The organism is Pseudarthrobacter kochi, assembly GCF_055412805.1.
The window spans coordinates 1-46,953 of record NZ_JBVAYV010000031.1 but is presented as its reverse complement, the minus strand read 5'-3'; the positions used below and the strand labels follow the sequence as shown (position 1 = coordinate 46,953).

The 46,953-nt window shown below is 62.8% G+C and carries 46 protein-coding genes, 1 tRNA gene and 1 pseudogene; 21 read left to right on the top strand and 27 right to left on the bottom strand.

Going from position 1 to position 46,953, the window contains the following annotated elements:
• Positions 1-195 precede the first annotated feature (195 nt).
• On the top strand, positions 196-1,125 hold the full coding sequence (locus tag ACZY0Y_RS14680; RefSeq protein WP_463958776.1) for an IS30 family transposase: 930 nt from the start codon (positions 196-198) through the stop codon (positions 1,123-1,125).
• A 373-nt stretch (positions 1,126-1,498) separates the two neighbouring features.
• Here the strand turns inward: ACZY0Y_RS14680 and ACZY0Y_RS14675 are convergent, their stop codons facing one another.
• The 11 genes from ACZY0Y_RS14675 to ACZY0Y_RS14625 are packed head-to-tail and all read right to left on the bottom strand — an operon-like array spanning position 1,499 to position 12,859.
• On the bottom strand, positions 1,499-1,927 hold the full coding sequence (locus ACZY0Y_RS14675; protein ID WP_463958774.1) for a DUF4913 domain-containing protein: 429 nt from the start codon (positions 1,925-1,927) through the stop codon (positions 1,499-1,501).
• A complete protein-coding gene (locus tag ACZY0Y_RS14670; protein WP_463958772.1) occupies positions 1,924-3,693 on the bottom strand; it encodes a type IV secretory system conjugative DNA transfer family protein in 1,770 nt (589 codons plus the stop codon). Before ACZY0Y_RS14670 ends, ACZY0Y_RS14675 begins: the two co-directional genes overlap by 4 nt.
• Positions 3,690-5,279 (bottom strand): helicase HerA domain-containing protein, encoded by a 1,590-nt coding sequence (locus ACZY0Y_RS14665; RefSeq protein ID WP_463958771.1) that lies wholly within the window; start codon positions 5,277-5,279, stop codon positions 3,690-3,692. The genes ACZY0Y_RS14670 and ACZY0Y_RS14665 overlap by 4 nt, the downstream gene beginning before the upstream one ends.
• Positions 5,279-6,787: an SCO6880 family protein gene (locus tag ACZY0Y_RS14660; RefSeq protein WP_463958769.1), complete on the bottom strand. Its 1,509-nt coding sequence runs from the start codon at positions 6,785-6,787 to the stop codon at positions 5,279-5,281. The genes ACZY0Y_RS14665 and ACZY0Y_RS14660 overlap by 1 nt, the downstream gene beginning before the upstream one ends.
• Positions 6,774-8,072, bottom strand: a complete 1,299-nt coding sequence (locus ACZY0Y_RS14655) for a TrbL/VirB6 family protein (protein WP_463958767.1) — start codon at positions 8,070-8,072, stop codon at positions 6,774-6,776. The genes ACZY0Y_RS14660 and ACZY0Y_RS14655 overlap by 14 nt, the downstream gene beginning before the upstream one ends.
• 1 nt (position 8,073) lies before the next feature.
• Positions 8,074-8,829 (bottom strand): DUF8175 domain-containg protein, encoded by a 756-nt coding sequence (locus ACZY0Y_RS14650; RefSeq protein WP_463958765.1) that lies wholly within the window; start codon positions 8,827-8,829, stop codon positions 8,074-8,076.
• A gap of 26 nt (positions 8,830-8,855) precedes the next feature.
• Entirely contained in the window at positions 8,856-9,125 is a 270-nt protein-coding gene (locus ACZY0Y_RS14645; protein WP_463958763.1) for a hypothetical protein, read from the bottom strand.
• Positions 9,126-9,136: 11 nt separating this feature from the next.
• Positions 9,137-9,751: a DUF6668 family protein gene (locus ACZY0Y_RS14640; protein WP_463958761.1), complete on the bottom strand. Its 615-nt coding sequence runs from the start codon at positions 9,749-9,751 to the stop codon at positions 9,137-9,139.
• 35 nt (positions 9,752-9,786) lie between these two features.
• Complete coding sequence (locus tag ACZY0Y_RS14635; protein ID WP_463958760.1) at positions 9,787-11,238, bottom strand: MinD/ParA family ATP-binding protein; 1,452 nt, start codon at positions 11,236-11,238, stop codon at positions 9,787-9,789.
• A 47-nt stretch (positions 11,239-11,285) separates the two neighbouring features.
• Positions 11,286-11,795, bottom strand: coding sequence for a hypothetical protein (locus ACZY0Y_RS14630; RefSeq protein ID WP_463958758.1), 510 nt, complete (start codon positions 11,793-11,795; stop codon positions 11,286-11,288).
• Positions 11,792-12,859, bottom strand: a complete 1,068-nt coding sequence (locus ACZY0Y_RS14625; RefSeq protein ID WP_463958779.1) for a CHAP domain-containing protein — start codon at positions 12,857-12,859, stop codon at positions 11,792-11,794. The genes ACZY0Y_RS14630 and ACZY0Y_RS14625 overlap by 4 nt, the downstream gene beginning before the upstream one ends.
• Before the next feature lie 353 nt (positions 12,860-13,212).
• Between ACZY0Y_RS14625 and ACZY0Y_RS14620 the strand changes: the two genes are divergently transcribed.
• The 5 genes from ACZY0Y_RS14620 to ACZY0Y_RS14600 all read left to right on the top strand — a co-directional run bounded on the left by ACZY0Y_RS14620 (position 13,213) and on the right by ACZY0Y_RS14600 (position 17,479).
• The gene (locus ACZY0Y_RS14620; protein WP_463958756.1) at positions 13,213-13,806 is read left to right on the top strand and encodes a hypothetical protein; all 594 of its coding nucleotides are present in this window, start codon (positions 13,213-13,215) and stop codon (positions 13,804-13,806) included.
• Complete coding sequence (locus ACZY0Y_RS14615) at positions 13,803-14,567, top strand: hypothetical protein (protein ID WP_463958754.1); 765 nt, start codon at positions 13,803-13,805, stop codon at positions 14,565-14,567. Before ACZY0Y_RS14620 ends, ACZY0Y_RS14615 begins: the two co-directional genes overlap by 4 nt.
• Before the next feature lie 11 nt (positions 14,568-14,578).
• Positions 14,579-14,917 (top strand): hypothetical protein, encoded by a 339-nt coding sequence (locus tag ACZY0Y_RS14610; protein ID WP_463958752.1) that lies wholly within the window; start codon positions 14,579-14,581, stop codon positions 14,915-14,917.
• A gap of 275 nt (positions 14,918-15,192) precedes the next feature.
• Positions 15,193-15,429 carry a hypothetical protein gene (locus tag ACZY0Y_RS14605; RefSeq protein WP_463958750.1) on the top strand — a complete coding sequence of 79 codons (237 nt, stop codon included), beginning with the start codon at positions 15,193-15,195 and terminating at the stop codon, positions 15,427-15,429.
• Between the two features lie 232 nt (positions 15,430-15,661).
• Complete coding sequence (locus ACZY0Y_RS14600) at positions 15,662-17,479, top strand: MarR family transcriptional regulator (RefSeq protein WP_463958748.1); 1,818 nt, start codon at positions 15,662-15,664, stop codon at positions 17,477-17,479.
• A gap of 72 nt (positions 17,480-17,551) precedes the next feature.
• Here the strand turns inward: ACZY0Y_RS14600 and ACZY0Y_RS14595 are convergent, their stop codons facing one another.
• Positions 17,552-17,953, bottom strand: coding sequence for a hypothetical protein (locus tag ACZY0Y_RS14595; RefSeq protein WP_463958746.1), 402 nt, complete (start codon positions 17,951-17,953; stop codon positions 17,552-17,554).
• Complete coding sequence (locus ACZY0Y_RS14590; protein ID WP_463958744.1) at positions 17,950-18,708, bottom strand: ParA family protein; 759 nt, start codon at positions 18,706-18,708, stop codon at positions 17,950-17,952. Before ACZY0Y_RS14590 ends, ACZY0Y_RS14595 begins: the two co-directional genes overlap by 4 nt.
• 888 nt (positions 18,709-19,596) lie before the next feature.
• On the opposite strand from ACZY0Y_RS14590, the gene ACZY0Y_RS14585 reads away from it, so the two are divergent.
• The 8 genes from ACZY0Y_RS14585 to ACZY0Y_RS14550 all read left to right on the top strand — a co-directional run bounded on the left by ACZY0Y_RS14585 (position 19,597) and on the right by ACZY0Y_RS14550 (position 28,620).
• The gene (locus ACZY0Y_RS14585; protein WP_463958742.1) at positions 19,597-19,923 is read left to right on the top strand and encodes a histone-like nucleoid-structuring protein Lsr2; all 327 of its coding nucleotides are present in this window, start codon (positions 19,597-19,599) and stop codon (positions 19,921-19,923) included.
• 324 nt (positions 19,924-20,247) lie between these two features.
• The gene (locus ACZY0Y_RS14580; protein WP_463958740.1) at positions 20,248-20,796 is read left to right on the top strand and encodes a recombinase family protein; all 549 of its coding nucleotides are present in this window, start codon (positions 20,248-20,250) and stop codon (positions 20,794-20,796) included.
• Positions 20,797-21,492: 696 nt separating this feature from the next.
• Entirely contained in the window at positions 21,493-22,056 is a 564-nt protein-coding gene (locus tag ACZY0Y_RS14575) for a GNAT family N-acetyltransferase (protein WP_463958739.1), read from the top strand.
• A gap of 88 nt (positions 22,057-22,144) precedes the next feature.
• Positions 22,145-23,386 (top strand): UPF0158 family protein, encoded by a 1,242-nt coding sequence (locus ACZY0Y_RS14570; RefSeq protein WP_463958737.1) that lies wholly within the window; start codon positions 22,145-22,147, stop codon positions 23,384-23,386.
• Between the two features lie 478 nt (positions 23,387-23,864).
• Entirely contained in the window at positions 23,865-24,635 is a 771-nt protein-coding gene (locus ACZY0Y_RS14565) for a nuclease-related domain-containing protein (RefSeq protein WP_463958735.1), read from the top strand.
• A 63-nt stretch (positions 24,636-24,698) separates the two neighbouring features.
• Positions 24,699-25,871, top strand: coding sequence for a DUF8462 domain-containing protein (locus tag ACZY0Y_RS14560; RefSeq protein ID WP_463958734.1), 1,173 nt, complete (start codon positions 24,699-24,701; stop codon positions 25,869-25,871).
• A gap of 318 nt (positions 25,872-26,189) precedes the next feature.
• Positions 26,190-26,447, top strand: a complete 258-nt coding sequence (locus ACZY0Y_RS14555; protein ID WP_463958732.1) for a hypothetical protein — start codon at positions 26,190-26,192, stop codon at positions 26,445-26,447.
• Between the two features lie 4 nt (positions 26,448-26,451).
• Positions 26,452-28,620: an exonuclease domain-containing protein gene (locus ACZY0Y_RS14550; RefSeq protein WP_463958730.1), complete on the top strand. Its 2,169-nt coding sequence runs from the start codon at positions 26,452-26,454 to the stop codon at positions 28,618-28,620.
• A gap of 103 nt (positions 28,621-28,723) precedes the next feature.
• Here the strand turns inward: ACZY0Y_RS14550 and ACZY0Y_RS14545 are convergent, their stop codons facing one another.
• Positions 28,724-29,239 (bottom strand): hypothetical protein, encoded by a 516-nt coding sequence (locus ACZY0Y_RS14545; protein WP_463958728.1) that lies wholly within the window; start codon positions 29,237-29,239, stop codon positions 28,724-28,726.
• 170 nt (positions 29,240-29,409) lie between these two features.
• Between ACZY0Y_RS14545 and ACZY0Y_RS14540 the strand changes: the two genes are divergently transcribed.
• On the top strand, positions 29,410-30,006 hold the full coding sequence (locus tag ACZY0Y_RS14540; protein ID WP_463958726.1) for a GIY-YIG nuclease family protein: 597 nt from the start codon (positions 29,410-29,412) through the stop codon (positions 30,004-30,006).
• Between the two features lie 38 nt (positions 30,007-30,044).
• Here the strand turns inward: ACZY0Y_RS14540 and ACZY0Y_RS14535 are convergent, their stop codons facing one another.
• The 6 genes from ACZY0Y_RS14535 to ACZY0Y_RS14510 form a co-directional block, all read right to left on the bottom strand.
• The gene (locus ACZY0Y_RS14535) at positions 30,045-30,953 is read right to left on the bottom strand and encodes a GIY-YIG nuclease family protein (RefSeq protein WP_463958724.1); all 909 of its coding nucleotides are present in this window, start codon (positions 30,951-30,953) and stop codon (positions 30,045-30,047) included.
• Positions 30,954-31,107: 154 nt separating this feature from the next.
• Complete coding sequence (locus ACZY0Y_RS14530) at positions 31,108-31,716, bottom strand: hypothetical protein (protein ID WP_463958722.1); 609 nt, start codon at positions 31,714-31,716, stop codon at positions 31,108-31,110.
• Positions 31,717-32,107: 391 nt separating this feature from the next.
• Positions 32,108-32,190 (bottom strand) — tRNA-Leu (locus tag ACZY0Y_RS14525).
• A 156-nt stretch (positions 32,191-32,346) separates the two neighbouring features.
• On the bottom strand, positions 32,347-33,591 hold the full coding sequence (locus ACZY0Y_RS14520) for a 5-methylcytosine restriction system specificity protein McrC (protein WP_463958721.1): 1,245 nt from the start codon (positions 33,589-33,591) through the stop codon (positions 32,347-32,349).
• Positions 33,591-35,018, bottom strand: a complete 1,428-nt coding sequence (locus tag ACZY0Y_RS14515; protein ID WP_463958719.1) for an McrB family protein — start codon at positions 35,016-35,018, stop codon at positions 33,591-33,593. The genes ACZY0Y_RS14520 and ACZY0Y_RS14515 overlap by 1 nt, the downstream gene beginning before the upstream one ends.
• A 305-nt stretch (positions 35,019-35,323) precedes the next feature.
• The gene (locus tag ACZY0Y_RS14510) at positions 35,324-36,208 is read right to left on the bottom strand and encodes a DNA adenine methylase (RefSeq protein WP_463958718.1); all 885 of its coding nucleotides are present in this window, start codon (positions 36,206-36,208) and stop codon (positions 35,324-35,326) included.
• 135 nt (positions 36,209-36,343) lie between these two features.
• Between ACZY0Y_RS14510 and ACZY0Y_RS14505 the strand changes: the two genes are divergently transcribed.
• Positions 36,344-37,663 carry a site-specific DNA-methyltransferase gene (locus ACZY0Y_RS14505; protein WP_463958716.1) on the top strand — a complete coding sequence of 440 codons (1,320 nt, stop codon included), beginning with the start codon at positions 36,344-36,346 and terminating at the stop codon, positions 37,661-37,663.
• 22 nt (positions 37,664-37,685) lie between these two features.
• Here the strand turns inward: ACZY0Y_RS14505 and ACZY0Y_RS14500 are convergent, their stop codons facing one another.
• From ACZY0Y_RS14500 to ACZY0Y_RS14480, 5 genes are read right to left on the bottom strand one after another with little or no spacing between them, the layout of a single operon-like run.
• Positions 37,686-37,958, bottom strand: a complete 273-nt coding sequence (locus ACZY0Y_RS14500) for a hypothetical protein (protein ID WP_463958714.1) — start codon at positions 37,956-37,958, stop codon at positions 37,686-37,688.
• Between the two features lie 43 nt (positions 37,959-38,001).
• Positions 38,002-38,376, bottom strand: a complete 375-nt coding sequence (locus ACZY0Y_RS14495; RefSeq protein ID WP_463958713.1) for a hypothetical protein — start codon at positions 38,374-38,376, stop codon at positions 38,002-38,004.
• Positions 38,373-38,711, bottom strand: coding sequence for a hypothetical protein (locus tag ACZY0Y_RS14490; protein ID WP_463958711.1), 339 nt, complete (start codon positions 38,709-38,711; stop codon positions 38,373-38,375). The genes ACZY0Y_RS14495 and ACZY0Y_RS14490 overlap by 4 nt, the downstream gene beginning before the upstream one ends.
• A 36-nt stretch (positions 38,712-38,747) precedes the next feature.
• Positions 38,748-40,028 carry a Y-family DNA polymerase gene (locus tag ACZY0Y_RS14485; RefSeq protein WP_463958778.1) on the bottom strand — a complete coding sequence of 427 codons (1,281 nt, stop codon included), beginning with the start codon at positions 40,026-40,028 and terminating at the stop codon, positions 38,748-38,750.
• A 26-nt stretch (positions 40,029-40,054) separates the two neighbouring features.
• Positions 40,055-40,486, bottom strand: a complete 432-nt coding sequence (locus tag ACZY0Y_RS14480; RefSeq protein WP_463958709.1) for a LexA family protein — start codon at positions 40,484-40,486, stop codon at positions 40,055-40,057.
• A gap of 409 nt (positions 40,487-40,895) precedes the next feature.
• On the opposite strand from ACZY0Y_RS14480, the gene ACZY0Y_RS14475 reads away from it, so the two are divergent.
• Positions 40,896-41,183: a hypothetical protein gene (locus tag ACZY0Y_RS14475; protein ID WP_463958707.1), complete on the top strand. Its 288-nt coding sequence runs from the start codon at positions 40,896-40,898 to the stop codon at positions 41,181-41,183.
• A gap of 333 nt (positions 41,184-41,516) precedes the next feature.
• Here ACZY0Y_RS14475 and ACZY0Y_RS14470 read toward each other — a convergent pair whose 3' ends face one another.
• Positions 41,517-42,167 (bottom strand): helicase associated domain-containing protein, encoded by a 651-nt coding sequence (locus tag ACZY0Y_RS14470; protein ID WP_463958705.1) that lies wholly within the window; start codon positions 42,165-42,167, stop codon positions 41,517-41,519.
• 212 nt (positions 42,168-42,379) lie between these two features.
• Between ACZY0Y_RS14470 and ACZY0Y_RS14465 the strand changes: the two genes are divergently transcribed.
• Positions 42,380-43,000, top strand: coding sequence for a DNA-binding protein (locus ACZY0Y_RS14465; RefSeq protein WP_463958704.1), 621 nt, complete (start codon positions 42,380-42,382; stop codon positions 42,998-43,000).
• Between the two features lie 561 nt (positions 43,001-43,561).
• On the opposite strand, the gene ACZY0Y_RS14460 is transcribed toward ACZY0Y_RS14465, so the two are convergent.
• On the bottom strand, positions 43,562-44,836 hold the full coding sequence (locus tag ACZY0Y_RS14460) for an HNH endonuclease (RefSeq protein WP_463958702.1): 1,275 nt from the start codon (positions 44,834-44,836) through the stop codon (positions 43,562-43,564).
• A 518-nt stretch (positions 44,837-45,354) separates the two neighbouring features.
• Between ACZY0Y_RS14460 and ACZY0Y_RS14455 the strand changes: the two genes are divergently transcribed.
• The 3 genes and pseudogenes from ACZY0Y_RS14455 to ACZY0Y_RS14445 all read left to right on the top strand — a co-directional run.
• Positions 45,355-45,783, top strand: a complete 429-nt coding sequence (locus ACZY0Y_RS14455) for a hypothetical protein (protein WP_463958700.1) — start codon at positions 45,355-45,357, stop codon at positions 45,781-45,783.
• Positions 45,784-45,861: 78 nt separating this feature from the next.
• The gene (locus ACZY0Y_RS14450; protein WP_463886598.1) at positions 45,862-46,212 is read left to right on the top strand and encodes a DUF3846 domain-containing protein; all 351 of its coding nucleotides are present in this window, start codon (positions 45,862-45,864) and stop codon (positions 46,210-46,212) included.
• A 642-nt stretch (positions 46,213-46,854) separates the two neighbouring features.
• Positions 46,855-46,953: pseudogene (locus tag ACZY0Y_RS14445) on the top strand (LPD29 domain-containing protein); the annotation flags it as partial.

Below are 46,953 nucleotides of genomic sequence, written 5' to 3'. Positions count from 1 at the left end.
TTTCGTTGAAGGCGATTTTTTCCATAAGGAAGAACTGTTGGTCGATGGTGTTTCCATGGGTGTTGCAACTCCCGGATTTCGGGGGCGTTGCAACGATCACTAGAACTCGCCTGAACTGGGAAAGTAGTGGTTGTCGAGACCGGCGGTGTCATACCGTCGTAGCAACAACATTGGTTTGAGCGGTGGGAGTTGCTGGTGGTTCGCAGGGCGTTGACGATGTCTGACAGGGCGGATATTGCGGTAGGCATCAAGGCGGGGTGGACGGACCGGCGGATTGGTGCCGATGTTGGCCGTGATCACACGATCGTGTGGCGGGAGCGTCGCCGTAATTCCACGAAGACCCGGGGATACCGGCCGGTCATGGCGGACGTGAATGCAGAGAAGCGGAGGTCGCGTCCGCAGCCGCGGAAGATCGATGGGAATCCGGTGCTGGAAGCCCGGATTCGCGCCGATTTGAAGAGGTCGAGAACACCACGGCAGATCGCTGGGCGTTTGCAATTGGAAGCGTCAGAGCCCAGCGTTGAGACCATGACCAAATCCCCTGATGCCGAAGGCGCTACCGTCTCCCATGAGGCGGTGTACAGGTGGATCTATGCCCTGCCGAAAGGCGAGCTGGCCAAGGCCGGGATCCTGCTGCAATCCAAGCGCACGAAGCGGAAAACCCGTAAGCCTTTAGGTGAGCGGACTGGCGGCCGGATCATCGGGATGGTCAGCATCGATGACCGGCCCGAGGAAGCCACCGACCGGCGTGTTCCTGGCGCGTGGGAGGGGGATCTCATCGTAGGTAAGGGCGAAAAATCCGCGGTGGCAACGCTCGTGGAGCGATCGAGCCGGTTCGTGATCATGCTCGGCCTGCCCGAAGGTAAGAAGGCACACGTCCGCCAGGCCGTGGCAACGGACCTTCCCGTCTACTTCGCCCACCCGCATTCACCATGGGAGCGGCCAACGAACGAGAACACCAACGGGCTCATCCGCGAGTACCTCCCCAAGGGCACAGAACTGACCAGTCACCAGCCCTACCTGGACTCCATCGCCGACGAACTCAACGACCGCCCACGAAAAGTTCTAGGCTTCTACACGCCACGGGAAGTATTCAACAAGCTACTCAACGACAACGTTGCTTAGACGAGTTGACACCGCCAGCTCGTCAGAATAGGGTCCCGAAAGCCGTTCCTGCACGTCCGCCGAACAGTCTTTGATTCAAACCTGACAACCGGCCACGCTGAGCTACTTAAGCGACTGCAGAACAGTCTGTTGCACAATTGCGGGTTGGGGTGAGGGCAGGGCCGGCTGCCCACAGCCGGGGACAATCCTTGGGGATTATCTACCGCTACTGCTGCCGTGGGAGCTACCTCAACAGCTCCCAGTTTCCAGCCGTGGATAACCCGGATTGGCCCCAGCCATGGACAGCTGTGAGTCGGCTCAGTTCGCTGTGTGATCCGCAGTAAAGGCTAATTTGTCCCTCGTTTTTTCATTCGATCGTGACCATCCAGAGGTGCTAATCAAAGATTCCTGCTTCAGGGGTTTTATGGGGAAGAGTAGTTCTGTCCTTGGCGGGGGTTTTGTGCCCGTCGTAAGCGCACTTTTTGAACGGACCTTCCTTGTCCATGAGGACGCGCATGTGTGGGTCGGCGTGGTTCAGCCACCAGGTGCTGACCCCGAGAGCAGGCTCCAGCCGTAAGTGTTCCCAGGCCCGCCAAATGGCTTCCATTCGTATAAGGGCTTCGGGATGTTTGTACCACTCGGGGCACCACGCGAACGCTGCGCCCTCATTGACTTCCCGGACATAGGACTGGGCCAGGAGATCTGCGAAGAACTCGACGGCACTGGAGTACACCAGCTCCGGTTCGGGCTCGTCATGGCTGTGGCCGCTCGGTGTGGGCTGGGCCTCTTCGTCGCCGAACGCGTCCCTGAACTCCTCACTCACGCCGTGCCGCTGTCTGTCCAAGGGTTGTGAGCAGGAACGGCCACCGGCTCACGCTCGACTTTCTCCGTAGTGGTGAGGGAGTCTTTGACCTTTTGGGCGTGGGGGCCGTTCATCCAGGGGATAGTTTCGATCATGGTGGCCGGGGCGCCGGAGGCGAGCAGGATGGCCCGGAACCTGGGAAGTGCCGTCAGGTCGGCCACGGAGAGGATTTCGTCTTTGTTCTCCTGCCGGGAGGATGAGGATCCGGTTCTGCTGTGGCTGCGGGAGACGTTGATGTAGCTGTATTGGCCGATGAGGCGGGAGAGCTCGTCGAGGTAGCCGACTTCGGAGACGCCGCCGCCGTAGATTTTGATGTTCGACGCTGACCAGAGTTTCCGCATGCCTTCCAGGGACCAGACCTCTACGCCCTGAGACCAGGACTGCAGGATGGTCATGAGGATGATGCCGCGGGAGCCGTAGTGGCTGTACTGGTCGGGCAGGGCCTTCCACCGGCAGACGTTCGCAGCCTCATCGAGGATCCCGAGCAGCGGTGTTGCGAGCCGGCCGCCGGGCTGGGAGGTGGCGTATTTTTCGGCCGCTTCCACGACGGCGACGGTCAGGGCGGTGACGAGCGGGCCGGCGGTTCCTACGCCTTCGCGGGAGAGGCTGTAGAGCGTGCCTTTGCCGCGCACGAAGTCCTCGGGGACGAACTGCGGCCGCGGGTCGGTGTCCACCGTCGTGTCCCGCAGCGGGGTGACCCATTGGCTGACCTCGCGGTCGGTCAGGCAGGAAACCATTTGCCGGGCGGTGCCGTAGACGCCGGCCCGCTGTTTCTCCGGTTCGCGGATGTGGCCCATCACCATGTCCGAGAGCAGGTCATACCCGGCGGTCCTGAGCAGTTCTGCGGGGGCCTCGTCGTGCGGGCGGGTCAACCAGGTGTAGACCTGCGTGACCGGGGCGGAGTCGAGTGAGGCGGCGAGCAGGAAGGCTTTGAGCAGGTTCTGCCCGGCCGGGTCGAAGTAGGCATCGGGTTTGGTCCCGGGTTCGCGGGAGCCGTTGGCGAAGTGCTGTGCCATGTTCCCGGCCGTGGCTTCGTTCTTCACGTAGGACAGCGGGTTCCACCACCAGGTGGGATCTTCTTCGGCGACGGACTGCGGGTCAAAGACCCACACGGCGCCGGCCTCTGCCCGGATCGGGCGCGTCACGTCCACGATGTCGCGCTTGTTCGAGGTGGCGATCACCGCGCCGGGTGCGTCCAGGATTGCCGGGACGGCGTAGGAGGTGGTCTTCATCGTGCGGGGACCGGCGATGAGGATCAGCATGTCCTCCCAGGAGGCCCACAGCGGGCGCTTACCGGCGACGCTGCGGCCAAGCCGCACCCCTGTGGAGTTCTCCACGCCGAGACGCACGGCCGTGGCAGTGGCCCCTTTGGTGCCCAGGTGATCGAGGTCTTTGCCGCGGCCCATGTGGACGGCGGCCTTATCCACCCGGGTGCGCTTGTGCGCCGTTCGGGAGCGGACCACCAACACAGTCACTGCCAGGGCAATCAATATTCCGAGGAGCACGCAAGCGACGACGGTGGACTGGACCGGCCAGGACACCCGGCCCTTGGCCAGCCCGGCGACCAAATCAATCGGGTGCGCCGGAGGGGCGGCAAGGCCGGCCATCCAGGATCCGAGATGTGCCGAGACCCAGCTGCCGCCCCCAACGACGACAGCTGCGCCGATTGCCAGCCAGATCCCCAGCGCGTCGCCGAGCCCTGTGCCTTTACGGTTCGGAGCACTCATGCCGCCCCCTCTTCCCGGACCGGAGCCGGCGCTTCGGAAACGGTTTTGGCCGGTGTGATCCATTTTTTGTTGGTGTCATTCAGCGACGCCTCGATGGACGTGAGGCCGATCTGGACGGGGATGCCGGGGCGGCCACCGACCTTGATCAGGAATTTCCCGCGTCCTGGGGGTTCGACGTCGCCGCCGCGGGAGTCCCAGGCGGGCGGGTCCTGCCAGGAGATGAGCTTCTGCTGCTCCTGCCACGAGAGCGGGATCGCGGCGGTCAGCAGCGGCATTTCTGAGGCCGGGAGTCCGCCGCAGATGACCATGCCGGAGCGTTCGACGAAGCCGCGGGCCTTCATCCGGTCCTCTTCTGCCGGGAGCGCCAGCAGGTCTGACATGGTGTGGGAGATCATGACCTGCCCGACGCCGACGGAGCGGTTGAGGCGGGTCAGGGCGTCCACCCGGTCCACCATTCCCTTGCCGGCGCGCAGTGCCCGCCAGAGCTCGTCGAGGACGACGAAGTAGTTCCGGCGCGGTTCCAGACCGGCGTCGGCGAGGGCGTTGGCGACGTTGACGGTGCCGAAGCCGTAGGACCAGCAGGCCAGAAGTACGGCGGCCTGCAGGTCCGTTTCTGTCTCGTCGATGCTGGAGACGTCGAAGACGACGGCCCGGTCACGCCGCATTGGGTTGGTGGTGTGTCGGGAGAAGATTTCCCCGAGTTTCCCGCCGCCGGTCAGCCCGAGAAGGGTTGCTTCCAGCGCCCGGGTTTCCTGCAGGTAGACGGTCATGTCGCCGCGGTCCAGTGCGACCTGGCGCAGCTCGTCCGGGGCGGCGATGATGACGTCGAGCAGGTCTTTCAGGACCGGAACACCGTCGAAGGTTTCATCGAGGACGCGCAGTGCGCGGTCCAGGATGGTCTGTTCCTGATCGGTGGGCGGGTTGTTCCTGCTGATCGTGATGAGGGAAACGACCATGTTCAGGCGTCGGCCGTGGGCGTCGGCCCGGACCCGGACGGCAGCTTCGTGGTGTCCGCGCTCCTCGAGGAGCTGGGCGACCTCAATGGCCTGGCCGGGGTCGAGGATGTTCAGGTAGCCGCGGCCGCGGCCGAGTTCGATGACCTGCCCGCCTATGGCGCTGATGGCGTCCACGTGTTCGCCCTTGAGGTCCCCAAGTACGAGGGGATGGACGCCCTGGCCGGAGAGGCCCAGCATCATGCGGCGCACGAGCGTGGACTTCCCCAGCCCGGGTTTGCCGAGGACGAACGCGGAGGGGTTGGAGATCAGGTGGGCGCGTTGGAACCAGCTGATCGGATCGCAGCAGACCGTGGCTTGGGTTTCCTCGTGCCGGCCCAGCGGGACGCCGATCATGGGCGAGGACGTACCTGAGCTGAATGGCCACAGTCCGCAGACCTGCACTGTCGTCCCGCGGTATTCGCGCACCGCCGGGACCAGGGCGGCAGCGCCTCCCCCGCGCCCGCCCCAGCCGCGGGACCCGGGGACACGCAACCGGGCCGGACGACCAGTGGATGCGCGGCGGTCACGGGCTTCGGATTCCACACCGTCAAGGAGCGGATTCTTCTTCTTCCGTCGAAAGAGCTTCTGCATTACAGGGCCTCTCTGATTTCGGTGGGCAGCAGGATGTGTTTGGGCAGGACGAGTCCGAGCGGCAGGGACGCGGCAAAAGCGGTGTCCTGGGAGCCGTAGGCCCGGCGCAGCAGCACCCGGGCTGTGCCGGAGGTCTGTTCCACGGCGGCGACAGCATCGGGGAGCCGGGCGGGGTCGGTGACGGTGGCGGTGACGACCATGCCGAAGTTCACCAGCCCGGCCCCTTGGGCTTCTTCCTGGGCGGTTTGCGCGGCGGAGCGGGCATCGACCAGGGCCCGAGCGCTGGGCCGGTTTCCGGAGGTGATGCGGACGTTGGCGTTGTTCTGATCCCGCTCGACGACGGCGGCGGCCCGGGCCGAATCCATCGGACGGTAGAGCAGGGAGACGCGTTTGCGGTCGATGTCCCCGTGCGGGGCCAGCAGCCGGGAAAGAACGGAGGAGTTCACCGACCCGCGGGGGGCGCCGGTCATGGTCCAGGAGGCAGAGAACGCGCCGTCGTGCCGGTAGTCATCCCAGCTCGCCTGCGTCGCGGACGGGCCGACTTCACCCCAGGTGAGGGCGACCGGGGATCCGGCGGCGTGGGCTTCATCAATGATCAAGGCCGCGGGCGGGTCGTAGGCGATCCGGACGACCTCGCAGAGTTCCTGCGCTGACATCGGCCGGGCGATTCCGGCGCCGGTGGCCTGCAGCCGTGCACCGAGCCCGGGGATCCGGGAGGCCAGGTCCCGGGCGACGTCTTCGGGTTCGCGCTTCCGGGACCCGGAGCGCAGCGCGGCGGTAAAGGTCAGGGACACCCAGGCCCGGACGGTGGCCGAGCCTTCCGGGTAGGTGCGGACGACCTCGCGGAGGATCGCCTTTGCGGCCTCCGGGGCGTTGGGGTGGATGTTCATTTCGACTTCGTTGCGCAGCCGGTATCCCGAGTCCGGAGCGGTCTCCACGGTCACGGCGGCAGCTTCCAAGCCGGCTTCGTCCCCGAGCCCGGCGATCCAGCCGCCCCAGTTCGCTACCCACGCGTCGACCTGTTCCGGATCCACCAGGGACGCACCATCTGGTTCGGTGGAGAAGACCACGGTGAAGTGGTTCGTGGTGGGGACATGGAGCATGGCGAACGGGCGGTTGTAGGAGTCGTTGAACTCATACAGCCGGGACTTCGCGGCCAGGCCGGGAAGCTGGAACATACCCCACTCGGTGACCCCGAGTGGGCCGGAACGGTAGAGGTTGGTCCCGCCGGAACGGGCGAGACGGAAGTTCATCCGCGTCGCGAACCGGTCCACGATGGATTGACCGTGCTTGTCCTTGACTGTCAGTAGCAGCACGATCAGTCCGGCGACAGCGAGGACACTCAGGCCCGGCAGCAGGCCAAGAAACGCGAAGGTGATGATGCCGGCCAGCAGACCGGTCATGACGATGCCGGTGCCGATCGCGCCCAGGCTGCCAAGCCCGGCGGAGCGGGGAACCCGCCAGTTGCCGTAGGACGGTTCCTTGTATTCGGTATTAATTGCTGCCACTGGGGCCCTCCCCGGTTGAATCCTGCGCGGTCTGTTGTGCGGCCTGGCCGGCCTTGGACGCTACTTGTGCTCCTGCGGCGACGACGAACCCGGCCGGCCCGGCGGCTTTCGCAGCTCCCGACGCGGCCCCGGCCCCAGCGGCGCCCGCGCCCGCGCCAGCTCCTGCAACTGCGCCTGAGCTCCCAGCGGTGGCGGCGCTTCCGGTGGTGCCCTTGCCGGGCGCTCCGCCGGGGCCCGTTGAGCCAGGGGTGGGTTTGCCATTGCCGCCGTTACTGCCGCCTGCGCCCTTGCTGCCCTGTGCACTGGCGCCCGCCTGGCCGGGCTGGCTTCCCGGTGTGGGGGAGGCGTTGCCGCGTCCACTCCCGGAACGGCCCATCGAGACAGCGCCGGTGGCCATGGCCCCCACCGCCGCTCCTGCTCCCCCGCCGGAACCGGAAGCGACGGCTCCGACCATCGGGGTGACGAAGCGCATCAATGCCGGCAGCGCCAGTAGCGCGACAATCATGAGGGCGAACCCGGTAATGGATCCCAGCAGGACGTTGCCGCCCGAGGATCCCATGAGCTTGAAGGCAACGGCGTAGACGACGGCCGCGGCGGGCTTGTAGAGAATGAACGCGATGGTCCAGCCCACGGCTTTCTGGAACCACTGCCGTCCCATCTCGGTGTTGGTGAACGCAGCCGTGGTCGGCAGGATCCCGGCGAGGATCACCAGCATGCCGCCGCGGACGATCATGAGGACGATCTGCACCAGCGAGGCAAGCAGACCCACCAGGCCCAGGATGATCAGAATGAAGACCCCGACTCCGGTCTGGTTCGTCATCACCAGGATGGCCATCGCGTGGGCGAAGCCCTTGCCGTCGGTTGCCCGGTCAATGATCGAGGCCGAGAACGCGTCGGCCGCGATCACCAGGATGGAAATCACCGCCAGCCCGAGGCCGGACACCAGCGTGAGGGTCAGCAGGGACCGGAGCAGGTCTTTCAACGGCGCCCCGCGCTGTTCCCAGATCATCCGGGTACCGCCGAGAATGACCGACAAAACCGCCAGTGCCAGCGTCCAGTAGCCCAGTTCCGAATTGACGAACCCGACCACAGGACTGGGGGTGACCCCGTCCTGGGATGCGAGGTTGGCCGTGGGCATGCTCACCCAGAAGGTCGAGAGCGTTGTCACCATCTGGCTCATGCCCTCCATGATCGACTTCGCCAAATTGCCAATGGCATCGTCGAGCATCCCGGAAACGGCATTGCCGCCCTGACAGATGACATCCAGGGGAACGCACTCAGCCATGTTAGACCCCGGCCCATGAGATAAAGCCGCTCATGTCGCTGAGCGGGGCAACGTCGTTTATGAGCTGTCCAGCATCGGAAACCTTGACTTTCCAATCCCCATCGAGCCACTGGAGCGGAAGAACTGCGTGAAACAATTTTCCGCCGGAGGTTCGAAAAGCCAGATCAACGTTGGCTTCGACGGGCGTGTAGGACTTGAGTAGGAAGCCTCGTACCTGAACGGTGTCATTTGAGCCGGTGGAAGGATCCAACGTCGCCGCTTGCTGTTTGGCTGCGTCACGCCCGGCACCGGGAGTCATGAGCTTGTCTGCCAGCTTGATATTCATTTGCTGTGACTTAGACGAGCCAAGGGCCACCAGGTTGACGGCAGAGTAGACCGCGCCGGTTGGCGAGTGAGCAAAGCAGGACCTGAATCCGCTGTCGTCCGTCTGCCCCGGCCCGAATGTCTTGGGGTCAGTGGGGGCTGCCATTTTGCCGACGAGTTCCCACTTGGACTTCGGTGCTGCGCCCAGAGCCGTCTCCGTGCTTGAGGGCAGCCCACAAACACTCTTTCCAACCGCGTCGGCTGACTTTGATGGCGCCGAGGAGGCACCGGCCGACGATGGGGCCGGGGCGGGCTGGGCGGTGCTGTCTGCCTTGGGGAAGAAGAAGATCACGACGACGGCGGCGATCAGCGCGACGACCAGGGCGGCCGAGATGATGAATCCGGGCTTGGTGAACGGGCTGCGTTCGGTACTGCTTTGGGTGGATTCGCTCATGATGAACCTCTCCGGTAGTTGCGGGTTTAGACGAAGGCGCGGACGATGCCGGAGGCGCCGGTGATGATGATGCAGCCGGCCAGGACCCAGCCGAGCTTGCCGATGGACTCTCCGCCTTCGCCGCGGCGGAGCTGGATGACCATGCCGATGCCGACGATGATGACGCCCAGGACGCCCAGGACGAGTCCGATGCCGGAGGCCCAGTTCAGGATCGTGAGCAGGCCACCTGCCTGTGCCGGGACAACCGGGGTGGGGTTGGGGATGACGCTTGCTGCAATTGCGGAGATGGAGTTCATGGTGAGACCTTTCAGTGCGTGGTGCCGGGTGTGGTGTTGCTAGCCAGGGCGGCCAAGTCAGTGATGAAGCGTTGGTATTCGCGAGCCGGCGGCAGGGTGGTGGAGTCTCCATGTCGCCAGGCTTCGACCCAGGGCAGGGTCCAGAGCCGGGGGGCTCCCCCGCCGACGATGGCGGCGAAGTCACGCAGGGGTTTGGGAGTCTTCCCCGGTGCGTCCGCCAGGACGGCGAGACCGAGCAGATCAACCGCAGGTGCCGCGCCTGATGCCCACTGCGTCAGGGCGCTTTGTGCCGCTGTCAGGCCGCGCATGTCTGCACGGCAGACCAGCAGCACCCGAGGTTTGCTGCCGTCCTGGAGGGCGGGCCAGCAGTGACCGGTGACCCGTGCCCCGTCTATCAGGTCAGCGATGCGGCTTTCACCGGATCCTCCATGGGCGCCGGTGACCCACAGCGCCGCGGAGCCTGCGAAGGTGCGGCGGCCTAGACGGTCTGCGGCGTCCGGTTCGACCATTCCCCTGAGCGGTTCACTGATCACGGCCTCCGGCGGCACGTGAGCCTCCGCGGCTGCCGTGTCCGTGCCGTCAGCGGTGGCCGGGTGGGTGATCCAGGGGTTCAGGGACTGTTGCATGGTTGCCTCCTTTCAGAGTCCGGTTGGTGGGTGGTTTAGAAGCCGGCGGCGACGGCGGCCGCGGCCGCGAGCCACGCCCTCTGGGTGGCGGGTTGGAGGGCTTCATAGCGGATGGGCCCGTTGACCAGGGCCGGATCGTAAGGAATCCGGACAACGGCGCGGACGAAGGGTGCGAAGCCGTCAGCGATCCGCTGGGCCTCGTCCTTCGCCCGCTTCAGGGCCTCCCCGCTCATGCTGCGCTTGGCGTCGGTGGACTCAGAGACGATGACGACGGCGTTGCGGGCCAGCTCCGCGTCGTGGCCGCCCCGGGATTCCAGGGTCTGCAGTGTCAGCCGTGCGGCTTCTGCGCGGTCCTCAATGGCTGTCACCGGGACCACGAGCTGGTTGGTGTGGTCGATCATCCGCCGCCAATTCGCGGCCCGGGCGGTGTTGCCCGAATCCATGACCACGAGCCGGTAGTAGCGGGTGAGGACCTGATGGGCGATGTCGACTTCCTCGGCGGTGACTTCGTGGTCGCCTTCTTCGTTTTCATCCGAGCGCAGGACGTCGAACTTGTCGGCGGTCTGGTGGTGGACGAACTTGGCGATTTCGGCGGCGTTCGTTGATGGGGAGAGCAGTTCGGTGGAGGCGTCGATGAGGTCCAGGACGCTGCGGTCGTGGGAGCCCTTTTCGGTCCGCCATCCGAGGGTGCCCTGGGATTCGTTGTTGTCCCACGCGACCGTGGCCGCGCCGCTGTAGCGGGCGAGGATGGCCGAGAGCATGACCACGGTGGGGGTCTTGTTGGCCCCGCCCTTGCGGTTGACCACGGCGATGGTTCGGGGGCCGGGCCAGTGCTGGCTGACCGTGCGGATGTCCTCGCGTTCGGTGAGTTCTTCCTCCGAGGGGTCCATCCGGAGTCCCAGGCGGGTGAGGGTTCCGCGCCAGCCTTGGGTGGCAGGTTCGAGCACCGGGGCGCTGACCAGGAACGAGGTTTCCTTCAGGCTGCGCCGTGTGGGCGCGGCTTCCTCAACAACGGCAGCTGTCTGCGGTTCCGGGGTGGCCGTCGCGGGGGCGGGCTGCCACGGCTGGGCGTCCGCTGGCGCTGCGGGGGCAGGAGCTGGCGCCGACTCTGCAGGAGCGGCCGCGGGCTCTGGCGCGGGTGCGGTATCAATGATGGCCGGCGCTGCGGTCGTGGGCGTGGTTTCGGGGGCTTCTGCCCGGCGGCGGGCCGGAGTCGGCTCGTAGGAAACGGATTCGATCTTGTTGTCCGGGTGGACGATGAGTTCGCCGTGGCCTTCGGGGTCCTCGATTCGGACCCGGACGGGGCGCTGGAGGGTCTGCGCTTCGCCGACGATGAGGGCCAGGGCGTTGTTGCGGAGTTCCTGTACGGAGTTTCCGGCAGGGACGATGCGGGTGTTGCCCGCGACGATGACTTCGGCGGTTCCGTTGTCGCGGACGATGGCCCGGATGTTGGGAAAGGCCATGACCTCGGTTTGTGTAGTGCCCATGAGCTTCTTCCTTACGTGTGTGGGATGGAGGTGGGCGGCGTTTAGGGCTAGGGCGGGGTGAGTCGGTTGACCTTCCACGGGGCGTCCTTGCCGGTGCGGAGCAGCTGGACCGTGTAGGTCCCGGCGTTGGTGGGGACCGCTGCCGTGACGCCGAAGCCGTTGGTTTCATCGACGGCGAGGGTGGCGGCACCGGTGACGCGGCTGGCCGGGATGTTGGCCGGGTCCACTGCCGAGTAATCGGCGGTCGCCTGCGGAGTCAGCCACCGGGCGAGGTCATTGGCCCACTGCTTTTCCTCCATGGCTGGGCGGGCGAAGTCCGTCATGGCGTTCTCTGCGACGTCCACGGCGTTGTCCTTGCTGGCCTGATCCCAGGTGATGCCGATCGTGGCCGGGATAGTGCCCCCTGGCGCCTGGGGTCCGCTGTTGGCGCTCAGTGAGACCGGCGCGGACGCTGTGGGCTGGCCGGTTGATGCCGTCGGTGCTGCCGTCGTGTTCGCCACCGGTGCGCAGGACACGCAGAGCAGCGCCACGGCGAGCAGGGTCAGGGGCTTTTTCACTTCTTCTCCTCTTGGGTGGGCAGGTACAGGAAAGCTGAGGGGACAGTGTTGGCCACCGTCCGGGTGTAGTAGCTGTGGTCCGCCGGGGCCGGGTTGCCGTTGTAGCCCTCCTCGACGTAGGTCCCGTTGTCCTTGACGTCTTTGACCACCGCGACGTGGCCGAAGCTCGGGTCCGCTCCCCCAGCTCCCGGCGCGTACCAAACAACGGCGCCGACCCGGGGTGTGGTGCCGGAGTCCCAGCCCTTGGCGTCCCAGCCGGCCTTCCAGGTCAGGGCCGAGCCGAGGCCCTGCCCGTCGGGACGGAACGTGCCGTTGAGGAACTTGAACGGTGTGCTGGTCGAGCCCATCTGCTGGTTCACCCGCCATAGGGCGAAGTCCACGCACTCGCGGTAGTACATGCCGAGAGGTGAGGTGCTGGCCGAGTTTGCGCCGACCTGCAACCAGGTCGGGGAGTTCTTCCACGGGTAGTCATCCCCCGCGCCCGACTGTCCCGGGATGGCGCAGTCGCTGCCCTGCAGGGAGAACTTCGAGTTCGAGAGCGCCTGGACGAGCTTCACTGCCTCGGTCCAGTACCTCTGGTAGTGGTAGGGGTCGGCGTTGCGCTGGACCTTGTTGCCGGCAAGGGTCGGTTCCAACAGTTCCCAGCCGGCCACGCCTTTCAGGGCTTTGATGAAGTTGGTGGCGCTCGTGGTGGGGTTCATGCGGTCTGCGTAGGAGCCCCACGCACCGTTGTCGCGCTGCTGGAACAACCCGCGTGAGTCCGGGCCTGCACCGTCGCCGGTATCGAGCACCCGCAACCCCGACTCCCCCAGGGCCACCATCACGCTGATCATTTGCCCGTTGACCGACAAGTCCTGTGCCTTCCCGGCGCCCATGATGGCTGCGGCATTCTGCAGCTGTTCCTGGGTGTATCCCTCGACCTTGGTGCTGCCGTCGACGACGACGGAAACCGCCGGCCCGCAGTCGGCCGCCGCAGGTTTGGCGGGGGGCAGCAACAGCAGCGTGGAGAAGACCAGGCCGGTCAGCACCACGGGTACCGCTACGGCGGCTCCGGTGCTGAGCATCTTGGACGGCTTCACGCTTCCCCCTGCGCTTGTGTGCTGTACTGCCTTGCGGTCATGGATCGTAGGCGCCCCCCGGCTAAACTTGATCCCAGAAGCTACGATGAATTAATACAAGGTTTGAAGTATCTGAGGTTGTTTAATTATTGGTTCAATCCTAACAGGTATTGATCCCCCGCGCTTGTCTCATGCCCTTTGCCTAAGGAGTGTCCGTGCCTGTCTCAGCCGCCGAATTTCGGGAGTGGTTGGAAGGGCAATCCCTCAGCCCCTCCCCGACTGCGCTGAGTGCGTTGACCGGTATAAATCGGGGCACTCTAAACAACCAGCTCAGGCGCGGAAACGTTGCAGAGTCCACGGTGATTGCCATCGCCAGGGCCACCGGAATGAACGTCATCGACGCGCTCAGCGTCTTCAGTCCGTACCAGGTCATTAAGACCCGGCCCATAGAACCGTCCGCCCCAGAGATCTTGAGCCAGGTGCATCACGCGGACCTCATGGCCGAGCTGCAGTTCCGCACGTCCAAGAAGCACTATCCCCGTGAGCTCCGCAAGGGGATCGACCTCATCCCCTTCCCGCATGACGGCTCAGTCCGGACTTGGATCGACTCCATCGACCCGGGGGACATTCGCCAGCAAATGTCCCAGGAAACAGGCATGGCGCTCACCTACATCGCCACCCAGCTCACCGAAAACAAGCTGAACCCGTCTTTGGCGATTGCAGCCTCACGAGCAGGTGGAGGCTCGTTCGCGACCGGACTTGTGGTGACGGAATTGATCACGCCGACCGAAGGCGGCTGGCAGATCAGGGCTCGCGAGGATGAGCTGCTGGAAGTTTCCGACGATGTTTTGGTCGAGGCCATTTCTGCCCGGATCCATCTACTGCAGCGGCGGGTGAAGCAGCGGAAGGAAGCCCGCGAATACGCGGAGAAAATGACGGAACTCCTGGGATGAACCCGCTCACCGTCGTCCCGGTAAGTTTGATGCTCATTCTTCTGGGGAGCCTGACATTCAAACGCATCAACACTCCCGTGCTGGGACACCAGCACGCACTGCAGGGGAAAGCCAGCAGCATCGCCCTGTCGGGCATCTTCCTGACTCTCGCCTACCTCCTGCTCCTCCCCCCGGTCTACATGGGCGTGGAAGCACTCGTGCCGCTCACCAACGGCACCGACCTGATCTCCAAATACTTCGCCCTCGTCGCCGTCGCATTCCTCGGCGGCCACCTCAGCACTGCCTACGGCTCACCGTTCGCCCGCCGGTGGACTGTCGGGGCGCCGGGAGCGGCCATGCTCGGTATCGTCGCCACCGGGCTGCTGGGCACCCTCCTGGCGACCAAAGCCCCAAACCCGTCACCGCAGCTGCTGGACTACGCTGCGCAGCCGAGCGTTCGCCTGAATACATGGCTCGTGCTGGCCTACGTGGCCTACATCGTCTTCCCGCTCATCAAACCGGCCTACAGGGATGCGCGCAGGAATCCCCTCAAAGTCGGCCGACTCGCCTCGGGGCTGATCGCAACCGGCTTTGCACTGTCACTGATTCGCGCGATCACCTACCCACTCGAGCTTGGCGCAACCGGAGACGCTATCTACGTGTTCATGATCGTTTCCTACATCTCCACGACCTTCGTGGTTGTAGGCCTGGCGCTCTTCGCCTATGCCCGGAAGCACCGCAAACCACAGACCGAGCTCGGCTCGCTACTCTCGATCGAATAGAAGGACCGTCCATGAACGCCACACCGCAAGAAGCCCGGCTAGCCGTCAAGCGCGTCCTCGCCGAGGTCAACAAAGAACACGAAGCCGCCTACAGGGTCATCTTTGAAGCCGTAAAAATCTGCATCGCAGCAGGGATGAAGCGACAGGAAGTAGCAAACTTTCTCGATGTGCAGGCTCGAAGGATCGACCGCCGCGGACGGTACTTCAGATCCCTCCTGGCAACCAGGGATCTTTTCCGCGGTGCCTTTCACACCGAACGCGGTTCGGCCGCAGACGCCGAGACAGTGGACGACGTGGTTAGGCGGGCGTGGAACCGCACCGAGCCGCGCCTGAAAACGACCCATATCTAGAATTCTGCTGATATGTGACATATTGGAGCAATGATGTGTGGGACTGCCAAAATCAACGCCAACGGTTCCACGACGATGGTCATGGTGCTGCGGCAAGTATGAGCCGCGACACGACGCCGTTTTCTGAAAACAAATCCCCAGACTTGCATTTACCCGGTGATAGCTTCAGAGCAGCCGTAAACAGAAAATGGCACCCACAGGTGCTACGGCTGCAGGACGAACGATGAAGCGCTACCGGGCTTCGGTTCCGGTACGAGATTCAAAGGACTAAGCAAATGACGGCAGTAGCAGTCAACAGAGGCGGCGGGCGCCCCAGTAAGGGCCTGCGCAAATTCATTGGCTTCCGAACGCAAGAACGCACCGCTGACGGCATTGCGAAGGTTGCGGCGGCAAAAGGCCTGACCGTTTCGGAGTATGTCCTGTCGGCCGTTGAACCCAAGCTGCAGTCGGACCTGGCGGCGCTTGATCAGCACGAATACCAGCAGGAGCTCCCTATCCGCATAGCCTCTTAAAAGAAGAAGGCCCGCACTAGGCGGGCCTTCGAAGCTTTAGATTCACGATCCGGAATGCTTGCCGGCTGACAGATCGTAAATCGGATGAAAGTCCTTCACAGGGCTTCCTTTGTGTAACAAACCGGTCCTGCAAGACCGGGCCTTACTCATTGCCTAAAACAATCCCCTGAAAGGATTAGTCACCATCGTACATGAGTCTGCCCTGCCGTCCAGAGACTCCCAGAGTAGCGGCGTGTCTCAGGGGTCCAGTGAGTCCCCCGCCCAGATTTGGTCGGCCTTGGCTTCACTTCTTGCCGGACAGCCGCGCGTCAGGCTCTCACGCGACGGCGGAAAGTCCTATCCCCAGAAACACGAACGCGACCTGACACCCGGTCTACCGTCGATTCCCGCAGCGGTGAGAATCTTCGGTAAAGACGGGACGTGCGCGGCAATTTTCCTCGACTTCGATTCGTCGGTCGCCGGCATCGATTGGGTGGAGGCAGACGTCCGCGCCGTTCAGTCCTGGCTGCATAACTGTGGGGCGCGGTGGATCGAGGACTACTCCCCTAACGGCGGCCGTCACGTCTACATCCCGTTGGAGCAGCGGGTCACCTTCTCTGAAGCGCGGGATCTTGTCGAGGCGCTGGGCAGCCGGTACCGGACCCTGGACAAGACTCCGCACCAGAACCTCCTCCATGGCTGCATGCGCACACCCGGCTCCCCACACAAGAGGGGTGGCTACCAGGAACTGGCCATGAGTCTGTCGATGGCCTACGACATTGCCCGGCGGCCCAATAGCGCAGCGGTGTGGACTGCCATGACCGCTGACCTGACAGGGGAGATTGGTGCCGTCAGGGCGCTGAGACTGGAGCAGACCTTCACGCCGGCGGCCGCCGAGGCCCCGAAACCTCAGCACCCTGCCGGCAGGATGTCCCGGGTGATGCAGCTGATGGCACAAACCGGGCTTTACGACTCGAACCGCTACGCATCCGACTCGGATGCCCGCCAGGCGATCGTCACCGGGGCCGCGGCCGCCGGCCTGGAACTGACCGATGTGGAACGCCGGATGATGCAGGGGACCTGGCCAGGCCTTGCCTCTTTCTACGCCCGGTATGCCTCCCGGCACCGCGTCCCTGCCCTGCGCCGGGACTGGCTGAATGCGGTCAGGTACCTAAGCAAAGACCAGGGATCCAGGGACGGGAAGAACAATGCCCGTAAATCCCCCACAAGCCAGCCAAATACACAGGGGCCAGCTATACAAGGAAAGTCGATCTCGACTAACCCCGATACCGAGCACCGGCTCATCCGAACCTGGCGAAATGCAGTCAGACTGAAGGAGCACGCGTACACGGATTCAAGGACAGGGCTGGCGAGAAGGATGGTCCTGAGATCCCTGGGGGAAGCTGCACACATGACAGCGTCCCGGTTCGTTGAATTCGGTGTCCGCTCCATCGCAGTTGCCACCGGCCTGGATCACACGACCGTCGGGGGCCATCTGAGAGCTTTGCGCGGGGAAAATGATCCCCTGGTGACATTGGTGGAACAAGGGCGCGGCACCAAGGGGGACCTCTACATGCTGACCGTTCCGGAGGAGATGAAGACGGCGGCCGAAGATCTCACCTGGCGGAAGGGAAAGGTCCACGCGCTGCGGCCGGTGTTCCGAGAACTAGGCCTGCCGGCGGCCTTCATTTACGAGGCACTGGAACACTCCCCCGGCCTCTCGACGGCGGAGATCGTGACGCTCACCAGGCTCTCCCGGACAACAGTCAGTGAAGCACTCGAGGTGATGGCCGCTTGGAACATGATCGCTCGCGACACCACACGGGCCTGGTCCGTGGTGGCCACGACGTCATTGAAGGAACTTGCCGAACACTTCGGAGTGCTGGAAGCCGTCGCGGCCCAGCTGCAGCGCTACAAGATCGAACGGATCCTCTGGAAGGAATGGCTGTCCAAGAACGTCAACACCGTCTCGGAGCTCCTCTCCCCCGGCGAAGACTACCCATGGGAGGCATTTGAGGGCCCTCCGGATGATTGGGCCCTCGCCGATATGGCGTTCACCAGGGCAGGGTAGGGTTCACCGCCGGAGAAGCGCGTGCGTTCTTGCATGCATGCATGCAAGAACCCACGACCGGTGGAGCATCCCTCAGTTCTGGCCCCAGCGGGCTTTGATAGCCTGCTCGATCGCTTCACGCACGGAGATACCCTCGTCTTCCGCGGCCGCGTACAGTACGTCGATGACGTCTTGGGATAGGCGAGTGCTCAACGGAAATGTCACTTCGCGGCGGGCGGCCTTTCGGTTCGGGACCGCCTTGGACACCTTCGCAGGCTTGGCTGCTTGGCGCGGAGGAGCCTGTGTCGAGGGAACGGGTGCGGCAACCGGGATAACTGCCGCCACTCCCCCGTCGGCCGGGGCTGGTTCCTCAGGTTTCGTCGGCGCTGGCGCCACGGCTGCCGGAGAATAGTCGACCGGGTCGACCTTCTCATCAGGGGCCGGCCTCGGCGTCCGGCGCAGAACGGCCGGGCGGTCTTTCAGGTCTTCGATCATCGGATAATCTCCTTCATCAGCTCGTTGTAGGCATCCACAACGGGCTGGCCCTTGCGGTACTCCCCATACCATTCCTGCGTCATGCGCATCTCCTGGACGATGGTCCGGTGCGGGACCAGCGGGGTCAACAGCATTCCTGTCTCGCGAAGTTCTTCAATGCTGGCCACCGCGATGCGGGACATGACGGTGGAGGCGACGGCTCCGACGACGATGCCGGCCTCGTGCAAGTTATCAGGGGCTCCGATGCGCTTACGGGACATCCGGAACTGTTCGACGCTCTTGCGGGCCCCGGCAACACCGTCTACTCCGTCGACGGTGGCGCCCGCTGCGTACACGATCGTGTCGGCGGCGTTCAGGGCGGAGAGGGTCAACGGGCCGCCCTGGCGGTTCGGGCAGTCGATGATGACGACGTCGGCGTCAATCCCGATGAGCGAGGTGCGCAGGCGCAGCTCGGCATGATCGGCGCGGTCTGCTTCACGGTTCGAGACGCTGCGGGCGGAGGGAACGACACGCAGGTTCGGGAACCAGCTGGACTCTACGGCGAGGTCCTGGGCCCAGCCTTCCGGATCCGTGTCACTTAGGATGGCGCCGACGTGGAGGCCATCCTCCTTTGGTTCGACACCGATCCACTTGCTAGCCGCGGCCCGGGGATCGAGGTCGACGAGTACAACTTTGCGCCCAGAGGCGGCGGTGACAGCCGCCAGGGACACCGCGGTTGTCGTCTTCGTGGCACCGCCAGACTCACTGTAAACCATGATTGTTTGCATGCTTGCAAGCCTTCCGGACACATATGTGGGTTACAAGGAGCCACGCCGACCACTCCCCTACTGTGATCAAGATGGCATGCAAGCTGTCTTTCATGCATGAATGCATGAAAGACAGCTTGGATGCAAGAAAGCTGAGCAGAATTCGTTCAGGTCATAGGTTTTGGGCACACAACCTTGGCAGTCATCCGGCGCTGTGCCTTGGGTTCCTTGCCCCCACGCCGTGACAAACGAGGACTGAGTTGTACATGCATTCATGCATGCATGACAGAAAGCCAGCATGCACGAAGGAACGGATGCAAGCATGCATGCATGACAGCTGGCATGCATGCCTGCATGCCAGCAGCTCAAGTAGTGGCCGGCGAAGAAGGTGTGCATGAAACCTCATGAATCCAGCGGCTATATGTTGAGACCAGCGCCGACCTCGGATCGGCCCACTCCTTGGATGTTCCACTAGGGACCGTTCCAGAGTACGAAACGATATTTCCGCGCTTGTCGGCGGGAGGATGTCAGCTCGAGTCGATGCATGGGGGAGGGGCTGGGAGTCTCTTGTTGTCCTAGATAGAAAGCGAGCTGATAACTTTCGGGCCTTCCCCGTATCGAAGCGCTGGCGGACCGTCCGGCTAGGGCATATCCCAAATTGATGTCAGTCGACTGCGCTAACTTGCGGCGGATTGTAATCCGCTTGCCAATTCCAGACACCTTGCCGAACGGGGTCTACAGTGACCCTGACACTCGTCGGGGTCGAGTCAGTGGTCCCATACAGACGAACCTTTGGCGGTATCGACGGCGTCCGGAAGTGAAATAGTGTTGAGGTCAAAGACTGGCGTTGGCTTGGGGGGACACGGCAGCAAGAAAACTCGAACAAAGGACCCCCTGTTGGCCCGCAAGATCCATGTCCAGCTGATCGACGACATTTCAGGTGAGGACGCCCAGGAAACCCTCCGTTTCTCCCTTGAAGGATCCGATTACGAAATCGACCTCGCAGGGGAGAACGCAGCCGGATTGCGCGAGGCATTGGCACCGTTCGTCGCCCACGGCCGGCGCGTCCGCAGCGAGTCCCGGAGCCGGAGTACCAGAACCGTACCGTCTGTCAGGGAAGAGACTCAGAGGATCCGTGAGTGGGCCATAGCCAATGGTTACAGCCCCAACTCCCGCGGACGCATCAGCCAGGACATCAGAAAAGCCTACGACGACGCGCACTGAGCAACCGGTAGGGGACCGTTGTGTGCGTCAGTCCTTTAGTTGTTCCTTGGACTGGCGACCTCCGCTGCCTGGTCCAAGGTGAATCGAGATCCCTGTCAGGTGGCGAAAACCTCTGCCGGTCCTGGGGTAAGTCGATGTCAGTCGTCTCTCCGGTATCTCAAATACGATCGATTCCTGAGAAGGTCGGGTCGTGTTCCAAGGGACGTAAGGAATGTCGAGGAACTCGGGGTTCGACACGCCCCTCCACAGTCTCAGAATGCCGTCCAACAACAGATAGTCTCAGAATGGCAATTTGATCGGGATTAAGAGAATACGGGGACGCCCATGGCTGTAATCGGGTACGCGAGGGTTTCCACCGCGGAACAAAACCTTGATCTGCAGCTCAACGCACTCCAGGCGGCCGGCGCAGCCCGGACCTTCGCCGACAACGGCGTCAGCGGATCGACAGTGGAACGCCCTCAGCTGTCCAAAGCACTGGACAGGCTGGGGACCGGCGACGTACTCACCGTATGGAAGCTCGACCGTTTGGGACGCAACACCCGGCACGTACTGGACCTTATCGAGGACATCCGGGAACGGGGAGCAGGCTTCCGTTCCCTGACCGAAGGTCTGGACACAACCGGGCCCATGGGCACCGCGATGCTGACGATTATGGCCGCATTCGCACAGCTGGAGCGCGACACGATGATCGAACGCACCAGGGCCGGCCTCGCTGCGGCCGCGGCCAACAACCGCCACGGCGGAAGACCCCGCAAAGTAGATGACGCTGCCGCTGCCCGGGCCAGGGAACTCAAAGGCAAAGGAATCAGTGCCTCCGACATCGGCAAGATGCTCGGAGTCTCCCGCGCTACTGTCTACCGATACCTTCTCTAGACAGTACGGTCCTAGCGTTGAGAGACGACCTGGAGTGTAGCGCTTAGGGCACATCAACCGGGATGTTTTGCAGGCAGGTCATACAGGAATCAGAGAGTGTTCCTGCCTACGGCTTTCTCGAAGGGGAGGCCCGAAGGCGGCGAGCTGGCCGGTGGGGGACCGGCTTGCCGACGAACTGCTGCTCCGTCACTCTGCGCCTCTAGCCCTCAAAATGTCGGGGCTGGGCGATACATTTTTCCATACCGGCAAAAGGACCGGTTTAATCTTCAGGGGATGATTATGAGTGCACCCGATCGACGAGTCAGTGTGATCTTCAGTTGCGGGAGGGGCCACGAGCACGAGCTTTGCGTCAGCATTGAACGCCAGGTACCACCTGAGCTTCGTTGCACGCCGGACGCTGGCCAAGGCTATGGCCCCGGAGGAGACGGTGGCTGCACGGTACCGGCCAATTTGAGCGAGGTGGTGCAGCGTGAGTTACGAGATGCCTTCCAAGAAAGCAAGCGGCGGGGACACGTTCTCATTCGTCAATAGCAAAACGGGAACGTCCCCGGTTTTGTTGAATCCTTCACCTAAGGCGGTTTGTGACCGCAGCGCCCGGTAAAGGACCGGCTCACGGGCGCAAGCTGAGAGGTGACCGGGCCGCCACCCGCTCAGACAGGTCCCGGAGCGGCCATTCGTCGTTGATAGTGTTCGGGTATGTGCAGGCCCTACTCCCCGTACCACGAACCAGGGTTCGACACGTGGAAGCAAGGGGTAGAGGCACTGCCACCTTCGGAAGTCTTGATCCGCGAGGCGGAACGGACGGAGCAGGACGGTCGCTGGATGCGATGGATGCAGGCAAGCTGCGAGTCAACCAACATTCGCTCTGTCGAGGACAACGTATCGAGGATCGGGCAGCAGTTCGTTTTACTGGCAGAAATCGCTGATCATCCAGTCGGCTTCTGTTGTGTGCTCGCGGGTCGAACCAATTCGGATCCGCTGTTCATTCAGCTGGTTACAGTAGTTCCCTTCGTGCGGCGACGAGGGGCAGGAATCGCGCTCCTTAGCGCGGCCGCCGAGTGGCAGCCGCAACGCAACATCGCGATGGCTACTCTCGACGAGAACGTCGCCGCCCAAAGGTTGAATGAGCGTCTCGCGCAATCGATCGGTGGGAACATTCAGCGTGTTCCCGCCGGCCGGTTCCGGCCGTCCGATTTAGGGTATTCTCCAGGCGAGCGTCACCGCCCCTGGATGATCAACCGCCCACAGGAAACTAACTGACGGCCGCGCTCCGGCGAGACAGTTACTGCTCGTGCGCCGCAAAGCGATCCTCAAACGGGGTAGCCGCGGCGCGTGCCATCCTTGGGGTATGGCACGAACCTGGTTGTCGGTGACGGTGGAATTGCTCGGTGGTCGTGGTGAGGAGCTTTGGCCATGGCCCGGGCGCATCTTCGCCGTGGGACCGTCGCACACCTTCATGGATCTCGCCGATGCCATCAACGATGCTTTCGCCCGGTGGGACCGCTCGCACTTGTCGGTGTTCACCCTGGCCGACGGCCGGGTAATCACTGATGAAGAGACGGGAGCGGAGATGGCCTCGTCGATCCGCGGGCCGATCATCGCGCCAATCGACATCGCGGCTGCCAAGGTCGCCCGGACGGTGGGGCCGGGGGATGAGTTTCAGTTCACGTTCGATCTCGGTGACGCGTGGATGCACCGGTGTGTGGTCGGGGAGGTGAAGGTCGACCCGATGGAGGTATTGGGTGTCCGTCCTGATGTCCCCCTGTCGTACTGGGGTTGGGGGAGCATCCCGGACCAGTACGGGCGCCGGTGGGCTGCTGACGATGGGGAGAGCCGGGCGCCGGGGAGACCGGGCCGGCTGCACCCGATGCTGCTGCACGCGTGGCCCGCAGAGGTGCAGGTGCCGGGACTCGACCTGTCCGAGCTGCGTGGAGCCATCGCGGCAACAGATGCGGCCCGCTTCCTCGCGGCGGTGACGGGACGGCACATCGATGACGCTCTGCAACAGGTGGGGGCGGGCATACCGATGGCGCTGGGGCAGAGACGCCGGGACGCCGAGCCGGTGGCATTGTCGGTCATCAACCGGCTGACTTGGCGCGGCGGCCCTGGTGACCGGCTGCTGGCCGAGGACCTGCTGGCCCGTCTGCGCCGCGAGCCGCTGACGGGCCGAGTGGTGCCGGTAGACCTGGACATGCTCAGCACCGTGCTGGAAGGGGATCCCGAGCTGTCGACCGGTGGCTACCTCGACCTGCGCACCGGGCAGGTGTACGACGAGACCGCCACTGACCCGATGATGGTCGGGGAGGACGCCGCCATCGACATCGAGGAGGAGCCGGACCGTTGGCTTCGAGTCGACCGCACCGGTTCGCGGAACGGCTGGCGGGACATGGCGGACTTCGCCGAGCGGCAGCACGATAAGGCCCTCCGCGAGCGGCTGGAGCGGGCCATCGAGGGCAAAGGCGCCTTCTTCCGGTTCCGCGACCTCGTCGACGGCGAGAACCTTAGCGAACAATGGTACGCCTTCTCCGCCGACCGCCAGATGGGCCGTGCCCGCGAGTTCCTCGCTGACAATGGCATCCGCGTGGGCTGACGAGCCGGGTCCGGTCAGCGCCGGCACAGGACCGTGCAGCCCGCCTCATACCCTCAACCGTGGAGCAGCTGACTAGCGATCGTGAGGTCGAGCTCCGGTCACAGGGTCGTCCCAAGGCAGGTTCTCCTCGCGGACATGTCGTGGCCGTGCAGACGGCTTCGGAGAATGACAGCGGCGTCCCAACAGCTACAGCCGTGACTGGTCCTTGTCGCCGGACTTGTGGGACAACTAGCGGGACAGCCAGGTTACGCCGCCCTGCGCAGAGATTTGCAGCGGGGAGTCCTCCGCTCTCACTGTCCCGGTGGGACACAACGTTTCTCCATGGCGGGAGCCGAATCCCTCACCCGGATTCGACTAGTGTTCGTTCCAGCTGGGGCGACGGGCCTCCGTGCATACGGGATAGGGAAGCCCCATGACGTCTGACTTTGCATCACAGGGTTTCCGGCGGGGGCGGAGTGACATCCCTACGCGCGGCGGGGTGAATGAGCGGGTCGCGGGACAGGCAGTCATTGAGAAGCTACTGGCCGATTTAGAGGGGGCGCCCCCGCGGTCGTTTCTAGGTCGCGTTTTCGGTGCTGACCCGTTGAGTCCGGACAATTTCCCCTGGTACAAGGGTGCTCTCGGGGAGATAGCAGTCGGGCAGATCCTTGAACGGTTGGGTCCTGAGTGGACAGTCCTGCACGCCGTGCCAGTGGGCACCGGCGCATCCGATATTGATCACGTGCTGATAGGTCCGGCTGGCGTATTCACCCTCAATACCAAGAACCATGCCGGGCAATCGGTTTGGGTTGCGGGCCGGACTTTGATGGTGGTCGGCAAGAAACAGCGTCATCTCTACAACGCCAGCCACGAAGCCACCCGGGCAGCGAAACTTCTCACCCGCGGAGTGAATGCTCCCGTTGAGGTCACCGGCGTTGTGGTCGTCATTGCCCCGAAGACCATGACGGTCAGGGAAAGATCCTCCGACGTTGCTGTGGTCACGGACCGACAGCTCTTGAGGTGGCTGAGTGACTGCCCGAGCAAACTCACGGCCAGGCAGATAGCGGTGATCACAGCTGCAGCAGTCCGGCCCGGAACGTGGCACAGAAATCCGCCTGTCGTGGTGGAACCGGCGTCTCTGCAATACGAGTTCGCCAGGCTGCGAACTCTCGTGGACAGCGCCCGACGTCGCCGCGCAGGATGGCTCCTTGCCCTTCTTCTCGGTGCACCACTTGTCCTTGCCACCCTGTCTGCATATTTAGGACCATAAAAAAATATACCCCTGTATAAAAAAATCCTTATAGGGGCTCATACTTTTCTATAGACTGTTCTGGTGGACTCCGACATGAACCCCTTCGCACCCGGCTCTGGACTCAAGCCTCCCGCGCTGGAGGGACGCGAAGCAGAGATTGAAGCGTTTGATCGTCTGATCGTCAGGACCAAACGCCAAGCCGCTGAGCGAGGAATGCTATTGTCCGGTCTCCGCGGTGTCGGAAAGACCGTGCTGCTAAACAACTTTGCCGCACAAGCAGAGCGTCACGACTGGTTTGTTGTGCAGATAGAAGCCCAGCCCTCTCCGGACGGGCGGAAGGCAACGCGGCAAAAACTGGCCCGGGCGATCGAGGCGGGCGCGAGGAGGCTCCGGACCAGGTCCGCCTGGGACTACGTAAAAGGTGTCCTGGGCAGCATCGGTTCCTTCAACGTAACCCTCGGCGTGACGGGAGTGTCAGCCACACTCGGTACGACGGAAGGGCGGGCTGACTCCGGGAACCTGGACATCGACCTCGAAGAGCTCGTTGAAGACATAGCAACAGCCATGAGCAAATCCCGCAGCGGTTTCGGAATTTTCATCGATGAGATGCAGGACCTTGATGAGGAGCTTTTGGGAGCGCTGATTTCAGTCCAGCACATGGCCGGACAGAAAGGCTGGCCGTTCTTCATCATTGGGGCCGGACTGCCCAACCTGCCTGGAAAACTCAGCGCCACGAGGTCATACTCCGAACGTCTCTTTGACTACCGCACCATCGGAGCCCTTGACCACGCATCGGCAGCTGATGCCATCAGCCTCCCGATGAACCGGCTGGGTGCGCACCTGGAGGCTGACGCCCTGCGGGCGCTCGTCACCGCGGCCGATGGTTATCCCTTCTTCCTGCAGGCCTATGGCAAGGCCGCATGGGACGTTTCCTCCAGTAAAACGGTCACCCTTGACGACGCCCGGCTGGCCCTGGAAATAGGGACGGAACAACTCGACGCAGGCTTCTTCAGGGCACGCTGGCAGCGGGCAACACCCGCAGAACGCCAGTATCTCCGGGCCATGGCCGAGGACCACGACGAAGCCTCATCCACCGCCATGGTGGCATCACGGCTTAACCGGGCAGCCAGCCGGCTCACGGTCGCCCGATCAAGTCTTATCTCTAAAGGCCTTATCTACGCCCCGGATCATGGCGCTGTCCGCTTCACCGTTCCCGGCATGTCCGGTTTCATCAGCCGGCAGTTCGAAGAATAGTCCGTGGAAGACCCGCCGGAAGCGTTCTCGGACCATAGGCCTCCGAGCAAATCGACAGCGGGAACATAGCGTCCCTTGGGAACTGTCCTAGATCCAAGGTTGTGGCACACACATGGCCTGCAGGATGGTCATGTGAACTGGAACGCAGTCGGAACGGAACGACTGCCTCTATCACCATTGGAGTCCGACAGTTGGGCTAACCGTGGACGCCAAGGCGGAACCTTTCGGGATCCTCGGTAAATGCTGCCTTCTGTAGAGAGGCTTTCGCATCTGGGGCCAGTAGCATCACAAGATAGGTGCCATTCCATGGGGGAAACAATGACCGAATCAACCGTCACGCCGTTCGAAGAGTTCTCACAAAGACGGCGCCGCAACGTCGCTGAGCGGGACGAAACAGTGGAAGCCATCGACAATGACTATGCCAGGGACCTGGCAGATCGAGCGGCGGGCGACCTCTACACGCGATCCCTGGTGGAGAGGGAAATTGGTCATCAACTTGTTCAACCTCGAAGCCATTTCCATCGGGAAGGACTACACACCCGGAGTATCGACGGGCTGCGGTTGTATGTTCTGTGAGAGTGTGCGGATCGAAGAAGTCGCGGCCTTATTGCACGGCAAGAGGGAATTCGTTGCCATTGACTTGGAGACCACAGGGGTAAGCACCCCGGCCTGCAGGATCATCGAGGTGGCAGCCGTCCGCTTCAATAGCAGCGGGAGGGTGACCGGTGAGTTCTCCAGCCTGGCCTTCCCCGGTCACGGGTATCTGCACGGTGCCGAGTTCATTCATGGGATCAGTCAACGTGAGGTGGAAGCCGCACCACCCATCGCTGCGGTCCTTGGCCAGCTCCTCGATTTCGTTGGCGGACGGGTCGTCGTCGCGCACAACCTCCCCTTTGAAAACCGATTCCTGGGCTTTGAGTTCAAGCGGGCCCAACTCGAACAGGGTGAGATCCTTGGGTTCTGCACATATTCCGCCGCCCGCCGCCTGGTCTCAACCAGCGTCAACCACAAGCTGGCCACACTCGCCAAGCATTTCGGTATTCGCCAGGCCTCATCACACCGTGCCCTGCCCGACGCCCGCGTCGGTGCAGCTTTAGCCGTCGAGCTCATACGGGCCGTCAATACTGGAGCGCTTGCGAAAACCTCCGCGGCCGTCATTCATCTGTCGGGCCCCTCCGCACCGAAGCGGCTCGCGTCTGTCCGTCAAGGCTTCCGACAAGGGTGGAAGCCAAGCGAAGAACAGGACGCGATCCTCGAGGCTTTCTTCGAACACGGCGACATCAAAATCCTTGCCGGCGCCGGAACAGGAAAGACAACGACCCTGCAGCTGCTCGCCAACTCCACAAAATCCAAGATCACCTACCTGACGTTCAACAAGGCCACAGCTGTCGAAGCCCGCGACAGGTTTGCCTCCAACGTCTCGGCCACCACCATCCACGCCTTCGCCCACGCCGCACTAAGAGCGCAGGGTAAGGGCTCGTGGCTCGCCCGGCTACGCAACGGCATCGAACCGATAAGCATCACGGCCCGGCGGCTCGGCGCCCTGGAACCAGGGTTCATTGAGGCATTCGGCAGTGCAAGGCTGGCCCAGCAAGTGAGCCCCTACGAACTTACTCAAATGGCCGTAGAAACCGTCAAGGATTATTGCCACAGTACAAACCAGACGCTGCTCACCCGGCACGCCAAAACCGGCAAGGTGCCGAAAAGCCTGCTGCCGGAACTGATACCGCTGGTTCTCCTCATGGCTGAGGAACACTGGGCGAACATCAGGGACGAGAAGGTCATTGACATGCCCATCAGCCACGACCACTATCTGAAATTCTGGCTGCTGACCAACCCAATCCTCGGAGCTGACGGGGACATCCTTTTCGTGGACGAGGCCCAAGACCTGAGTCCTGCCGTGGCTCGCGCGATCAAGCTCCAGCACCGCCTGAAAAAGGTCTACGTCGGCGACCCCAACCAGTCCATCTATGGATTCGCCGGCGGTAAAGACGCACTGGCCTCCATCAAGGCAAGACACACTTTGCCGCTGACCACGTCCTGGAGGTTCGGCGACGGCGCTGCTGCGATAGCGAACGGCTGGCTCCGCGCTCTCAAGGCGCCGCACCTCATCCGAGCGAACCCGAAGCGAACGACTGCCATCGGCTCCTGTACGCAGCCAGATGCCGTCCTGACCCGCACCAACGCCGGAGCCGTCCATGAGCTAATGGCCCTACAGGATCTTGGCTTCAACGCGACACTCAGGTCCGATCCGCAGTCAATCACGACACTGCTCCTGGCCGCGGCTGACCTGATGGAGGGGCGCAGGACACGGCATGCAACACTAAGCCGTTTCAGCTCCTGGGCTGAAGTGCGCGAGCATGTTCTCTACGATTCGGCCGCGCATGAACTTCGGACATGGACGAAGCTCATCGAAGACTATGGCGTACCGGAACTGGTGCGTGCCGTCAACGCGGCATCGGCGGGCGCGGGCTCCGGGACAGTCGTTTCAACAGCCCACAAGGCCAAAGGCCTGGAGTGGGACACGGTACGGATCGCCGCCGATTTCGCCCAGGTACTTACAATTGCCGTCTTCGTCAACGACAAGCATCAGTTGGCCGAAGAACAGCGGCTCGCCTACGTCGCAGTCACCCGGGCACGCAAGCATCTCGACCCGGGCCCACTCGTCGACTCCTGGCCGCCGCCGGACCGGACGGGAATAACTCACCTTCCCGCTGGGCAATTGAGCGGTGATCGCGAGGTGTCGTAGGATCCCGTTACAACTGCGTGCGCTGCCCTGCCTTCAGGTGTCCCATGTCCAAGGTTCTCTCGGGGTCTGAAGGACCCCTGTGCAGGCCTCCGGCCTGGCCCATTCATTTTGCTAATGATTCCGGGATGCCGAATCGCCTCGCAAGGAGTATGTGAATGGCCCCGACTAAAGGCTGATCTTCTAGCTCAACGCCCTCGTCCCCGTAATACACGCCCGTTTCGTCGCCCACTGCTTCGATGTCAAAAAGGTTGAGGACCTCGGCCACGCGAAACTGATACTCGGTGGCGGTCATTTGGCGAGACGCACGAACCGGAATTGTACTGAGTGTGCGCGCGACCTCAGCATCGACGGATTCAGTCATGGGCGCGCGTCGCGTTACCTGGTTCTGGTGCTGTCCGTGGGAGAAGATGACTTTCTGGTTCGCATCCAGGTGAAGGTCATCGGCGGTGACGCCGGCCAGTGTCAACAGAACGTGCGTCTCGAAGATCCGGATCGCACCGATCTTTCCATAGATGACCTCGGCACCCTTGGTGAGGCCGAAGTGGGCCCCAATGAAGGATTCGTTCAAATCCCTGGCCGGAACCGCGTACTGGTCAATGCCGCCGCCTGGGTAGATCATGTCTTCCTTTCGTAGGTGGGCCTTGTCGTGCCGATCCTACGGGAGCGACGTCAGGGCGAGACGGGGTTTCGCAGGGAGCGTCTTGAGGGCCAGTTAGGGTCCGATGCAGTTCCAGGCCTGAGGTGCTGCGCGGTGAAGTTGGGTGGGCTTTCAACGCGTAAGGTGCTGGCATGAACCCCAGCGAAATGGACCCTGCAGTCGAAGCCATGCGCGCTCTTGCCGGCCCCGGCCATACGATCCCGGATGCCGCGGACCACATACCCAATGCGCCCGGTCTGTATGCGGTGCACACGGAATCTGCAATCTGGCGGATGCTCGGGCTAGATGAACGTGACCCCGAGATACCGCTATATGTGGGAAAGTCTGAAGACGATCTCGTAACACGAGATCTGAAAACCCACTTCGCAATTGAGCGGGGAGAAAGATCTACGACCGGTTCATCGACGGTCCGCCGCTCATTTGCGGCGCTCCTCCGGGAGCCGCTCGAACTAAGCGGAGTGCCCCGCAATAAATCGAAACCGGGTCACTTTGCCAATTACGGACTCGAGCGTGACGCAGACGACCGGCTGACCGACTGGATGCAAAAGCATCTGACGATCGCGGTGTGGCCGAAGCCGGCAGGACTGGACCTCACGCTTGCAGAAGTCGAAAAACGCGTCCTCCGCCGGTGGGGGCCCCCGCTCAATTTAACCCATGTGCCGGCGCCCCTGCAGCAGCTGCGTTCCGCGCGCGCGGTCTTGGCGGCAGAGGCGCGGGCCTGGGCATAGCATCAGGATTTCCGTACCCGGAGGAGGCCCTGGCTAAGCTAATTTGTCGGAGGAATCCCTTGTTCTTGCCATTGGCCGTACGTCAATCCAGTCGCCGGTACCCGCCAGCTGATGCGCCCGTTTGTTGTTCTACCAGAAACGACGGCAGCTGCAGCGCTAGGGCTCTTGAATATGTGGGGCTTCGTGAAGCGGGCCGTTGCGCCATCGACAACGAGAACGCCAGCTGAAATGAGTTTCTCATGGAGGTTTTCGTAGGAATGATTAGTTCCTATCCAAGCAGTTCTCGCCGTGGATCCTGCCAGGACGGCAAACTCGCCGTCAACCTCCTGCGCCTGCGCAGTAATCCCGACATTAGCGACCGACATTTCGAATATGGGCGAAGTGGACAAGTTTTGGCCGTGAGCAGAAGGATCGGCCGGTGCAGGAAGGCTTCGTAGAGCATCGACGCCGAGGACGGGGAGGATGATCTTGGCCTGGTCGATGAAGTACTCCATGTCCGACCTGTCCGCCTCCGGCAGTGGAAGTGGCTGGGGTGCCGTTCCATTGGTGACATTTGCCCTGCCTGCGGCAGTAGCAATGGCGATGAATCGGCTTTCCAAATATCTGGCATGCGCTTTGGTGAGGTTTGCGTCTTTACTCGTGAGAACGATGGCCCTATTCCAGAAATCCTTGCCGCCCCTGTCCTCTGATCGGTGGTGCATTTTCAGACGCTCACCAACGTTGTCGCCTTCCCCGATGTAGATGAGTGCTTCGTCCAGGTCCTCGACGCCATCTCCTAAAAGGAAGTAAATGCCAGTGCGTTGGGCTTCCTCCCGACGGAGAAGTTCGGCCAAGTCCGACCTGCTGGCGGCGACGATGTGTCCTGTCCAGTTCATGATTTCGGCAGTGAGCATTCCCCCGGGGGTGCCATCAACCAAGAACAACCGGACCTGCTTGCCGATGGCCATACGTTCTGTCCTTCTTGGTTCAGATAACCGAGTCCACTTTCAGCCAGGAAGGCCTCCCCGATTCTATGGGCACCCCTGCCAATATCCTGGCCACATGGCAAACGCCGAATGGCTCGGCAAAGCTTCGGTCGCCTTCATGCTGACCCCGACTGCATCAGGACTGTGAATTCGGACCGCCGAGCCAGAAGAGTGCGATATCGACATCCCTCGCAGACCAAGTGTGTCCGTGTTGGCCTGCCGTTGACCGCAGGTCTTCGACCAGTTCCATGTATCGTCCGTACCTTCCGCGCGCAGGCGAGAGAGAGAGGCCGAGAGTCTCCAGCCCGGTTTGGGCCCGCTCGTCGTATACCGCCATTCGTTCGGGAGCTGCGGCTAGCAGAAGGGCTGAAGCCAGTGCATCTCCCGTTTTGAAGCCGGGAAGCGGTGAGAGCGCCGCCCGGCCGGCAGAAGCCGCCGCAGGTACCGGTAGTGACACATCGGTGACAGCAGAGACGGCCTTCTCCGTTATCACCCTGACTTCCTCTTCGGGCTTGATCATCAGTTCGCGAACCCAGGGAGTATCCCCGCGGAGGCGCTTCCAGAACAGCAAGGCTCCGATGTCGGCCTTGCCGATGCTGGCCGTCGCGCGAATTCGGTCTGCGACCTCGGTGAGGACCTCGTCGTATGATCGCGATGTGCCTGCCATGTACGCGGCGTGGGAGTCTCGAAGTGTCTCCCAAGCCTTCAGGTCGAGGATTTTGGGGGTGTGGTCCGGCGCGTTCATGTTTTGAGGATGCCACAGCATCGACTGTTCGCCGGCGGGCTCCAAACAGTGTCGTGTTGCCGGACATAGTCGGGCGTAGTCTCGCTCGGCCCCACGGTGAGGTCTCACGACGTCGCGGCTATTTTCTCGGTGCCGCTGGAGCAGACACGAACAGCCGAACAGCGGGCCAGCAGCACCGCAGCCGATGCAACGTCCAGGGTGGTCGCGGCCGAGGCGCGGGCAGACACCCTGCAGAAGCACACGAGGCGCTATTGCAATGCGTCGTGCCGGAAGCCCCCGGTTCCGAATAATCCGCCCCAGACCAAAGACATCTTTCGGAATCGACCAAAGAAATAAACCCCGGTCCGAAGACCGGGGTGTATCAAAATGAGCCTCGACTCACTACTTTGCGTGCGCGAGGGGGGATTTGAACCCCCACGCCCTTTCGGACACTGGCACCTGAAGCCAGCGCGTCTGCCGTTCCGCCACTCGCGCGCAACTTCTTCCACGTACTGTCAGCCACAGACTCCGGACTAGCAAAGTTGTGTAGGCAGCGAGGTCCAGCATAACGGACTATCGCAGATTCGCCCGCGAAACCGAAACGTGGGTCGAACCTCTATGGGCCAGACAGCAGCGAATTCGGCGGCCATGTCAAGGACCTGGAACTGATGCAAGGATCTGCCGGATGATCGCAGCCCGCTGCTCGTCGCCGTCCCCACGGTTGTAGCTGTACATCTTCAACCCGACTGTAACCAGGTGGGCAGGTGCGCTGTTAAACCCGGTAACTTCGTATCTCTTTATAGGCTCGTCGCCCGGATACACGATGATCGAGAGGGGCGAATGAAGGGCAGCGGCCGTGGCGAGGGCTTGATATACATGTTTGTCGCGGGGTGTTTCCCCGGGGAGTGTGTATTTTGCCTCAAAAGTGGCCACGATCTTACTTCGTTGGCTAAGGACGCCATCGGGAATGACATTGGTGGCAGTTGCTCCGGCATTTGAGAGTAATGGGTGCTTTCCCTTCGTCCCGACGTCAATTTGCATCCCAGGTGTCCGCGCCACAGCGCTCAGGACACGTCCTAGAAGCGTCTCGAGCAGTGGCCAGGGTTCGACCGCGACTTCTAGACCTATGGAACGACCGGGGTCTCCCACGATTGAGCGGTTCTTCAGGACGGCGGCGGCAATGTCCCAGGCTGGCTTGTACTTTGCCCATTGAGATGGCAAATTTCGGTTGGCTACGGCCGGATTAACGTAGGTTGGCGCGGGGTGGCCGGGGATCACGGACGTTTCCAGAAGTCGCAGGCGCGAAAAGAGGCTGGCATCGCTTACGGTTCGCCGGAAGTTACCGGCGACGATGGATAGGCCACGGGTGAAGTCATTTGCGACGGTCAAGTCGTCCCGCTCGATGGGAAAGATTGTCGGATCGAGCAGAGCGCTCCTTACCCACTTCCCGACGTTGAGATGTCCGTTCAAGCGACGGGAAGTCAGCCTGTGGTGTTCATAGACTTGAATGGGGCCTTCTTGGGCTACCGCGCGCTCCAGACGGCGAGCATATTCGAAGGCGACGGCTGTGGAGAGGTCATTTCGACGAGGCCCGAGTTTCGAGCGTTGTGATCCGGTTACCGATATGCGCGTGCTGTCTGTGAGTAACTGGACGACTGCTTCGGTCCAATTGACCTCGGATCCCACTTTGGGTTCGACTTCAAGGACAGCTCCGCTCCCCAGCCGGACGGAGCCGACCAGGTTACGAAGCTCGATCTGATTATTTGGTCGTGCGAACTGTTTGAGAGTCGGGGCCAGCTCGATCTTCAAGCGTCCGACTGCCTCTTCGATGGCCTTTGCCGTCTCGGTGGTTGCGTCTCCCGGTATGTGTTCCCGGAATCTGACGCGGTCTTCCATCACAGAGCGGCGAGGCGCAGAAGCTCAGTATGTAGCTCTCCCGTCTCCAGCGCTGCCAGTTCATTGAAGTGGAGCCGCGGACTTCCGTAGGTTCCCAGCGAAGAATCGGACGCCTTCCACCATGCCGCCTGCGTTCCGTTATTCTTGACAGCTTTGTCGGACGTACCGGCGATGAGGAGAGCACCCAGAAGATCGTCGTTGTCCTGGAGAGCGAGGCGGAGGGTTTGGGTGACCCTGCGGTCCCATGCCACGGCGAGCGAATGCAGCCGTTCAGTAGCCGAGTCACCCGAAACATGCCAAAAATTGCTCTGGCCCAGACGGAAGTCCTGGCCCAAGACAGCATCAATGCGATCGTTCATAGCTCTCAGGAGCACGACGGCCAGATGACTGACGGCACCGGACGTCCATAGTTCCCAGGGAAGAGTGAGGTCGGCCTCAGCATCGGCACTTACGTGCTGGCTCAGTGCCTCGTAATCGGGCGGCATCTCGACGATGGAGAAGCGGCGACGAAGAGCGGCGTCCAATGGGGCAACAGAGCGGTCGCTGCTGTTCATCGCGGCGGCAATCCATAGGTTTGGTGGCAATGTAAATCGAGAGTTGACGGTGGTAACTCCGTCGGCCGCAAACTCGCCGGGCACGTCAACCTTCAAGTCGCCGTACGGAAGGTCGACGAATGCTGTCCCGCGCTTGTCCTTGTCGAGCAGTGCGAGAGTATCGCCGAGTATCGCGGCGGCATTGCCGCGATTGAACTCGTCAAGTATCAGGATCGCGGCATTCTCGCCCGCTGACGCATAGTGAGCGAGATTCACGAGTGGCCCAGTGGCCACCTTGATTGCAACCCCACCATTGGCGGCCGGCTCGGGCATTAGACCGAGGACGAGGTTGTCATAGGAGTAGCTGGGGTGCAGGACCACTGTGCGCGTTTTTCCAGGAGCGAGGGATGCCGATTCTTCGGACCACGCGTCGTGGTTCTTGCTGGGATCGAAGAGAATCCCAGTGCCCGGGTTCTCGATGTACTTGGTGAGTCGCTCCAACAGCACGGTCTTGCCGGTGCCTGGCGGACCAACGAAAAGCAAATTCGGGTTATCTTCGAATTTCTGCAGGACTTCGGCAACGTCAGGGGTTAGTGCTGCCCCTCCACCTTCGAGCAAGATTGACGCGCAAGACCGAGTAGGAATTGCCTTCGCTACGACTGCCTGAATGGCCTGGGGCAGTGCTGCTGTGTCAGCAAACTTCAACTCTGGTGTCGGGTCTTGAATGTATGCGCGGATATGGAGGACGTTGGTCTCTCCGTGGAGCTTTATTGCCATAAGGTACGCCTTAACCCCAAGCTCCTCGAACGCCTCGAGGTGGCTGTCAGCCTCGTTGGCCGTGGCCCCCTCAGGGTTGCCAGGAATCGTGCCCGGACCGCTAGGGGTCGGTGTCACGCTGAGCCTCCAAGGAGCTGGCGCTCCCAGAACCGTGCGCCAGGTGAGGTGGTGCCTGTCCACTGAGTGCTTGACAAACCCTTCAGCTTGGCCGCCAGGCCATTTGAAAGTCAGGTTGGTACGTTCACCCCCATCATTCGGCGGTAGGAGGTCTGCCATAAGGTCTCGGCACAATCCGGATACCTGTAAGTAGTCCTTTGTGTAGCTGGTGTCTCCGTCGAACCGGCCGTAGGTGGCTTTCTGAGCGGTTTTTCCGAAGTACCAGATCCAGACTGCTTCTACGGGTTGTGCGGCCAAGAGGGATCCTACTTTCCGATAATGATGGTCTCGGGGGAACGTCGAGCTTCCACGGCCCTCTTGCTTTGCGCGGCTATCGAGCGGTGCGTTGTGAACCCGATGATATCTGCATCCGGAAAAAGGTCCCGGACCTGTTCGTTGTCACGGTTGGACATGACCCATCGAACACCCCGAGCAGTTAGGACCGTGCAGATATCAGCCAGTTCCTGCAGGTCTGGCAGGCCGAAGACCTTGGAGGTGTATTTGTTGAACTTTGAGGTCGGTTCTTTCTCGTCCGAGTTCGACCATACGGGCAGATAGGGAGGATCGAGATAGACGAAGTCCCCTGGCTCCGCACGTAAGCATGCTTCGCGGAAGTCTCCAAAGTACGCGTCGGCGACGGAGAGCGTGTTCTGCAGACCAAGAAGCGCTTCATCGGTCAGGCCGCGGAAGGGTCGATCGCCCCATGGAACGTTCATGGCGCCCGTCTTGGAGTTTGTACGCCACAGCCCATTCCAGGATGTCTGGTTCAGATAGATGAAACGCGCTGCGCGGGCCACGAGGCCTTCTGTGGTTGCGGCTCGCACCTCGTAGTAGAAGTCCTTTGAGTCGCGCTCTTTGTACCAGGCGAGGAGTGGACGCAGTTCGTCTTGATGTGAACGGACGGCGATCCACGCGTTGATGAGTTCTTCGTTGAGATCGGTGAGGTGGGCGCGGCCCTGAATCCTGCCCTGGACTGCGAAGAACATGGCACCGCCGCCCAAGAACGGCTCGTGGTAATTGACGAAGCTATCCGGCACATACGGAAGGATTTTAGGTAGCAGACGGCTCTTCCCGCCAGCCCACTTAAGGAAGGGCTTGCTGGCACGAGCTTCGGTTTCTGCCGACGAGATCGTGACGTTCGTCGTGGGCATCAACGTGTCGAAAATTGTGGGCCTCCGCGGCTAGACCTGCCAACTTTGGCAGCTGGCTCGTGAGATCATTGTGAATTGTATTGAACAGGTGGCCTCCGACATTGGGTCGCTGACCCTAGACCCGAGGTGAAGAGCATGAGTGACTTTGTAGAGCTGGTGTGGCCAAACAAAGAGCTCACGCTGAGGGCCTCAGGCCTCACCGGGTACGAGTGGCTTCAGCCAACCGATGAACTCCTCAAGAACTCACCAAAGCTCACCCCGCTGACCTCCACTAACTTAGACCGCCGGTCAAACATTCTAGTAATCGGCGATGGCCTTGATGCCATCGAAGGACTGGCGATGAACACGGATGCTCTGGAGGGCGGGGTCCGTCTTGTCTATATCGATCCACCGTTCAACACACAGGTCAATTTTCGCCAGTACAACGACACCATGCAGCGCCCGATGTGGCTCTCAATGCTTCGTGACAGACTTGCCGCCGTAAAGCCGCATCTGACGGAGGATGCCAGTATCTGGGTCCACCTTGATGACTCCGAAGTCCACAGGGCCCGCATGATCATGGATGAGGTCTTCGGTGAGAAGGCCTTCGTCACATCGATTGTCTGGCAGAAGAAGACGACCCGAGATAGCCGCGCGGCTTTCTCCTCAAATCACGACACCATTCTGGTTTACGCGCCCAGTGGGCCTCGGGCGTGGAAAACGTCCCGCAACCTTCTGGTGAAGGACGAAACCAACCTGTTGAATCGCGACCACGATCCCCGTGGACCCTGGACCGACGCACCGTTTACAGCACCTGGATTCCGGAAAGCGCAGCAGTACGACATTGTGACGCCCGGAGGAACGGTTTTGCGTCCTCCGCGGGGTCGCAGCTGGTACGCCACAGAACCAACCTTCGAAAGCTTATTGGCGGATGACAGGATCTGGTTTCCCAAGAATGGTAACGGCTCGCCCCGTCTGAAACTGTTCGCCCACCAGTTGAGAGGACTGGTTCCCTTCACGGTTTGGGGTTCCGCCGACGTAGGCACCAACGATGACGCCAAGCGACACCTCCTTGAACTCTTCCCTGAAGTTGAAGTCTTCGACACTCCAAAACCGGAGGAACTGCTGGAACGCATCATCCACATAGCTACGAAGCCGGGTGAGCTTGTCGTGGACCTCTTCGCGGGGTCAGGCACCACGGCGGCAACCGCACACAAGATGCACAGGCGTTGGATTGCTGTCGAACGCATCACGCAGACGGTACTAGATTTCACGCTCCCACGACTTCAAGCGGTCGTCGACGGAACAGACCGCGGCGGGATTACCTCTCAGACATCGTGGACAGGCGGAGGCGCATTTGAAGTCGTGCACGTCACTCCGCGATTCGGAACGCTGACATCGCCCCACAGGCCGGCTGCAGTCGCCAAGAAGATTGGCCGCATAGTTGACGCTGGGGACTCGGCTTCTGTCGCATGAAATTTAAGCTGCTTGGCTGACCCTACGGGTCCTCCAGCGCCTCTACCTCGGCGGCGTCCAGCAATGCTGCCGAATCGTCGCCGGTGGCCCGGGCCAGCTCGTCCAGGGATTTGAAATGGACCCGGGCGAGGGTGATGGCCACCAGCTCCAGGAATGCGGTGCCGTTGCGCTGTTCCAGGTCGCCGAGATATTCCAGCATGCGCCACTCCAGGGCGCCGGGGCCTTCGGATTCTTCGGCGGCGAGCCGCGTCAGTGTCAGGGCAGCCAGGTCCGGGTTGTCGTAGATGAGTCCCATGGGCCAACGCTACCCACGCCGCCGGTGCGGTCAAGAGCCGGTGCTAGCGCCAGCGGTAGGATTCCAGCGCGAGGAACAGGGGAGCGGGGTCGCCTTTCAGCCGGTCGACGGGGCGGGATCCGGCAAGGGCTCTGGAAGGGGTGACCATCCAGAGCGTGAAGTAGTTGTGCGGTATGTCCAGCTCCATCGCACGTTGAAAGAGCACAACGACGGTGGGGCGGAGCTGTCCGCCGGGGAGGAACTGGAAGCCCGGGCAGAAGGTGCCGTCGTCGATGAAGACGCGGACGAGCTGGCGCATCACGGGTTCGGGGTCTTCCATGAGCTCGGAGAGCCGGCGGCGTACCTGCTGCAGGGTCGGGAGCGTGAATTCCGTCCGGATTCCTGCCCACGTCTGATCGGTGATGGGTTGGCCGTTCACTCTTCTTCGGTTGTTTCGTCGGCGTCGCTGATGTTGTCCAGGAGCCAGTGCGTGGAGAGCGGGTTCCGGCGGAGCGTGGCGGTCCGTAGGGCGGAATGGGTGCCGGAGCGGACCTGAACTTGCCAGTATTCGATGCTGACGAGGTCGCCGCTGCCGACGGCTGCTGTGCGGCGGGTGTCCCACCAGGCGTCTCGTCCGAACCAGTGCTGGGATTCCGTGTCGGGATCGACAAGCCAGATCCGTCCGTCGTGGCGGATGGCGAGGGGCTTGCCTGCCGGGTCCGTCCGGACCTGAAGATCGTTGGTCCGGGTGGGGGCTTCGATGATGGTGGTCATGTGGTGCAGTCTTTCGTCATGCTGTCGGGCGGGTGTTTAGGCGGCTTTGACGAGGGGGAGTTCGTCCCAGTGGGTGGTGTAGCGGGGGGAGAGCATGTCCCGTTTCATGGTCCAGTCCGGTCCGCCGCGGATGCCTCCATGACCCAGGCCGATGGATCCGCGCCCGTACCGGCGGGTGATGTCTTCGAGGAGGGTTCCGACGTGGCGTTCCTCGTGCGGGTTCTCGAACAGGGACAGGGGCGCCTGGTTGCCGCTGGGTCGCAGGTCGGTGACCATGATTCCGGCACGGGCGTACCGTATGCCCTCGCAGATGCGGGGCAGTAGCGCGTGGGCGGCCCTGGTCAGGATCACCGGGTCCGCGGTCGGCATCGGCAACGGCACGCACACCGAGGGGTAGGAGGTGTCTTTCGGGTTGAAGTGTGAGGTGCCGGCGAATGCGGTGAGGACCTTGGCCTGGAGCCCGTGTTTGGCCAGCCGTGCCGAGGCCTGCTGGCCGTAGACGCTCATGACCTGCCGGATCCCGGCCGCGGTAGTGATGGGGGTCGCGAAGGAGCGGGAGAAGATGAGCTGGTCCCGGCCGATGCGTTCTTCCTCCATCGGGATGCAGGGGGTTCCCTGGAGTTCCAGGACGGTGCGCATCATGACCACGGAGAAACGGTCCCGGATCATCACCGGGTCGGCCCGGGACAGATCAAAGATCGAATGGACACCTAAGGCGTTGAGGCGTTTGGTCAGCCGGGTGGCGACGCCCCAGATCTCGATCACGGACAGGCGGCGCATCAGCGATTCCCTGTCGGAGGCGGGCACGGAGTCCCAGTGGCAGACCCCGTCGAAGGCTGGGTTGTTTTTGGCCCATTTGTTCGCCAGTTTTGCCAGGGTCTTCGTGGGCGCGATGCCCACACAGACCGGCACCCCGACATTCCTTTTCACCGTATTCTTCATGGTCCGGCCCAGGGCCAGGAGTTCCTCCGGGGTGCCTTTGACGCCGAGGAACGCCTCGTCGATGCTGTAGACCTCCAGCCAGGCCGAGTACCGGCCGAGGAGTTCCATCACGCGGGCGCTGATGTCGCCGTAGAGCTCGTAGTTGCTCGAGAGGGCCACGAGTCCCCATTCCTTGGCCCGCGGGGCGAGTTTGAACCACGGCTCACCCATGGCGATACCAAGGGCCTTGGCCTCCGGGGAGCGGGTGACGGCGCAGCCATCGTTGTTGGACAGCACGATGACGGGCCGGCCCTCCAGAGACGGGTCGAACGCCCGCTCGGCCGAGGCATAGAAGCAGTTCACATCTACATGCGCGATCTGCGGCAGATGCCGCATCACCGCCGGCTTGGACACGACCGGCCCTAGACGTAATGAAGGCATCGGGTTGCGACGCCCCACACGACCAGGTCCGACAACGACGGCACCCGGATGTCCGGGTAGGACGGGTTCTCCGCCTGCAGCACCACCCCGGTTCCGGTGATCCGCAGCCGTTTAATGGTCAGCTCCCCATCCAGGACCGCAACGACCACGGACCCGTCCACCGGTTCCAGGGCACGGTTGACGATCAGTTCGTCGCCGTCGCTGATCCCGGCGCCCTCCATCGAGTCCCCGGACACCCGCACGACATAGGTACTGGTGATGTCCTTAATCAGGTGCTCGTTCAGGTCGATCCGGCCATCAAAGTAGTCCTGCGCGGGCGAGGGGTATCCGGCCGCCACAGCGACCGGAGAGATCAGCACCGACAACAACGATGCGCCCGCATCTATCACGCGGGGACCAACAGCAACGCCCACAACACACCTTTATTCGAATATATGTTCGATTCATTTCAAGTGTACTGGGGCGGGCCGACAAAGGAACTATCGGGTTCCGGACCGGGCCGCTGGCGGGACGGGTTGTACGCCAATGGGGACAGCCCTGAGCTGTGCGGAGGGCTCCGCTTGACCCCAGTGGGCACAACCTGGCGGGCCCTCGCTGTTCCTTTGTTTCGGCTTGTGGACGGCCTCCGCGGCCCCTGCCTCGGACATACAGAGGCAGCCAATGGCGCCTACCGGGTTCACTCCGGAAGATCCTGTTGACAGGGGAAATCGGTGCTCCTAGATTCTTAGTGTTTTACGTCCGTTTCTGGGCCGGTCATGCTTCACATTCATGCTGTTGCTGTTTCATTTGCGTGGCCACGCCGCCAGGATGCAGGAGGCCACGATGACGAAGACACCACTGGAAGATTTCCTTACTGAATGCGTCGCCGCAGATCCGGACGGGGACGGTCTCAGCGTCGAGGAACTGTATGGCCTGTACCTGAGCTGGTGCGGGCTCGATGGCGTTGTACCCGTGGGTGGCAAGCAGTTCAGCGCCGGTCTACGCGCAGCTAAAGTCCGCACTGAACACCGTGGACGACGGTGCCCGGGTCTGAGAATGACCGGCCCGGCAGCGTGCGATTACCTTATCCACCGCGAACTGCCGCTCGCCGTGATGGAAGCCCCGGCCTGACTTCCTCAACCGACTCCGCACCCGGCCCCTGAAAGCGTCGCGCCGCTTCCCGGCCGCACGCGCGCGGGAGTCCGCGGCGCAGTACCGGCCGCCTAAGGGGCCACGGCCCGGTCATCGATGCCCTCTCTCCGAGGTCGCGTCCGGTTTGAGCGCCAACTGCTAGCAGCCCGAGCTTCTTCTGCTGGTGGATGAGAAAAGCCTCCGCGCGAGTCCAGGACTCAAACGCGGAGGCTCCCGGCTCTCCAAGCTGAGGGGACTGGAGAGCCGCTCTGAGTCTACTAGCAGCAGTGACGTCATGACCGCTGGCCGGCGGCGGGAGGCGCGATGTCCCGGTCACCGCCGGGGAGGCCGGCCCCGGGTCCTCCCCGTCTGCCATCCCGGAACGGCGTCGTCCAGGAGCTTGACCTTCACGGGATCGAGGTCGCCTCGGCGCCATTTGTACCGCTGGGCGTGGATCCAGACTCCGAGAGTGTGTTCCCGCTCTGAGTCATAGTCGTGGTGGCGAGGCCAGTCGTTGCCTTCCTGCCGGAAATCCACGAGCTCGGCAAGCCGGTCGTGCCACCTGGCTTCGTCCGCAGATGCCCTGTGGTTCCCGGCCCATGCCGGAACCCGGGCAAGACCATGGCTGTAGGCCGGGTCAAGGGTGCCTTCGGCTGCTTCGCGCCGGCGCTCAGAGAGCCACCGGGCCATCGAGCGTTCACCCCTGTTCTCCGAGTGGCCACGGGGGAGCCGGCTTTCGGTCGTAATCCAGGCGATGACCTCCTCCATCCGGGCAAGGCTCCTGGGGGAGGGGCCGGTTCTGGCGCCGGCAGCGGCCTCGTGTTCGGCCTCAAGCTCCAGATCCCGGCGGCGGGCGATGACCAAGTGATAGCCGACGACGGCGGGATGAACGCGAACCAGCTCAGCGATGCGTTTCCGGCTCAGCCCGAGCCGGTACATCAACACCCATTCCGCGTCCGGAGCGCGCCGCAACCGCCTGTCCATAGTGGCTCCATCCTGCCACGACCCTCCCCGGCAGGGCGGGCGCGGCGAACGCGGGCCCCCGGCGCGCGGTCCCGGCGTCCGGCCGGGCCGCCGGTTCCCGGAGGCCGCGGAAACGACGAGCCGAGGAGGCATTTCGACCGGCGGTATTGCCAAGTAGTAGTAGGAGTAGTAGTTTTGTTACTACTACTCCTACTACTTATAAGGTTGTCGCCGTGGCGTTGAGTGTGAAAGACCGCGTGTTTGCTGCTGCGGAGCAGATCAGTGCTGAGCGGCGGCCTACCGTTTCGACGGTGCGGGCAGCGGCGGGTGTGAGCAACGCCGATGCCACCCGCTACCTGAAGGAGTGGGTCGAGGAGAAGCAGGCCGCGGGCGGGCAGGTTGCCGCGACGCCGGCGGCAGTGCTGGAACAGGCCGCTCGCCTGGCCGGGGCCTGCTGGGCCGAAGCGTCCGCCCTGGCCAATGAGCGGCACGCCGCCGCCGAAGCGGTCTGGGCGCAGGAGAAGAAGGACCTGGCGCTGGAGATCTCCGAACTCGTCGCTGATCTGGACAAAGTAGGTGCCGAGAAGGACGCGGCCGTCACCGAGCTCACTGCCCGGATCACCGCGCTGGAATCCGAGGCCGCGGCGATGAAGGCGCAGCTGGAGCAGGCACGTACAGCCGAACAGCAGGCCAGCAACATCGCAGCCGGCGCAGCTGCCAGGCTGGCCGCGGCCGAGGCCAGAGCAGAGACACTGCAAAAGGCGCACGACGCGCTCCTGCAGCGCATCGTGCCGGAAACCCCGGACAAGAATGACCGGGCCAAGCGAACCAGTGGCGGCGGCCCCCAGCTCTGAACTGCGCGGCAGGGTTCTACCTGACTTCCCTGGCCTCTTGGGGGGAGGGGAGGCAACGGGGACCTCATGGAATCGCTGATGAACTTCGTGCTGTCACTGACAGCCCTGGCGGCCTCGACGACCTCTTACCGGGCCCGTTTTCACGGCACTGTTCCGGCAGGACTCGTAGACCGGTGCGGGGCAGGCCCGCCAGCCGTCGGCCGGCCTGCCGCTGCTACCGTGGCGGCTGCACTTCCGCCGCGGGGAACTCCCGCAGAGTCCCTGCAGCATCGAAGCTGCACCGTGAGATGTCTTTTTTCCGAGGTAAACAGAAAGAGCCGGCACATGGTGCCGGCTTTTCGCCAGGCAATCGCTACGTTCAACGCCACCATGAATATATCGCCGGGGGCTGGCCTGTCCGATGGCAAGATCAACGCCGACCAGCACCAGCGAACCCCAAAGCAACCGCGAAAAGAGCACGGCCAGTACCAGCAGAACCTCTGGGGCAGCACCTTCCCGCCAGGCACCGCAGCATGCACCTTGATTCGGGACGGACTAACCTCATTCACCGAGACTCGGCGGCTAGAACAGCCGGAGCTGGCCGTCGGCTATGCCGCCCCAGTGGGCCGGCCGGTCCCGAGCAATCCAGGCACACTCGATAGAACAGAATTTCCGTTCGCTCGGCCCTTTGCGATCGGGGACCTCAAAGCGTTTTCGACACAGCGGGTTGAGGCACTTCTTGACCACGTAGCGTGTCCGGCGGGATTCAGTGCTGCACTTCTTGGAGCAGTGTTTTATGGAATCTGCCTGGTGAGCCCTGATCATCAATGTGGAGTTGCACTGGGGGCAGGTCCATTCGACGCGAGGCTTGCGAGGAATCTCCTGGTCCTTTCCGGTCCGTGGGTTGGGGTGACGGAATTTTGCGCGGAGCTTGTCCGGGGCCAGAGGCCAGCGGCCGCCCTTTGATGAGTTACAGGAACGACAGATGGGTCTCAGGTTGGACAAACAGTGGGAACCTCCTTTGACTATGGGCTTGACGTGGTCCTCCTGTGTGGCGCCTTCGATTCCGCACATCCAGCAGCGTCTGCCCCAAAGCGAGAAGCGTGCCGCCTTCTGGGCCGGCGTGAACTCAATGACGATGCCTCCCGGCGCTGCTCGGGAGACGTAGCGCCGCAGCCGGTACCTGTCCTTGTTTTGCTCGTAATAGCCGCGGGCGCAGTCTTTGCACTCGTTGGCGAGACCGTTGCGGTTGGTTTTTTCTTTCGTGAAGTCATCGCCTGGGCGTATCCTCTTGCATCCGCTGCACACGGCGAAGATTTGCCCGGTTTGGGCCGCCTGTTCCTCAAGGTGAGCCGTCACCGCGCAATCGTCCGAACAAAACTTGTCTCCGGCCGCCTGCCTATCCACGGGGCGGATTTTGGAGCAAATGGAGCAGCCCAACGCGGCGAACATACAGGTTCGGTTGCAGAAGCGTTGACGCTTCGCCCGGTTGGCTTTGAAGCTGGTCGATTTGCCGCAGTGCTCGCAGGTGACGTCCCTGCGCCCGGCCGCGGCGCGGCATGCAACTGAGCAGAAGCGGGCACGTTCCCGAGTGGCGGCCGCGCTGAAGGCCTTGCCGCATTGTTCACATGTCAGATCGCGGGAGGTCGATGCGGCGCGACGGCAGGTCATCGAACAAAATCGGGCCTTACGCTGCTGCGCGATGCTTGTGCCATTCGCGGGGATAGTCCGCCCGCAAATCTCGCAGCTATTGCCGGCGAAAACCCTTGTGCGTGGCATGTCGTCGTCCCGTCTTCCAGTGCCGACGAACCCGCCGCACAGGTGATGCCTGTCAGCGCTAGGATAGCCGCCAGCCATGACGGTTATACCGAACGCTATCCCGGGCGATGCTAAGCCAAACGGCTGTCCCGGAGCCGCCGAGGCAATAGCAACGCGCCGTTGAACCACGAGCATGCCAGCAGGGCTCGCACAGGTTTCCGTTACGCTTCAGGCCAATGACCCGAAGCGGGCGTCCGCTGGCGCGGCCGGCTGTTGGGTCCAGGTTCGCCGTCGCAGGGCTCCGGTGACCCTGGCCCTGTTCTTACGTCTGCGACGTTTTTGTGTTGCTGTCCTGCGGATTCTAGGCGTCCGCTCCAGCCCGTCCAGCCCCTCCTTCGTCGGGGCCTGCGGTGCAGGAAATGTCCCTCCGGCGCTCCTGCGTCGCTGATTTCCTCCAGGAATTTCCTTCCCCTTGCCCTGCGGGTGGACGGGCCTCCGTCGGCCGCCGAGCAAGCGAGCTTGCCAGCAACAAAAAAACAACGGGGGAGCAGGGACGCTGGCCGGTCACCTACGCCGCCCCACTCACCCCGACTTCTCGGACAAGAAGGAGCAACACCATGAACGCAATCTCAACCAAGACGGTGACCACTAAGGACACCGGGGAAGCCATCGACGGCGTCACCGTGCTGGGCGATTACCACGAGAACGGCGGCTACGACTGGATGGAACTCATCGAAGCCGAAGGCTGGGCCGTCATCCCCAGCTGGGGCTGCGATGGCTGGGACCTGGGCCAGTGGCCCTATGTCATGGTCGCGGCCACCCGGACCGCTGACAGCATCGGCAACCTGTTCGGAGTCGCCACGTACTGCGAGGGAGACGTGAGCTGCACCTACTACCGGACCAAGGCCCGCCAATGGGACGCGATCACCGAACAGGCGTTCTTCCACTGGAAGAACGGACAGGCCCACGGCCCGGATGACCTCCCGGAAGCCGCCGCCGAACTTCCGTCCCGCTACCGGATGCCCTACACGGTCAACGCCGCCTAACCAGCGCCAGAGCCGGTGCCCCGCCGACAGCGGCGGGGCACCGCACCCCCACCGCACCACCTGAGAGGACAACCCCTGATGAGCACCTGCACCGCCCTGATCATCCCCGCCAACGGACGCGAACCCGCACGGGTCGAAACCATCGACGCATCGTGTGCGAACCTGCAAACCCTCGTGGCCGGAAACATCGAAGCCGTGAGCAGCTACGACTGGCACTTCTACCTCAACGAGGAAGGCAAAATCCTGAACCTCGCCCCTAACCGCCGCGCCGCCCAGCTGGTCCTGGAAGAAACCGGAGTCCTGACCGATGTCTACTGCGGGAACGCCGTGTTCCTGGGCGAGACGGACAACGGCGGCGAGGCCGACGTCCCCGAGGAACTGATCGACCTGGCACAGCAACTCTTCGGACTGCACCAGCCGGTGAGCTGACACCCAGGACGGTGGCCGGTCCTTCATGGCCGGTCACCGCTGGCGGTCCGCCGTCGTGGTTGGCGGGCGCTTCTGGTTACCGGCGGCGGACCGCCAACCGCAGGCTCAGGCGCGGGAGCCAGAGCGGCGCGGCCAGCCGGCCGCAGCACACCAGGAGCAGATCCCGGGGGTGCCTATAAATGGTTCGCAGCGCTCACCCCTATTTGGGCGTCCGCTGGCGCGGCCGGCTGTTGGGTCCAGTGCCTCCGTCGCAGGGCTCCGGACGCCCTGGCCCTGTCTACGTCTGCGACGTTTTTGTGTTGCTGTCCTGCGGATTCTAGGCGTCCGCTCCAGCCCGTCCAGCCCCTCCTTCGTCGGGGCCCGCGGTGCAGGAAATGTCCCTCCGGCGCTCCTGCGTCGCTGATTTCCTCCAGGAATTTCCTTCCCCTTGCCTGCGGTAGACAGGCCTCCGTCGGCCGCCGAGCAAGCGAGCTTGCCAGCAACAAAAAAACAACGGGGGAGCTGGGAAGCTGGCCGGTCACCATTGGCCGCCCCACTCACCCAACTTCTCGGTTAGAAGGAGCAACACCATGACAACCACCATCTACGTTTCCGCCACGGACACGGCCGCGCTCATCCGCAAGGCACTCAAAAGAGGAGTTTGCAGGTCTGCGCTTTTCCGTTCGGACGGAGAAATACAGCGGCGGCGCCACCGTTTTCGTTGCATGGACCGGCGGGCCACAGGAGAAGTCCGTCAAGGCC

Bases quoted from the DNA above. Each gene is read 5' to 3' on its own strand.
- ACZY0Y_RS14670 (WP_463958772.1), bottom strand. From the start codon at position 3,693: ATGAGTGCTCCGAACCGTAAAGGCACAGGGCTCGGCGACGCGCTGGGG.
- ACZY0Y_RS14665 (WP_463958771.1), bottom strand. From the start codon at position 5,279: ATGCAGAAGCTCTTTCGACGGAAGAAGAAGAATCCGCTCCTTGACGGT.
- ACZY0Y_RS14655 (WP_463958767.1), bottom strand. From the start codon at position 8,072: ATGGCTGAGTGCGTTCCCCTGGATGTCATCTGTCAGGGCGGCAATGCC.
- ACZY0Y_RS14650 (WP_463958765.1), bottom strand. From the start codon at position 8,829: ATGAGCGAATCCACCCAAAGCAGTACCGAACGCAGCCCGTTCACCAAG.
- ACZY0Y_RS14645 (WP_463958763.1), bottom strand. From the start codon at position 9,125: ATGAACTCCATCTCCGCAATTGCAGCAAGCGTCATCCCCAACCCCACC.
- ACZY0Y_RS14640 (WP_463958761.1), bottom strand. From the start codon at position 9,751: ATGCAACAGTCCCTGAACCCCTGGATCACCCACCCGGCCACCGCTGAC.
- ACZY0Y_RS14635 (WP_463958760.1), bottom strand. From the start codon at position 11,238: ATGGGCACTACACAAACCGAGGTCATGGCCTTTCCCAACATCCGGGCC.
- ACZY0Y_RS14625 (WP_463958779.1), bottom strand. From the start codon at position 12,859: ATGCTCAGCACCGGAGCCGCCGTAGCGGTACCCGTGGTGCTGACCGGC.
- ACZY0Y_RS14615 (WP_463958754.1), top strand. From the start codon at position 13,803: ATGAACCCGCTCACCGTCGTCCCGGTAAGTTTGATGCTCATTCTTCTG.
- ACZY0Y_RS14610 (WP_463958752.1), top strand. From the start codon at position 14,579: ATGAACGCCACACCGCAAGAAGCCCGGCTAGCCGTCAAGCGCGTCCTC.
- ACZY0Y_RS14605 (WP_463958750.1), top strand. From the start codon at position 15,193: ATGACGGCAGTAGCAGTCAACAGAGGCGGCGGGCGCCCCAGTAAGGGC.
- ACZY0Y_RS14595 (WP_463958746.1), bottom strand. From the start codon at position 17,953: ATGATCGAAGACCTGAAAGACCGCCCGGCCGTTCTGCGCCGGACGCCG.
- ACZY0Y_RS14590 (WP_463958744.1), bottom strand. From the start codon at position 18,708: ATGGTTTACAGTGAGTCTGGCGGTGCCACGAAGACGACAACCGCGGTG.
- ACZY0Y_RS14580 (WP_463958740.1), top strand. From the start codon at position 20,248: ATGGCTGTAATCGGGTACGCGAGGGTTTCCACCGCGGAACAAAACCTT.
- ACZY0Y_RS14575 (WP_463958739.1), top strand. From the start codon at position 21,493: ATGTGCAGGCCCTACTCCCCGTACCACGAACCAGGGTTCGACACGTGG.
- ACZY0Y_RS14570 (WP_463958737.1), top strand. From the start codon at position 22,145: ATGGCACGAACCTGGTTGTCGGTGACGGTGGAATTGCTCGGTGGTCGT.
- ACZY0Y_RS14555 (WP_463958732.1), top strand. From the start codon at position 26,190: ATGACCGAATCAACCGTCACGCCGTTCGAAGAGTTCTCACAAAGACGG.
- ACZY0Y_RS14545 (WP_463958728.1), bottom strand. From the start codon at position 29,239: ATGATCTACCCAGGCGGCGGCATTGACCAGTACGCGGTTCCGGCCAGG.
- ACZY0Y_RS14540 (WP_463958726.1), top strand. From the start codon at position 29,410: ATGAACCCCAGCGAAATGGACCCTGCAGTCGAAGCCATGCGCGCTCTT.
- ACZY0Y_RS14535 (WP_463958724.1), bottom strand. From the start codon at position 30,953: ATGGCCATCGGCAAGCAGGTCCGGTTGTTCTTGGTTGATGGCACCCCC.
- ACZY0Y_RS14530 (WP_463958722.1), bottom strand. From the start codon at position 31,716: ATGAACGCGCCGGACCACACCCCCAAAATCCTCGACCTGAAGGCTTGG.
- ACZY0Y_RS14520 (WP_463958721.1), bottom strand. From the start codon at position 33,591: ATGGAAGACCGCGTCAGATTCCGGGAACACATACCGGGAGACGCAACC.
- ACZY0Y_RS14510 (WP_463958718.1), bottom strand. From the start codon at position 36,208: ATGCCCACGACGAACGTCACGATCTCGTCGGCAGAAACCGAAGCTCGT.
- ACZY0Y_RS14505 (WP_463958716.1), top strand. From the start codon at position 36,344: ATGAGTGACTTTGTAGAGCTGGTGTGGCCAAACAAAGAGCTCACGCTG.
- ACZY0Y_RS14500 (WP_463958714.1), bottom strand. From the start codon at position 37,958: ATGGGACTCATCTACGACAACCCGGACCTGGCTGCCCTGACACTGACG.
- ACZY0Y_RS14490 (WP_463958711.1), bottom strand. From the start codon at position 38,711: ATGACCACCATCATCGAAGCCCCCACCCGGACCAACGATCTTCAGGTC.
- ACZY0Y_RS14485 (WP_463958778.1), bottom strand. From the start codon at position 40,028: ATGCGGCATCTGCCGCAGATCGCGCATGTAGATGTGAACTGCTTCTAT.
- ACZY0Y_RS14475 (WP_463958707.1), top strand. From the start codon at position 40,896: ATGACGAAGACACCACTGGAAGATTTCCTTACTGAATGCGTCGCCGCA.
- ACZY0Y_RS14470 (WP_463958705.1), bottom strand. From the start codon at position 42,167: ATGGACAGGCGGTTGCGGCGCGCTCCGGACGCGGAATGGGTGTTGATG.
- ACZY0Y_RS14460 (WP_463958702.1), bottom strand. From the start codon at position 44,836: ATGGCTGGCGGCTATCCTAGCGCTGACAGGCATCACCTGTGCGGCGGG.
- ACZY0Y_RS14455 (WP_463958700.1), top strand. From the start codon at position 45,355: ATGAACGCAATCTCAACCAAGACGGTGACCACTAAGGACACCGGGGAA.
- ACZY0Y_RS14450 (WP_463886598.1), top strand. From the start codon at position 45,862: ATGAGCACCTGCACCGCCCTGATCATCCCCGCCAACGGACGCGAACCC.